Raw genomic sequence first — 56,431 nt, forward strand, 5'->3', positions numbered from 1 at the left:
TGATGCGCGTGGACGACCGGCTGCGGGTCACGCCGTCGCCGGCCCTGATGGGCGACCTCAAGCAGCTCCTCGGCCCGGCCTGCCTGGGCGCCTGACCGGGGCTGGTGGCGGGTCTCCAGCTCGGCGGCCCGGTCCTGGCAACCCTCGCCGTCGCCCGTCCGGGCGCGGTGCGGCAGGATCGGAGAGGTGAGCGAACTGCACTACCTCAGCGCCACCGAGCTGGCCCGCCTGATCAGGACCAGGCAGGTGAGCGCCGTGGAGGTCGTCCGGGCCTGCCTCGACCGCGTCGAGGAGGTCAACCCGCGCGTCAACGCCATCGTCACGCTGGTCGCCGAGCAGGCGCTCGACGCGGCCAAGGAGGCCGACGCCCGCGAGCCGGCGGGCCCGCTGCACGGCGTGCCCGTCGCGCACAAGGACCTGGTCGACACCGCCGGCATCCGCACCACCTACGGCTCGCCGCTCTACGCCGACCACGTCCCCGACCGGGACGAGCTGATCGTGGAGCGGCTGCGCGCGGCCGGGGCGATCAGCATCGGCAAGACCAACACCCCCGAGTTCGGCACCGGCTCCCACACGGTCAACGAGGTGTTCGGCGCGACCCGGAACCCGTACGACCTCGGCAGGTCGGCGGGCGGCAGCAGCGGCGGCGCGGCCGTGGCGCTGGCCACGGGCATGGTGCCGCTGGCCGACGGCTCCGACATGGGCGGCTCGCTGCGCAACCCGGCCTCGTTCTGCAACGTCGTGGGCCTGCGCCCCACGCCCGGCCGGGTCCCGGTGATCTCCGACGTCAACGCCTGGTACACGCTGTCGGTCCTCGGGCCGATGGCGCGCACGGTCGAGGACGTCACGCTCATGTTCGGCGCGATCGCCGGGTTCGACCGGCGCTCACCGTACGCGATCAAGGAGGTGTTCGCGCCCGAGCCGGAGGAGGGCGTGCGGGGGATGCGCGTCGCCTGGAGCCCCGACCTGGGCGGGCTGCCGGTGGACCCGCGCACCGCCGCCGTCACCGCGACCGCGCCCGCCGTGTTCGAGCGGCTGGGGGCGCGCGTGGAGCAGGTCGAGCTGGACCTGTCCGACGCCGAGGACGCCTTCCGCACCTACCGCGCCTGGAACTACGCCCTGTCCTTCGGCGACCTCGACCGGCTCGGCCCCAACACCGCCTGGAACGTCGAACAGGGCCGCAAGGTCACCGGCGCCGACCTGGCCAGGGCCGAGCAGGCGCGCAGCCGCCTCTACCAGCGCATGGCGGCCTTCTTCGACGCCTACGACGTGCTGATCGCGCCGGTCAGCCAGGTGCCGCCGTTCCCGGTCGAGCAGCCGCACGTCGGCGAGATCAACGGGCAGCGGATGCCGGACTACCTGGCGTGGATGCGGTCGGCGTACTGGATCAGCGTGCTGCACGCGCCCGCGGCGTCGGTGCCGGCCGGGTTCACGCCCGAGGGGCTGCCGGTGGGAGTGCAGATCGTCGGCGCGCCGTTCGCGGACGCCCGGGTGCTGCGCGTGGCGCGGGCCTTCGAACAGGCCACCGGCCACGGCCTGCGCCGCCCGCCCCTCTGACCCCCGAACCCGGACGCCCGGGGCCGCGGCCCTCGACCGCCTCGCCGGCCCGCCACCGGCCGGGCGGAGGGCGGTCAGCCGTCGCGGCCCGTGCCGCCGCCCAGGGAGCCGCCGCCGAAGGGGCCGCCGTTGAGGGGGCCGCCGCCGAAGGGGCCGCCGTCCAGGGGGCCCTCGCCGTACGGTTGCCGCAGCGGCGACTCGCGGTACCCGTGCATGCCCTCCAGCAGCCCGAACATCCCGACCGCGAGCAGCGGCCAGGCCACCGCCACCCCGTTCGCGGTCAGCGTCAGCGCGCCCGGGACGACCTTCACCCCGGGAGCCGCCGCGGCCTCCACCACGACCGCCCCGATCGTGAACGTCGAGCCCACCCAGTACGCCAGCGCCGCCGCCGCCACCCCGCCCGCGCAGAGCCCCGCCAGCACGCCCAGCATCCACCGCCGCCCGGCGAGCCAGCCGACCGCCCCGCACAGCAGCCCCAGCCCGCCGGTGATCACCGCGTACCAGCCGTCGGCCGCGATGAGCGCCTGCGTGGTGAGGTCGGCGAGGACGAGGCCGTGCTCGCCCACCTGGTACGGAGCCCGCGGCGACACCGCCGACCAGGCCAGCCCGGCGCCGATCCCGAGGGCGGCGAGTGCGAGGACAGTTACCGCGAAAGCGCGTACTTCCCTCGCCACTCCACGCCCCCTCATATGTACGTCCGAATCACTCGATGGTATCCCCCGGCTAGGCTCGCTTCGTGATTGCAGAAGAGGTCTGGCTGATTGAGCCCTCCGGTCCGCTCCGGGGCGACGTCGTGGTGCGCGGCTCCAAGAACGGCGTCTCCAAGCACATGGTCGCCGCCATGCTCGGCACCGGGGAGAGCAGCATCCACAACGCGCCCGAGGTCGGCGAGGTCGGCATCACCGCCGCCATGCTGGAGGCGCTCGGCATCCACGTGCGGATGGAGGGCCCGGAGATCACGATCGAGCGGGGGCCGCACATCGAGCCGCGGGTGCCGGACGCGTTCACCGGGCTCAACCGCATCCCGATCCTCATGCTCGGCCCGCTGCTGCACCTGGCGGGGGAGGCGTTCGTGCCGCTGGTGGGCGGCGACCCGATCGGGCGGCGGCCGGTGAACTTCCACGTGGAGGCCCTGCGGTCGATGGGCGCCGAGGTGGAGGTGAGCGACGCCGGCATCTACGCCAAGGCGGGGCGGCTGCGCGGCACCCGCATCGAGCTGCCGTACCCGAGCGTGGGCGCGACCGAGACGGTGCTGATGTCGGCGGTGCTGGCCGAGGGCAAGACGGTGCTGAAGAACGCCGCCATGGAGCCCGAGGTGGTGGAGCTGGCGCTGTTCCTGCAGCGGATGGGGGCGCGGATCGAGCTGTCGCCCGACCGCAGGATCGTCATCGAGGGCGTCGACCGGCTGCGCGGCGCCTCCACGTGGCTGACCGGCGACCGCATCGAGGCGTTCTCGTACCTGGCGGCCGGCCTGGTGACCGGCGGCGAGGTGCGGGTGCACGGCTGCCCGCAGGACCGCCTGGTCACCGCCATCACCACGCTGGCTAGGATGGGCGCCAACTTCGACATCAACGACGAGTACCTGTGTGCCACCGCGCCCCCGGAGGGGCTGCGCGCGGCGGCCGTGCAGACCGACACGCATCCGGGGTTCATGACCGACTGGCAGACGCCGCTCATGGTGCTGTTCACGCAGAGCCACGGCATGTCGGTGCTGCACGAGACGGTCTTCGAGAACCGCCTGGTGTACGTGCCCGCGCTGCAGAAGATGGGCTGCGAGATCGAGGTGTTCGACCAGTGCCTGGGCGGCCCGGCCTGCCGCTACCACGACACCAACGCCCGCCACTCGGCCGTGGTGCGCGGCGTGTCCAAGCTGAAGGGCGCGGACGTGACGCTGCCCGACATCCGGGCCGGGTTCTCGGCGGTGCTGGCGGCGGCGGTGGCCGACGGGCCGTCCACGCTGCGCGGGGTGCACCACATCGAACGCGGCTACCACCGGCCGTTCGAGCAGTTCAGGTCGCTCGGTCTGAACATTCGCAGGCAACGGTAAAGAGGCAGGAACCGGGCGTTTGCCGGTGATCGTCCGGTTGCACATCGTTTGAGTGACCGTACTCAGATCCGCCGGGATGCTCGGCCTGGCCGGGGCGCTCGGCGGGGTGCTGGCGGGGGCGCTGGCCGCGCCCGTGGTGAGCGGGGGCGGCCTGGCGGCCAAGAACGTCGCCGACACCTTCGTGCACCTGCCGCCGGCCCCGCGCGAGGAGCCCCTGGCGCAGGTGACCAGGCTGCTGGACAAGGACGGCCGCCCGTTCGCCCAGTTCTACGAGGCCAACCGGACGGCCGTGCCGCTGGCCTCGGTCGCGCCGGTCATGCGCCGCGCCATCGTGGCCATCGAGGACTCCCGCTTCTACGAGCACGGCGGCCTCGACGTGCGCGGCACCCTGCGGGCGCTGCTGACCAACACCCAGGCGGGCGGCATCCGCCAGGGCGGCTCGTCGCTGACGCAGCAGCTCGTCAAGAACATCCTGGTCGAGAGCGCCCGTACCGACGAGGAACGCGACCGCGCCCGCGCCCCGAACATGGCCCGCAAGATCACCGAGCTGCGGTACGCGATGGCGCTGGAGCGCAAGTACCGCAAGGACCAGATCCTGGAGCGCTACCTCAACATCGCCTACTTCGGCGCGGGCGCGCACGGCGTGGAGGCGGCGGCCCGCCGCTTCTTCTCCACCTCGGCCGCCCGTCTCACGCTGACCCAGGCGGCCACGCTGGCCGGCGCGGTGCGGATGCCGTACTCGACCGACCCCTCGCTCGGCGCCGCGCACCGCGGCCGGCTGAAGGACCGGCGCGACCTGGTCCTGGACCGCATGGCCGGGCTGAAGATCATCACGCCGCAGCAGGCGGCGGCGGCGAAGGCCGCGCCGCTCGGCCTCGACCTGCGGCCCGAGCCGGGCGGCTGCGAGCAGAGCGCCTACCCGTTCTACTGCCTGTACGTCCAGCGCGAGCTGCTGTCGAACCCCGCCTTCGGCAACAACGAGGCGCAGCGCCGCGCGCGCATGGCGCGGGGCGGCCTGACGATCAGGACCAGCCTCGACCCGATCGCGCAACGCGCCGCGGAACGCGCCATCCGCCGCCACGTGCACCCCGACGACACCGAGGTCGCCGCCGAGGCCATGGTCGAGCCGGGCACCGGCCGCATCAGGGCGATGGCCGCCAGCAAGGGCTTCGGCCGCAACCCCGGCAACCGCAAGAACGGCTCCAGGACCACCTTCAACCTCGTCGCCGACGTCGCCCACGGCGGCGGGCAGGGCTTCCAGGCCGGCTCGACGTTCAAGGTGTTCACGCTGGCCACGGCGCTGCGGCAGGGGTGGCGCTTCGGCGACGGCTTCCAGACGCCGGGGGCGCTGGTGCCCGCCGCCGGCTACCGCAACTGCGCGGGACGGGCGGTCAACGACCCCGACACCCGCGTGCTCAACGCCAGCGGCGAGGGCGAGGGCGGCCCGCACAGCCTGGAGACCGGCACCTGGAAGTCGGTGAACGTCTTCTACATGATGCTGGAGCGCAAGGTCGGGCTGTGCAACGTGGTCCGCACCGCCAAGGCGCTCGGCGTGGCCCGGGCCGACGGGACGCCGCTCCGCGAGGTGCCGACGTTCACGCTGGGGATCAACGAGATGGACCCGGTGACGGTGGCGGCGTCGTTCGCGGCGTTCGCGGCGCGCGGGTCGTACTGCCGGCCGCTGGCCATCGTCGAGATCGTCGGCAGGGACGGCCGCCGCACCCACGTGCCGCCCTCCTGCGAGCAGGCCATCGAGCGGCCCGTCGCGGACGCGGTCAACCACGTCCTGGAGGGCGTCTTCGACAAGGGCACGATGAAGGGGCAGGGCATCGACCGGCCGGCCGCGGGCAAGACCGGCACCAACAACGGCTACACCTCGGCCTGGTTCGCCGGCTACACGCCGCACCTCGCCGCCGCCGTCAGCGTCGGCGACATCCGGGGCTCCTACCGCTTCCCGCTGCAGGGCGTGCAGATCGGCGACGAGTACTACGGGTCGGTGCAGGGGGCGTCGCTGCCCGGGCCGATCTGGGTGGAGTCGATGGGCCCGGCGCTGCGCGGCCTCGAACCGAAGGGCTTCCACCCGCCGGACATGGCGCGCTTCGGCGGCGGCGACACGCCCGGCCTGGAGAAGGCGCTGGCCGAGGAGGAGAAGCGGCAGAAGCGGCGCGGCGACCGGGCCTTCGCCCGGCGGCACCGTAAGCTCTTCCAGTGGCTGCTCGGGCAGACGCCCGGGGTGCCCTCCCTGGAGTGGCCGCCGCCTGACCGCCGCCCGCACGGCCCGCGCCCGCACGCTCACCAGCCGTACGGCGGGCGACCGTACGCCGGGCGGGCGGAGGAGCGGCAGCCGGGCGAGCGTTGGGAGCGGCGGCGGCAGGAGCCCTGGCGCCACCGGCCGCGGCACGGCCGCTAGCCCCTCGGACAGGGCGGCGCGTCAGCCGGCCTTGCCGATGGGGGCGGTGACGGCGCGGGTGAGCGCGATGAGGTTGCCGGGCGCGGTCTCGATCTGGAGGCCGCGCCTGCCTGCCGAGAAGTAGATCGTCTCGAACTCGAGCGCCGAGGAGTCGACCACGGTGGGGAGCTGCTTGCGCTGGCCGAGCGGGCTGATGCCGCCCACGACGTAGCCGGTGACCCGCTCGACCTTGGCCGCGTCGGCCATGGCGGCCCGCTTGCCGCCGAGCGCCCCCGCGAACGCCTTGAGGTCGAGCTTGCCCGCCACCGGCACCACGGCCACCGCTAGGCCGCTCTCGACCTCGGCGACCAGCGTCTTGAAGATGCGTTCGTACGGGACGCCGAGCGCGTCGGCGGCCTCCTCGCCGTAGGCCTGGGCGGCGGGGTCGTGGTCGTACGGGTGGAGCGTGAAGTCGGCCTTCGCCTTCGTCAGGGCCATGGTGGCCGGCGTGCCGCCGCCTCCCTTGCTTTTCGCTTTGCTGCTCACGGAGGGCATTGTAGCGAATCTACAATGTAAAGGCGCGGCCCGGGGTGTACCCCAGAGCCCGGCGGAAGACGTCGATGAACGCGCTCGCCGACGCCCACCCGCAGCGGTGCGCGACGGCCGTCACCGGCACGCCGTCGGCCAGCAGCAGGAGCGCGCGGTGCAGGCGGAGCTGGGTGCGCCACTGGGGGAAGCTCATGCCGAGCTCGCGGCGGAACAGCCGGGCCAGCGTGCGCTCGCTCGTGCCGGCGGCGGCGGCCAGGGCGGCCAGCGTCCTGGTGTCGGCGGGATCGCGGTGCAGCGCCGCGCAGACGGCCGCGAGGCGGGGGTCGGCGGGGGCGGGCAGGTGGAGGGGCCGCTCGGGCGCGCGCCTGAGCCGGTCGAGCAGCACCCGCAGGAGCCGGTCGTGCTCGCCGTCGTGCTCGCCGTCGCGGACGCCGTCGTGCTCGCCGTCGCGGACGCCGTCGTGCTCGCCGTCGTGCTCGGCGCCGTGTCTGCCGTCGTGCTCGCCGTCGCGGGCGTCTTCGTGGCCGGGCTCGCCGGTGTAGGCGATGATCAGCTCCCGCAGGAGGGGGTCCACGGCGAGGACGGTCGGGCGGTCGAGGGCGAGCGGGTTGCCGGTGAGGCCGACCAGGCGCAGGTCGGTGTCGCCGTGCGCGCGGTGCTCGTGGACGGTGCCGGCGGGCACCCAGATGGCCCGGTTCGCGGGGGCCACCCAGGTGCCGGCGCCGGTGGTGACCGACAGGACGCCGCGGCAGGCGTAGACGATCTGGTGGGTGTCGTGGACGTGGGCGTCGATGCCGCCGCCGGGGGCGAGCGGCCGCCGTCCCGTCGGGGCCTGCGCCAGGTGGCGGATTTCCGGCATGGGTTGGCATTTTATCGGAAGCGGGCCAGCGGGGCGGGGAGCGACGATCGGGGGGTGAACAGAGTCCCCATGCTGGCCGCCGGGCACGCGGCCGTCGATGTCTACCAGGGCGCGGTGCCGGCCCTGGTGCCCTTCCTGGTCGCCGAGCGCGGGTACGGCTACGTCGCGGTGTCGGGGGTGGTGCTGGCGGCGACGTTGTCGTCGTCGGTCGTGCAGCCGCTGTTCGGGGTGCTGACGGACCGGTGGCGGATGCCGTGGCTGATCCCGGTGAGCATGGTGGTGGCCGGGGCAGGGGTGGCGGCGGGCGGCGTGGCGGACTCCTACGTCCTGACCTGGCTGGCGGTGGCGCTGTCCGGGCTGGGGGTGGCGGCCTACCATCCGGAGTCGGCGCGGCTGGCGCGGATCGCGAGCGCGGGCAGCCACGTGCGGATGAGCTGGTTCTCGCTCGGCGGGACGCTCGGCTTCGCCTCGGCGCCGGTGCTGGTGACGCCGCTGCTGGCGGCGTGGGGGCTGGGGGCCTCGCCGTGGCTGGCGGCGCCGGCGCTGGCGGGGGCGCTGGCGACGTTGCCGGCGGTGCGGGCGCTGACCGGCGGCGGCGGGACGCGGGCCGCCGCCGCGGAGGCGGAGCGGGGCCGGGACGACTGGCGGGCCTTCGCGCGGCTGACGCTGGTGATCGTGTTCCGGTCGGTGGTGTACGTGGGGCTGAGCACGTTCGTCGCGCTGTACCTGGGGGGCGGGGCGGCGGGGGCGGTGGCGTTGTTCGTGTTGTTCGCGGGCGGCGCGGCCGGGACCGTGCTCGGCGGGCGGCTGGCGGCGCGGTGGGGGCGGGTGCGGACGATGCGGCTGGCGTACGCGGCGGCGGTCCCGGCGGTCGCGGGCGTGGTGCTCGCGCCGGGGCCCGCCGCGTACGTCTTCGTGGCCGCCTCCTCGATCGCCCTGTACGTCCCGTTCTCCCTGCACGTCACGCTGGGCCAGGACCTGCTGCCGAACCGGGTGGGCACGGCGGGCGGCGTGACGCTGGGCCTCGCGGTGAGCGTCGGCGGCCTGACCAGCCCGCTGGTGGGCCTGGTCGCGGAGGCGACCTCGCTGCGGACGGCGCTGGCCTGCCTGGTCGCGTTCCCGGTCCTGGCGTGGCTGCTGGCGCGCACGCTGAAGGAGCCGGCGCCGGCCTGACGCGCCGGTCTCAGGCGCGGGTCTGGACGCGGAGCTCGGCGGTGTTGTCGCGCTGCGACGGGTCCAGGCGGGTGGCGGCGACGTGCGCGGTGACCGGCACCTGCTGCGGGGCGTCGCCGGTGAGGCGGACGCGGGCGGTGAGCTGCACCGGCCGGCCGGGCCGGACGGCGCCGACCACGCAGGTGGCCTGCCGGGCGGCGCGCTCGCAGGTGCCGCCGGTGACGGCCGCGAGACCCGCGCCGGCGGGGACGCGGAAGGTGACCGGCACCTGGGACGCCGCCATGAGGCCGCGCATGGTCACGGTGGCGGTGACGGTCGCGGTCTCGCCCCGGCGCACGGCGGCGGCCGGGCCGGTCAGCTTCACCGACAGGGCGTCGTACACGCCGCGCGGGTCGGCCTTCTTGACGATCGCGCCGTAGCTCTCGACATTGAGGGCGTTGGCGACGGAGTAGCCGTCGGCCTGGCCGTCCTCGGTGCCGGCCGACAACACGCCGACCAGGTCGCGGGTGCCCCTGAGCACCCAGGGGCCGCCGCTGTGGCCCTTGGACAGGTGGCAGTTGTAGGTCTCCAGCTTCGTGGCGGGCGCGGCGGCCGCCACGGCGCCGGCCTCGGGCGCGGCGGGCGCCACGGCCGGGACGTCGGCCGGGACAGTGGCGGGCACACCGGCGGGCAGGGTGGCGGGCAGATCGGCGGGCAGCGTGGTGGGCAGGGTGGCGGCCGAGGCGGCGGCGAGGGCGCGGGCGGGCTGCGTGCGGGCCAGGCACCAGAGCTGGTCCCTGCCGTCGTAGGGCTTCCTGCCGAGGACGCCGGGGTAGCCGGCGGTGACGATGGTGTGCCGGCCGCCCTGGCTGCGCATGGGGGTGAACCCGCCGCCGACGGCGTCCTGCAGGGTGCGGGTGCGCCGGCCCACCTCGATGAGGGCGACGTCGTAGACGGAGTTCCAGTCGCCGCCGGCCAGGCCGGTGTAGCCGTCGGGCTTCCAGGCGCGCCGTCCGCCCCAGCGCCCGTACGGCTCGCGCTGCCGCTCGGCGGTGGCGCGCCCGTCGTAGGCGGGGACGAAGGCGAAGCTGCTGTGCCACTTCCCGCGCGAGGCGCCCTCGGGGACGCTGTAGACGCAGTGGGCCGCCGTCACGATCAGCAGCTGGGACGCCGAACGGACGACGCTGGCGCTGCACGAGTCGCCGCGCCCACTTGCGTTGACGAAGAACAGCCGGCCGCTCATGCGGCTGCGGGCGGCCCCCGTGTACGGCCGGCGGACGCGGGCGTAGCCGTTGGCGTCGGCGCCGGGGGTCAGGCGCTTGCCGGTGGGCACGCTGAGCAGCCGCTGCGCGGAGGTGGCGACCAGGGGCGGCCGCGTGGACGGCAGGTCGGCCGCCTTGGCCTTGGCCTGCTTGGTGGCCGTCCAGTAGCGGACGGCCTGGGCGGGACGCATGAGGGGCGACGACTCCGCGCCACCCCACGCCTGCTTCCGGACGGTGACCACAGGCTGCCCCACGACCGGCGCAGGCCGCTGCGCCGCTTCCCCGGCGGGTCGGCGCGCCGCTTCCTCGGCGGGCCGCTGTGCGGCTTCCCCGGCGGGCCGGCGCGCCGCATCCTCGGACGGCCGATGCGCCGCACTGCCGACCGGCCGATGGGCGGCCGTATCGGCGGCGCGGTGTGCAGCGGTGTCCGCCGGACGGTGTGCGGCGGTGTCCGTGGGGTGGTGTGCGGTGGCGTCAGCGGGGTGGTGTGCGGCGGTGTCCGTCGGGTGGTGTGCGGTGGCGTCTGCCGGGTGGTGTGCGGCGGTGTTCGTAAGGTGGTGTGCGGCGATTTCGGCCGGGCGATGAGTGGCCGTGTCTGTGGGGCTGTGGGCCGCTGTGTTCGTGGGCCGGTGTGCTGCGGCGTCCGCGGCTTGATGGGCGGCGGTGCCCTCGGGCCGGTTGGCCGTGGCGTTCGCGGGCCGGTTTGCCGTGGCGTTCGCGGGCCGGTTCGCCGCGGTGGAGGCGGGGCGCTGCTTCACCCCCTGAGCGGCTGAAGCGGCCGACGCGACCGTGCCGGCCGGGACCGATGACGACGCCTGCGATGCGTGCGATGCCGGAGATGCGGCCGGCGTGCCGGCTTTGGCGGGCGAGGCAGCCGGCGTGCCGGCTTTGGCGGGCGAGGCGGCCGACATGGCCGACATGGCTGCCGTGGGGGGCGAGGCCGCCGACATGGCCGCTGTGGCCGTGACCCCGGACGTGCCCGCTGCGGCCGCGATCCCGGACGCGCCCGTGGTGGCGGAGGCGGGGACGGGCGGGTGTTCGCGGGTGGTGTGCGGTGCGTGCTCGGCAGCCGCAGGCAGCGCGATCGCGACGCCGGCGAGCGCGGTCAGCGTCGTGACGAGCGTTCGCGGCACGCCCCCGCGCACCCCGCCCGGTACGCTCCCGCGCACCCCGCCCGGTACGCTCCCGCGCACCCCGCCCGACACGCTCCCGCGCACCCCGCCGCGAGCGCTGCCGCGCAGGCCGTCACCGGCGCTGCCGCGCTCGCCGTCGCGTTCGGCCGTGCGCTCGGCGTCGCCCACTTTGTCCCCCACGATGTCCCCCTGAGCGTCGATCCGGATGAAATCCTCTCGTCACTCTAAGTCACGATAATAAGACGAACGGTAGCCATAAGGGCCGTGTCGTGACCGGTCTGGGCCGAGGTACGGGTGTGGCGGGCGGCGTCAGCCGGCGGCGGCGTCGCCTGTACGGCCGCCGTGCAGGAGCCGGGCGGTGACGGCGTCGGCGGGGGAGCGGTCGGGCCGCAGCCCGCGCCAGGACGGGTGGCGCAGCAGCCCGTCGCCCGTCACTTCGGCGTACTGGACCTCGCCGACCAGGCGCGGCTCGGCCCAGCGGGCGTCGCGGGAGTGCTCGCGCGGCACCGTCTCGGCGAACGGCGAGTCGGCCCGCTCCAGCGGGGCCAGCCGTTCGTGCAGGTCGGCGAGCATGGCCTGGGTGAAGCCGGTGCCGACGTGGCCGACGTACAGCAGCCGTCCGCGCTGGTCGTGCGCGCCGAGCAGCAGCGAGCCGATCGTGCCGGAACGCCGCCCGGAGCCCGGCCGCCAGCCGCCGATGACGACCTCGATCGCGCTGACGTTCTTGATCTTGGTCCATTCGGTGGTGCGCCGGCCCGGCCGGTACGGCGAGTTGAGCCGTTTGCACACCACCCCTTCGAGCCCGAGCTGCCGCGATGACTCGAAGGCGCGCTGCGCGTGGTCGGTGAACCAGACGGGCACCTGCCACCGGAACCCCGGCGTGAAGGTCCCTTCCAGCAGTTCCCGCCGCTCGGTGTACGGCAGGGCGACGGTGGAGGTCTCGTCCAGGTGCAGGATGTCGAAGGCCATGAACGTCACCGGCACCGACCGGGCCAGCGTCGCCACGGCGGCCGGGTTGCGCTGGTGCATGCGCGGCTGCAGGGCGCCGAAGCTGGGGCGGCCGGCCTCGTCGAAGGCGACGATCTCGCCGTCGAGCACGGCGGGGTGGCGTCCGGTGGCGCCGGCCATGAGCTGGAGCTCGGGGTAGGCGGGGGTGATGTCCTTGCCGTTGCGCGACATCAGGCGGACGGCGCCGTCCTCGATGTAGGCGAGGGCGCGCACACCGTCCCACTTCATCTCAACGGCCCAGTCCTCGCCCTGCACGGAGGTCAGGGTGCCGAGCTGGGCGAGCATCGGCGCGTAGGCCGGCAGCCGCACCATGGGGGGTGCAGTACCCCGTCCGCTTGATCGTCAAGGGTGTTCAGGGGTCTGCAGATGGTCAAAGGGACGGTCCTCGACCAGCTCGGCCAGATCGACGCCGTGCTCGTGCAGCTCGGAGACGGTGCGGCAGTAGCCGCGCAGGTACGTCCGGCCGTTGACGCGGTGGGTGACGCGCAGGAGCGGGCGGTCGTCGAGGATGATCGCCTCGACCAGGATGCCGTCCGGCCCTCGCCACTGTCCCATGCGGCAAGAGTACGGGATCGGACATAATGGACAAATACTATTAATTCGCTCACATCTCGCTCGGCAGGATGTGATCCGGCTCGGGGTCTCCGCCGGGCCAGGTCCGGTGCAGGCGCAGCACCGCCATGGGCGCGCCGGGCGCCTTGACGAACGCCTCCCGCAACGGGAAGCACAGCAACCCCGCGCCGGTACGGACGTGGCTCCCGGCCAGGTCGAAGCAGCGCGTCCCGGGGTCGCCGGCGTGGCGGGGGAAGCCCGTCATCGACAGGCACAGGACGCCGTCGTAGCGGCCGCCGATCTCGTGCACGTCCACCCGCCCGCGCCGGCCCGGGCCGACCGGCAGGTGGGAGTGCGCGATCTCCGACTCCGGCCAGGCCACGGTGTCGCCCAGGGCATGGGTGAACGCGCCGCAGTAGGGTCCGTGGCCGGGGACGGTCACCTCGATCCAGCCGCCCGCCGCCCAGCCGTCCGCGGCGGGGACGAGACGGATCTCGTGGCCGACGCTGTACCGTTCGCGCGCCTCGCCCTCGACCGGCCGGGTGCCCGCCCGCCACGGGTACGCGGCCCGCAGGCAGCCGCCGAACGCGACGCGGCCCGGGTACCGGGCGATCAGCTCCTCCAGGTGCTCCGACAGGAACCGCTCGGCGGGGTCGGCGGGCGCGTGGCCGATCACCAGGACGCCGCGGGCGCGCTCGGCCGGGCCGAAGCACGTCCCGCAGACACGCGCGGCGACCTCGGCCCACCGCTCCTCGCACGGCCCGGCGGCCGTCGCCTGCCGCCGGGTCGCGCCCCTCGGCATGCCGGCGGCGGCTACGTGCGGCGGGACGGTGTACGGGGGCGCCGCCCCGGGCCGCAGCAGCGGGATCCCCGCCACCATCCCGCCCTCGGTCCTCGCGACGCCCGCCCCTCCGTCCGCCGCTGTGCCCCCGGGGTCGCCTGGTGAGAGGTGGGTCGCCTCGCGGCCGGCGTCACCCGCAGGGGCGTGAGCGGGATCGGCCGCAGGGGCGTGAGCGGGATCGTGGGTGGGAACGCCGGTGGGATCGTGGGTGGGATCGTGGGTGGGATCGCCGGTGGGAACGCGTGGGGGTTCGCCTGTGTGATCGTGAGTGAGGCTGTCGGCGCGGTCGTCGGCGCGGTCGTCGGCGGCGCTCGTGGGGTCGGTCGCCGGTCCGGGCGGCGGGCGGAGGGCGTCGGCGTGCCCGGCCGATCCGCACCCCGGCTCGTCGCCGCGCCGCACCGTCCCGCACTCGGGCCCCTCGCCGCACCCGCGCCCCTCGCCGCGCTCGACCTCGACCCTGGCGCCGCGCTCCACCTCGAGCGTGGCGCCGCGCTCGGTCCCGGCTCCGGCGTCGCGACCGGGCCGGGCTTCGGCCCCTCGTCCGGTCCCGGCTCCGACCTCAGGACCGGCCTCAGGACCGGCCTCAGGACCGGGCTCAGGGCCGGCCTCAGGACCGGCCCCAGGACCGGGCTCAGGCCCGTGGCCGGGCCCGTCCGGGCGATCGTGGCCGGGCGGGCCGGTATGTTCGCCTGCCTCTTCGCTGCTGTGCTCCATGCGCGCTCCCTCGGGAGACACGTTCCCACCTGCAAAGATAACTTAGCGTAATCTTGGTTACGGAAAGTATTTTCCCCGTCGGCGTTAGAACCTCCACCATCCAGGGCACAAGAGGGGCCCCAAAAACTTCACCCCCGAGCCGTGGCCGCGCCCCCGTGGCGGCTACGGCGACCGCCCCGGCAGGCCCGGTCCGGGGCGACGACGGCCGCGCGGCGGTACAGGCGAATGCCGCCCCGCGGCCGTCGTGCGCCCCGGACCGGAAGCCGCGGGCCCGGCACGCCCGAGCCGTCCCGCAGTGTGGACAGAACGAGATTCAGGCCCCGGACTCCGTAGACTGTGGGGGTGATTTCCCGTATTGACATGCGCGGTTCCCTGCCGGCGAACCTGCGTGACGTGTTGCCCCGCGCCGAGCTCGACGTCGAGGCCGCCCTGGAGAAGGTGCGGCCCATCTGCGACGACGTGCGCCATCGCGGTGTCGCGGCCGTACGGGAGCTGACCGCCAGGTTCGACGGCGTCGAGATCGCCACCACCCGCGTTCCCGCCGAGGCCATCGAGCGCTCTCTCGCCGAGCTCGACCCGCGGGTGCGCGCGGCCCTGGAGGAGTCGATCCGGCGCACCCGGCTGGTCCACCGCGACCAGCGCCGCGCCGACGTCACCACCCAGGTCGTGCCCGGCGGCACGGTTACCGAGCGCTGGGTGCCGGTCGACCGGGTGGGCCTCTACGTCCCCGGCGGCCGCGCGGTCTACCCCTCCAGCGTGGTCATGAACGTCGTGCCGGCCCAGGAGGCGGGCGTGCCCTCGCTGGCCGTCACCAGCCCGGCGCAGAAGGAGTTCGGCGGGCTGCCGCACCCGACGATCCTGGCCGCCTGCGCCCTGCTCGGCGTCGACGAGGTCTACAACGTCGGCGGCGCCCAGGCCGTGGCCATGTTCGCCTACGGCACCGAGGAGTGCGCGCCGGCCACCATGGTCACCGGCCCCGGCAACATCTGGGTGGCCGCCGCCAAGCGCCTGCTGAAGGGCCGCATCGGCATCGACTCCGAGGCCGGCCCCACCGAGATCGCGATCCTCGCCGACGACACCGCCGACCCGGTGCACGTCGCCGCCGACCTGATCAGCCAGGCCGAGCACGACACGATCGCCGCCGCCGTCCTCGTCACCACCAGCCCCGAGCTGGCCGAGGCCGTGGAGAAGGAGCTGCCCGGCCAGGTGTCGGCCACCCGCCACTCGGCGCGCATCACCGAGGCGCTGGCCGGCCGGCAGTCCGGCGTCGTGCTGGTTGACAGCCTCGACGACGGGCTGAAGGTCGTCGATGCGTACGCCGCCGAGCACCTGGAGATCCACACCGCCGACGCCGCCGCCGTGGCCGCCCGGGTGCGCAACGCCGGCGCGATCTTCGTCGGCACGTACGCGCCGGTCTCGCTCGGCGACTACCTCGCCGGCTCCAACCACGTGCTGCCCACGGGCGGCTGCGCCTGCCACTCCGGCGGCCTTTCGGTGCAGTCGTTCCTGCGCGGCATCCACGTCGTCGACTACAGCCGCGACGCGCTCGCGCGGGCCGCCGCGCACGTGACGGTCCTCGCCGACGCCGAGGACCTGCCCGCCCACGGCGCCGCGATCCGCGCCCGCTTCGACTGGCGCGTGCCCCAGACCGAGACGGACGTGACGGAGGCGGCCGAGTGAACCCGGACGACGTGACGCTCGCCGACCTGCCGATCCGCGCCGACCTGCGCGGCAAGTCGCCCTACGGCGCGCCCCAGATCGACGTCCCGGTCCGGCTCAACACCAACGAGAACCCCTACCCGCCCTCGCCCGAGCTGGTGGCCGACCTCGCCGAGGCGGTCCGCGAGCAGGCGGGCGAGCTCAACCGCTACCCCGACCGCGACGCCCTGGCGCTGCGCGCCGACCTGGCCGCCTACCTCGGCCACGGGCTGCGCGCCGAGCAAGTGTGGGCGGCCAACGGCTCCAACGAGGTGCTCCAGCAGATCCTGCAGGCCTTCGGCGGCCACGGTCGCACCGCGATCGGGTTCGAGCCGTCGTACTCGATGCACCCGATCATCACCGGCGGCACCAGCACCGAGTGGATCAGGGCCGCCCGCGAGGACGACTTCTCCCTCGACCCGGGCAAGGCGGTGGCGGCGATCGAGGAGCACCGCCCCGACGTCGTCTTCCTCACCTCGCCCAACAACCCGACCGGCACCGCCCAGCCGCTGCCCACGATCGAGGCGGTGCTGGCGGCCGCGCCGGGCATGGTCGTGGTGGACGAGGCCTACGCCGAGTTCGCCCGCGAGGGCACGCCGTCGGCGCTGACGCTGCTGCCGGAGCACCCGCGGTTGATCGTCACCCGGACGATGTCCAAGGCGTTCGCGATGGCCGGCACCCGGCTCGGCTACCTCGCCGCGCACCCGGCGGTGATCGAGGCGCTGCTGCTGGTGCGGCTGCCGTACCACCTGTCGACGCTCACCCAGACGGCGGCGCGGGTGGCGCTGCGGCACCGCGCCGAGCTGCTGGGCACGGTCGACGCGCTGCGCCGCGAGCGCGACGCGACGGTGGCGTGGCTGCGGTCCAAGGGCCTGCGGGTCGCCGACTCCGACGCGAACTTCGTGCTGTTCGGCCGTTTCCCCGACCGGCGCGAGGTGTGGGAGGGGCTGCTGGAGCGGGGCGTGCTCATCCGCGAGGTGGGCCCGCCCGAATGGCTGCGGGTGTCGATCGGCACCGGCGAGGAGATGGCGGCCTTCCGCGCCGCCCTGGAAGGAGTCCTGTGAGCCGCGTAGGCCGCGTCGAGCGCGTCACGAAGGAGACCTCGGTCCTGGTGGAGGTGGGCCTCGACGGCACCGGCCGGGTGGAGGTGGCCACCGGGGTCGGCTTCTTCGACCACATGCTGGCCCAGCTGGGCAAGCACGGGCTGTTCGACCTGACCGTCAAGACCGAGGGCGACCTGCACATCGACTCCCACCACACGATCGAGGACACCGCGCTGGCGCTGGGCGCCGCGTTCCGCGAGGCGCTGGGCGACAAGTCAAGCATCAGGCGGTTCGGCAGCGCGTCATGCCCGCTGGACGAGTCCCTCGCCCAGGTCACCGTCGACCTGTCCGGCCGCCCCTACCTCGTGCACACCGAGCCCGAGGGCATGGCGCCGATGATCGGCCCCGACTACGACACCACGATGACCCGGCACATCCTGGAGTCGCTGGTCGCCCAGGCCGCGATCTGCCTGCACGTGCACGTCCCGTACGGGCGCAACGCCCATCACATCGTCGAGGCCCAGTTCAAGGCGCTGGCGCGGGCGCTGCGGGAGGCGTCCGAGCTCGACCCGCGCGCGACGGGAGTGCCCAGCACCAAGGGCGTGTTGTGACCGGCAACGCCATCGCCGTCGTCCTGGTCTTCCTCGGGCTGTTCCTGGCCGGCGGCGTGTTCTCCCTCATCAAGCAAGGACTCAGGATCGGAGCCGTCGTCTGCGCAGTCGGCGCGGTGATGGCGATCACGGCGGGGGTGTTGTGGTGGTGAAGAAGAACGTCGTCGTCCTCGACTACGGCTCGGGCAACCTGCGCTCGGCCGAGCGGGCCCTGGCCCGCACCGGCGCGGACGTCACCGTGACCGCCGACTTCGAGACGGCCGCCGAGGCCGACGGCCTGGTGGTGCCCGGCGTGGGCGCGTTCGCCGCGTGCATGGCCGGGCTGAAGGCGGTGCGCGGCGACCAGATCGTCGGACGGCGGCTGGCCGGCGGGCGTCCGGTGCTCGGCATCTGCGTCGGCATGCAGATCCTGTTCGCCCGCGGCGTCGAGCACGGCGTGGAGACCGAGGGCTGCGGCGAGTGGCCCGGCACCGTCGAGCGGCTGGACGCGCCCGTCCTGCCCCACATGGGGTGGAACACCGTCAAGGCGCCGGCCGGCAGCGTGCTGTTCGCCGGCCTGGACGCCGCGACCCGCTTCTACTTCGTGCACTCCTACGGGGTGCGCGAGTGGGAGCTGCGCACCGGCGACGGGTTCGCCGAGCCGGTCGTCACCTGGGCCGAGCACGGCGTGCCGTTCGTCGCGGCGGTGGAGAACGGGCCGCTGATGGCGACCCAGTTCCACCCCGAGAAGTCCGGCGACGCCGGCGCCGCCCTGCTGGACAACTGGCTCAAGACCCTCGACTAGAAGGCCGGGCGACGGTGAGCAAGGAGCGGGCCCGCCGGCGGGCCGAGCGCGAGGCCGAGCGGGCCCGCGCCATGCGGGTCAACGAGGAGCGGCAGGCCCGCCGCTCCCGCCGCCGCGCCGCGCTGGCCCGGCTGGTGCCGCGCCCGGTGCGGGTGCGCCGCCAGGGCGGCCTGATCGCCCGCCGCCACCGCGTCCAGAACCTCGTGGTGGGCGCGGCCTTCGTGCTCGTCCAGGCACTGGCCTGGCTGCTGTGGGGCTCGCTCGCGGCCAGTTTCGCCGTGCTCGTCCTGTCCGTGCTGCTCGTACCCGTTGTCGTGACCCTCGCCTTCGACCGGAGGACCTGAAGAATGTCGCTCGTACTGCTGCCCGCGGTGGACATCGTGGACGGCCAGGCCGTCCGCCTCACCCAGGGCGAGGCCGGCACCGAGACCGGCTACGGCGAGCCGCTGGCCGCCGCGCTCGCCTGGCAGGAGGCCGGCGCCGAGTGGATCCACCTGGTGGACCTCGACGCGGCGTTCGGCCGGGGGAGCAACCGGGAGCTGATCGCCGAGCTGATCGGCCGCCTCGACGTCAACGTGGAGCTGTCCGGCGGCATCCGCGACGACGCCTCGCTGGCCGCGGCCCTCGCCACCGGCTGCCGCCGGGTCAACATCGGCACCGCCGCCCTGGAGAACCCGGAGTGGTGCCGGAAGATCATCGCCGAGCACGGCGACCGGATCGCGGTCGGCCTGGACGTGCGCGGTACCACGCTCGCCGCGCGCGGCTGGACCGAGGAGGCCGGCGACCTGTGGGAGGTGCTCGACCGGCTGGAGGCCGACGGCTGCCCCCGCTACGTCGTCACCGACGTCACCAAGGACGGCATGCTCCAGGGCCCCAACCTGGAGCTGTACCGGAGCATCTGCGCCCGCACCGACCGGCCGGTCATCGCCAGCGGCGGCGTCTCCAGCCTCGATGACCTGGTCGCACTCGCTTCTCTCGTCCCGGACGGAGTGGAGGGGGCCATCGTGGGCAGGGCCCTGTACGCTCACGCGTTCACACTGGAAAACGCGCTGGCCGCGGTACGTGTGTAGCTTCGCCGGGAGGGGGCGGAATGAGCGTCGGTAGCGCCGGCATGCAGAGCACCGGTCCTAGGGTCTTTTCTGGCGGCATCTGGGAGGAGAAGTACGGCTACGCGCGCGCCGTGGTCGTGGGAGAGCGGGTGATCGTGTCCGGGTGCACGGCCACGGTCGACGGGGAGGTGCGTCACGTCGGCGACGCCTACCTCCAGGCTCTCACCGCGATCGACATCGCGCTGGAGGCCGTCCTGATGGGCGGGCTCACCCGCGAGGACGTCGTGATGGTCCGCTACTACGTGGTGGAGCAGCGCCACTTCGACCTCGTCGGCCGGGCCATCGCCGAGGTCTTCGGCAAGGTGCGGCCCGCCTGCACAGGAGTACGGGTGGCCGGGCTGGTCGACCCGAGAATGCTGGTCGAGATCGAAATCGAGGCACTGCGAGCATGACCGTAGCGGTAAGAGTCATTCCCTGTCTCGACGTGGACGCCGGGCGCGTGGTCAAGGGCGTCAACTTCGAGAACCTGCGCGACGCGGGCGACCCCGTCGAGCTGGCGCGGCGCTACGACGAGGAGGGCGCCGACGAGCTGACCTTCCTCGACATCACCGCCTCCTCCGGCGAGCGGGAGACCATGCTCGACGTGGTGCGCAGGACCGCCGAGCAGGTGTTCATCCCGCTCACCGTGGGCGGCGGGGTGCGCGCGGTCGAGGACGTCGACCGGCTGCTGCGGGCCGGCGCCGACAAGGTGTCGCTCAACACCGCCGCCATCGCCCGGCCGGAGCTGCTGACCGAGGCGTCGCGGCGGTTCGGCGCGCAGTGCGTCGTGCTGTCGGTCGACGCCCGCCGGGCGCCGGGCACGCCGAGCGGGTTCGAGGTGACCACGCACGGCGGGCGGCGCGGCACCGGCATCGACGCGGTGGAGTGGGCGGCGCGCGGCGAGGAGCTGGGCGTGGGCGAGATCCTGCTCAACTCGATGGACGGCGACGGCACGCTCGACGGCTACGACCTGGAGATGTTGCGGGCGGTGCGCGCCGCCGTGCGGGTGCCGGTGATCGCCAGCGGCGGGGCGGGCCGGCTGGAGGACTTCCCGCCGGCGGTGGCGGCCGGCGCGGACGCCGTCCTCGCCGCCTCGGTCTTCCACTTCGGCACGCTGAAGATCGCCGAGGTGAAGGAGACGCTGCGCACGGCGGGCCACCCGGTGCGCTGACGGGCCACCGCGTGCGGGTCAGAAGACGCGCACGTGGTGGTACAGCTCGTAGGCGGTGTCGCGGGCGGCGAACGCGGCGGCCTCCGACCGCTTGACCGCCAGGTAGGCGGCGCGCCGCAGCGGCCCCAGCGCCTCCATCAGCACCTCGTCGGCCTCCAGCGCGTCCAGCGCCTCCGGCAGCGACGCCGGCAGGCGCGGGTAGCGGCCCGGCGCGGTGTCGGGGTCGACGGTCACCGGCTCGCCGGGGTCGAGCTTGCGCCTGATGCCGTCGAGGCCGGCGTGGATGACCGCGCCCAGCGACAGGTACGGGTTGGCCGCGGAGTCGGAGGGCTTCAGCTCCAGGTTGGGCTCGCCGCTCTCGCCGAGCGGGGAGCACACCCGGACCGCGGCCTCCCGGTTGTCGGGGCCGTGGACGGCGTACGCGCTGGCCCAGGTGCGCGGCGCGAGCCGGCGGAAGCCGTTGACGCTGCCGCAGGTCAGCGCGGTGAGCGCGGGCAGGTGGGCGATGAGGCCGCCGATGAAGGCGTCGCGCAGCTCCTCGTCGCGGCCGAAGACGTTGCCCGCCTCGTCCCACAGCGACAGGTGCAGGTGGGCGCCGTTGCCCGCCTGGTCGGCCAGCGGCTTGGGCGCCAGCGAGGCCCACAGCTGCATGCGCATGGCGACGCCGCGCACGGTCTCGCGGTACAGCACGTGGTTGTCGGCGGCGCGCAGCGCGGGCGCGTGCCGGATCGACAGCTCCTGCTGGCCGGGCCCCAGCTCCGGGTGGTAGTGCTCGACGCGCAGGCCCTGCGTCTCCAGCGCCCGGATCAGCTTCACGGTGTAGTCGTGCGCCGTGTCGAACCCGGTACCGGCATAGCAGAGCGAGTCGTCGAGCGGGACCAGCCGGTCGAGGTTGCCGCCGGGGTCGGGCAGGCGGCGGCCGAGCGTGAACTCCGGCTCGAACGCCGCGACCAACGAGTAGCCCTCGCCGGCGAGCTCCGCGACCGCGTCCTTGAGGAACGTCCGCGCGCACGCCGCCCACGGTGCGCCGTCGGGCAGGCGGAGGTCCGACAGCATGGCGGCCGCGCCGGGGGCGTGCGGCAACGGGACATACGTGGCCGGGTCGGGGACGATGCGGACCTCGCCCACCGGACCCATCTGCTCGACGTCCTGGAGCTGGTCGAGCATGTTCATCGCCATCATGGCCACCGTGTGCCCGATGCCCGTGCCGAGCCGTTCGGCCAGCCGCGATCGGGATGCCGCCTTGCCACGGATCACACCGCCGTGGTCGGCGTACAAGAAGCGGATCAGCTCGATGCCCTCAAGCTCGGCCCGTTCGAGGATGCGCCGCGCGTGGGGGTCGAGCTGGCTGGTCTTGGTGCCGCTGGGGCGATCTGTCATCCTGTCTGCGTAACACGATCCGGCACCGCGGGGAAGCACCTGACGCAGACGGAAGCGCGCCCTACGTCAGAACCTGCGAGAAGAACACGGCCAACTGATCGGCTCCTTGGAAGATTCCGTTGATCACACCATTCACGGCGTCGGCGGCTTGGGCCGGCCGGGTGAACAGATAGAAGACCACGAACGCGATAGCCACGTAGGTGATCACCTTCTTGACCTGCATGGGGGGCCTCCTGCAGTCCATTCCCAGCCGTATATACCCGGATCTGGGCGATCACTGGCATCCACGGCGAAGATGTTCATGATCATAACCGGGGGGCTTCTTTCCACTGCCATGGTACGGGCTCGAAGTCATGCGCGAGCCCCTGCCGCGCCGGGACTTCTGCCCGATCGCCCACCAGATCCGGCCGGGTTCGGACGGGCTCGCCAGAGCCCGTCAGGGCTCGCTAGAGCCCCAGACGGGCCTCGCGCAGCCGGGCGACGGCCGCCGGGTCGCCGGTCAGCTCCACCCGGGCGTGCTCCTGCCGGCCGAAGCAGAACAGCAGCAGCTCCGAGGCGGTGCCGGTGACCTCCACCCGGACGCCCTGACGCGGGCCGCCGAGCGCCACGCCGCCGCCCAGGCGGTGCAGCACCACGCCGACGGGGGAGCGGCGCAGCATGAGCCGGGCGCCGGAGGCGACCCGCTTCCACACGACGCGGTCGAGGTCGGCGGGCAGGTCGCGGGGCTCCCACGACGGCTGGGCGCGGCGCACGTCCTCGTGGTGGACGAAGAACTCCAGCGTGTTGACGGCCTCGTCGAGGAACGGGGCCAGGCCGTAGACGCCGCCGGGCCGCCGGACCATGGCCACCAGCTCGGGGAAGGGATGTCTGGCCTTCAGGCCGTCCTGGACGGAGGCGGTGTAGCCGGCCAGCGGCTTGAGCGCGATGCCCGGCATGGCGTCCGGCCTGCGCTCGCGCAGCGCCAGGTGGGCGGCCAGGTCGTAGGTGGTCCAGCCCGTGCACAGGGTCGGCGCGTCGGGGCCGAGCCGGTCCATCAGGTCGCACAGCGCGTTGCGCTCGTCGCGGGCATGCGTCACGTGGACCACCCTACCCATGGGAATAACAGCATCATCGGGAGTGATGTAGTGACTTACGTGTACAAGTCGTCGAATTTAGGGGGGCCTACCGAGTGGCGAGCAAGGTCACCTCGGCCGTCATGCGTCAGGGACTCAAGGTCCTTGGGGTGGCCATCCGCACCGAGAAGGCCGTCTTCGCGCTGGCCGTGCTGGCCAGCGCCGTCTACGGAGGCATGACCGTCGGCTCCGCCTGGGCGCTCGGGTGGGCCACGGAGCACGTGGTGCTGCCCGCCTTCGCCGAGGGCGGGGTCGCCTCGGGCGCGCTGTGGGCGGGCGCGGGCCTCATCCTCGGCGCCGCGCTGCTCAAGGCGCTCGGCGTGGCGGGCCGGCGCATCCTGGCCGGCGTCATGCAGTACCGCATGCAGGCCAGGTCGCGCAGGGACGTCACCAAGCAGTACCTGCGGCTGCCGCTGTCGTGGCACCACCAGCACCCCACCGGGCAGCTCCTGTCGAACGCCAGCGCCGACGCCGAGGCCGCCTGGGCGCCGCTCGCGCCGCTGCCCATGGCCGTCGGCGTGATCGTCATGCTGGTCACCGCGGCCGTCGCGATGGTGTTCACCGACCTCGTGCTGGCCCTGGTGGGATTCCTGATCTTCCCGGCCATCGCCGTGCTCAACCTCGTCTACCAGCGCCGGCTCAGCCCCCTAGCCACCCGCGCCCAGCAGCTCCGCGCCGAGGTCAGCGAGATCGCGCACGAGAGCTTCGACGGCGCCCTCGTCGTCAAGACCCTCGGCAGGGAGGACCTGGAGACCGACCGGTTCCGCCGCCGCGCCCACGAGCTGCGCGACGCCAACATCGCCGTCGGCCGGGTGCGCGGCCTGTTCGACCCGCTGCTGGAGGCGCTGCCCACGCTGGGCGTGCTCGCGGTGCTGGCGGTCGGCGCGGCGCGGTTGTCCGGCGGCTCGATCGACTCCGGCGACCTCGTGCAGGTCGCCTACCTGTTCACGCTGCTGGCCTTCCCCATCAGGGCGCTCGGCTGGGTGCTGGCCGAGCTGCCGCGCAGCGTCGTCGGCTGGCAGCGGGTGCAGGCCGTCCTGGAGGCCACCGGCTCCATGGCCTACGGCGGCGGCGAGAGCCTGTCCGCCGGTCCCGCCGCCCTGGAGGTCCGCGGCGTCTCCTACGCCTACGGCGAGGCCGAGGTGCTGCACGAGGTCTCCTTCGAGGTGCCGGCCGGCCGCACCGTCGCCCTGGTCGGCCCCACCGGCTCCGGCAAGTCCACGCTCGTGCAGCTCCTCGCCCGGCTCGTCGACCCGGCCGGCGGCGCGGTCCTGCTCGACGGCGGCGACCTGCGCGAGCTGGCCTACGGCGAGGTCGCCGCGTCGGTCGCGCTGGTGCCCCAGCAGACGTTCCTGTTCGACGACACCGTGCGCGGCAACGTCGCGCTCGGCCTGGACGTCCCCGACGAGGACGTGTGGGCCGCGCTCCGGCTGGCCCAGGCCGACGGCTTCGTGGCCCGCCTGCCCGAGGGGCTGGACACGCGGGTCGGCGAGCGGGGCGCGTCCCTGTCCGGCGGCCAGCGCCAGCGCGTCGCGCTCGCCCGCGCCGTCGTGCGCCGCCCCCGCCTGCTCGTCCTCGACGACGCGACCAGCAGCGTCGACCCCCAGGTCGAGGCCAGGATCCTGCACGGGCTCCGGGACGCCGCCGAGGCCAGCACCGTCGTGGTCGTCGCCTACCGCATGGCCACGATCGCCCTCGCCGACGAGGTCGTCTACCTCGACCACGGCCGGATCGTGGACCGCGGCACGCACGAGGAGCTCATCGAGCGCTGCGCGGGCTACCGCAACCTGGTCACCGCCTACGAGCGCGAGGAGGCCGAGCGCGCCGCCATCGACGTGCCCGGGGCCGACGACGAGATCCCCGAGATCCCCGCGGGAGAGGAAGAAGAGGTCAGCGCATGACCGCCCAGAGCATCCACGGCAGCGCCGACCGCTCCGCCCTGGCCACCATCCGGCACGGGCTGTCGCTCACACCCGAGTTCCGCAAGGGCCTGGGCGTCACCCTCGCCCTGGCGGTCGTCGCCACCGTCGGCAAGATCATCGTGCCGATCGCCGTCCAGCAGACCATCGACCACGGGCTCAAGGGCGGCACGCCCGACCTGCCGTACATCACCCGGGCCGTCGTGGTGTGCGCCGCCGCGGTGATGCTGACGGCGCTGGCGGCGTACATCATGAACGTGCGCCTCTACAAGGCCACCGAGTCCTCGCTCGCCACCCTGCGGGTGCGCGGCTTCCGGCACGTGCACGACCTGTCGGTGCTCACCCAGAACAGCGAGCGGCGCGGCGCCCTGGTCTCGCGCGTCACCAACGACATCGACCAGATCAGCACGTTCATGCAGTGGGGCGGGCTGATGATCATTGTCTCGCTCGGCCAGCTCTTCGTCGCCACCGTGCTCATGTTCGTCTACTCCTGGCAGCTCACGCTGCTGGTGTGGGTCTGCTTCATCCCGCTGATGATCGCGCTGCCGCGCTTCCAGCGGCTGCTGTCGCGGGCGTACACGGTGGTGCGCGAGCGCACCGGCGACATGCTCGCCGCCGTCAGCGAGTCCGTCGTCGGCGCCGCCGTCATCCGCGCCTACGCCGCCGAGCACCGCACCGCCGACCGCGTCGACAGGGCCGTCGACGCCAACCGCGCCGCCCAGACCCGGGCGCAGACCATCGTCGGCTTCGTCTTCCCGCTGACCGAGATCGTGGCCGCGATCGCGATCGCCGGGATCGTGCTGCTCGGCGTCCGCCTCGGCCTGTCGGGCGACATCACGCAGGGCAAGCTCGTCGCCTTCCTCTTCCTCGTCACCCTCTTCGTCTCGCCGCTGCAGACCGCGACCGAGGTGCTCAACGAGGCGCAGAACGCGGTCGCCGGCTGGCGGCGCATCCTCGGCGTCCTCGACACCCCGCCGGACGTCGCCGACCCCGGCGCCGGCGGCGTCACGCTGCCCCGCGGCCCCATCTCCGTCGCCTTCGAGGACGTGCACTTCGCCTACCCCGGCGGGCCGCCCGTGCTGCGCGAGGTCACCGTGGACATCCCGCCCCGCTCGCGGGTCGCGGTCGTGGGGGAGACCGGCTCGGGCAAGACCACGTTCGCCAAGCTCCTGACCCGGCTGATGGACCCGGTCGGCGGCCGCGTCACCGTCGACGGCCACGACCTGCGCCGCGTGCGCTTCTCCTCGCTGCGCGAGCGCATCGTCATGGTGCCGCAGGACGGCTTCCTGTTCGACGGCACGCTGGAGGAGAACATCCGCTACGGCAAGCCGGAGGCCACCCGCGAGGAGATCGGGCTGGCGCTGACCGAGCTGGGCCTGGCCGACTGGCTGGAGGGCCTGCCCGCCGGCCTCGACACGCCCGTCGGCCAGCGCGGCGAGTCGTTGTCGGCGGGCGAGCGCCAGCTCGTCGCCCTGGCCCGCGCCTACCTCGCCGACCCCGACCTGCTCCTGCTGGACGAGGCCACCTCCGCCGTGGACCCGGCCACCGAGGTGCGCCTGGCCCGCGCCCTGGAGGGCGTCACCCGGGGCCGCACCGCCGTGTCGATCGCGCACCGGCTGTCCACCGCCGAGAACGCCGACGAGGTGCTGGTCTTCGACGCCGGCCGGCTGGTGCAGCGCGGCCCGCACGCCGAGCTGGTGCGCGAGCCCGGCGTGTACGCCGACCTGCACGCCTCCTGGGTGTCGGCCGCCCGCTCCTGACCGGCGCCCCCCGCTCCGGAGGGGGCGCCGCCCCCGCTCAGCCGCGGGTCGCCGCGAACGTCACGACCGTGCCGCCCGGCCCGGACACGATCGTGATGTGGTCGCACAACATCCGCGTCAGCCACAGCCCCCGCCCGCCGCCCGACAGGCCGGCCGGCGGGGGCCGGTCGCCGATCCAGCCCGGCGGCAGCCCGGGCCCCTCGTCGGCCACCTCGCACCACAGCAGTCCGGCGTGCGACCACAGCCGCAGCCGGCCGTGCCCGCCGCCGTGCACCACCGCGTTCGTGGTGATCTCGTTGACGGCCAGCACGAAGTCCTCCAGCCGCCGGCCCGACAGCCCCTCGTAGGCGGCGTGCTCGGCGACCGTCCTGCGCAGGAACGTGATGCGCCCGCGCGCGAAGGAGACGCGAAGCACCTGCCTACACATCGCCCACCCGGCGGACGGTCAGGAACTCCTCCGCCCTGATGAGCCGGAGCACCCGCGCCGTCGCCTCCCCGCACACCACCACCGTGGAGCCGGGCCGCCTGGCCACGGCCGTGCGGGTCAGCAGGTGCGCGGAGCCGGCGTCGATGAAGGCGAGGTGGGAGGCGTCCACGACGACCTCGCCCGGCTCCTTCTCCAGCCGGGCCAGCACCGACGCGAACGCCCGCCGGTTGGTCAGGTCGATGTCGCCCCACACCCGCAGCCCCGGCGGGTCGGCCGTGTTGGCGAAGCGCAGCAGCGCCTGCTCGGGCGCGATCGGGTGCACCGAGGCCGCCCGGTCGATCGCCTCACGCGGGAACAGGCCCCGGTCGTACTGGCACACCGCCGCCAGCCAGCGCTCGCCGAACACCTCGTTGGTGGCCGCCTCCAGGGCCGCCTGGCCGGGGGCGTCGCGCACGCCGTAGGAGGCGTCGATCAGCGCGTACACGCCGTGCTGGCCGTGCCTGCGGGCGCGGTCATGGGCGTCGAGCAGCCCTGAGTGGACCCGCGCGGGGTCCAGGCTGCCGCCGGTGAAGTGGGTGTCGGCGCAGGCCAGGATCTCCACCTGGCCGGCCGACTCGGCGTCGGCGAACCCCGGCACGAGCGGCGCCAGCCAGGCGCGAGTCCGCTCGGGGCTGTCGGCATGCGTGATGATCACGACCTTCAGCCGGCGGCGCAGGCCGTTGACGGTGAACACCACCGTCGCCCGCATCCGCTCGCGCTCGCCGTCGAACGGCAGGCATACGTGATCCCCCAGATCCGGGTCGAGAACGGAACCCGCGACGTGCACCACGATGGACGTCCCTCCCTAGCACGCGTCGGGCAAGAAAATACCCGGCGGCACTCCATCACGTAGCGCGTTCTCGGCAAAACACACCGTGACGCCGGTCCGGCAGGTGTACCTTTCCGGCGGGGAGCGCCCCAGGGGAGGGGACATGAACGAGCTCAGCGCCGAGGTGCTGGAGATGACCCGGCAGCGGCACGGCGAGCACGTCGTCGTGAGCCTGGCCGGCGAGGTGGACGTCGACAACGCCTCACGGGTGCGGCGATGCCTCGACGAGGCCGTGGACGGCACGACGCACGACACGACGCACGACACGACGCACGCCACGAGCGCGGCGGCGGCCGGGCGGCGCGGGCCGCGCCTGGTGGTCGACCTGAGCGCGCTGACCTTCATCGACACCACGGGCCTCGGGGTGCTCGTGCGCCAGCTCGCCGCCCTGCGCGAGCGCGACGGCTCGATGGCGCTGGTCGCGCCGGACGGCCAGGTGCTGCGGCGGCTGCGCAGGACCAACCTGGCGCCGCTGTTCCCGATCTACGACACGCTGTCCCAGGCCCTCGCCTGAGCGCGGCCGGTGATGGCGGGGGCGAGCCAAGGGGCTGGTTGAATGGGGTACATGTCCCTGGACCCCGAGATCGCCGCCCGGCTGAAGCGCAACCCCGACGGCCTCGTCGCCGCCATCGCCCAGCAGTACGACACCGGCGAGGTGCTCATGCTGGCCTGGATGAACGACGAGGCGCTGCACCGGACGCTCACCACCGGCCGGGCCACCTACTGGTCGCGCAGCCGTCAGGAGCTCTGGGTCAAGGGCGACACCTCCGGCCACGTCCAGCACGTCAAGTCGGTGGCGCTCGACTGCGACGGCGACACCCTGCTGATCCGGGTCGACCAGGTCGGCGCGGCCTGCCACACCGGCGAGCGCACCTGTTTCGACGCCGACGTGCTCGCCTAGGCCGCGCCGATGCAGACCCCCGACCCCGGCCCCGCCCCTGGCCCCGCCTCCGACCCCGCCCCTGGGCCCACCTCCGTCCCCGCCCCTGGGCCCGCTTCCGGGCCCGCCCCCAGGCGTGCCGCGGGCGCCCGCAGGGAGCTGGCCGGCTGGCTGGCGCTCACCGTCGCCGGCTGCCTGCTGGTGCTGCTGGCGGCCGGCCGCGCGTGGGTGAGCGTCGCCGAGGCCGGGGCCGAGGCGCCCACCGGGGGTGACCTGAGCCCGGTGCTGACGCCGGTCGCGCTGGCCGGGCTGGCCGGCGTGGTGGCCGTGCTGGCCACCAAGGGCGCCGGCCGCCGCGTCGTGGGCGCGCTGCTGGCCCTGTGCGGGCTCGGCGCGGGCGTCGCCACCTGGACGGCGCTCGACGGTTCGGGCGTCACCGACTGGCTGGCCGCGCACAACACGTTGCGCGGCGCGACCGGCCTGAGCTGGCACTTCGTCGCGCTGTGGCCCGCCGTGTCAGGGGCGGGGGCGCTGCTGCTGGCCGCCGGGGGAGCGCTGGCGATCGCGCGCGGCGGCAGGTGGGCCGGCATGTCGGCCCGCTACGAGCGGCGCGGCCCGGCCCCCGCCGCCGAGGGCGACAAGGCGCTGTGGGACGCCCTCGACCGGGGCGACGACCCCACCGACCCCCGATGACGAAATCAGCACTGTTCTGAACCTCTGTCGGCTTGGCCGCCGTTTCCTCAATAAGCTGCCGGAGGCAACCCGCCAAGGACACTAGGAGCCAGGGGAATGAGCTACGGGGATCAGAGCGGCGGCTACGGGTCGCAGCCGCCGGGCGGAGGGTACGGGCAGCAGCCACCGAGTCACGGCCAGCAGCCCGGCTACGGTCAGCCTGGCTACGGCCAGCCCGGTTACGGCGAGCAGCCGCCCAGCGGCGGCGGCAACGGGGGTTATGGCGGCTACGGCGGCTACGGGCAGCCGCAGAGCGGCGCGCAGGGCTACGGCGGTCAGGGCTATGGCGGCCAGGGGTATGGCGGTCAGGGGGACGGGGGTCAGGGGTACGGGGGTCAGGGGTACGGCGCGCAGGGCGGTTACAGCCAGGCCGGCGCCTCCCAGGAGCACTACGCCTACGGCCAGGTCCCCCCGAGCGGCGCCTACGGCTACAACCCCTACGCCGCGCCCCCGCCTCCGCGCCCCACGAACGGCATGGCGGTCGCCTCGCTCGTCCTCGGCATCGTCGGCATGATCAGCTGCGGCCTGACCAGCATCGTCGGCGTGATCCTCGGCCACATCGCGCTCAACCGGATCAAGCGTTCCGGCGAGGAGGGCCAGGGCCTCGCCGTGGGCGGCCTGGTGACGTCCTACATCATGGTGGTCGTCAACGTGCTGCTGCTGATCTGGTTCGGCGGCATGATCCTTTCCTTCATCGGGCTGGCCGGCGCAGCGTCCAGTTCGTACGACTACTAGCCCCACAGTGACCTCGCGCTTGCGGTCCGATTACGGTTTGTCCGCAAAGTGGGCGTTAGTCCACGTAGGGCATGCTTTCTCGCTAGGCTGCCGCGCACTCGCACGACTTGAGGAGTCAGATCGATGACGTACGGAAACCAGGGCGACGGCGGCTACGGCTCGCAGCCGCCCGGCGGCGGCTACGGGCAGCAGCCCCCGAGCGGCGGCGGTTACGGCCAGCAGCCGCCCAGCGGCGGCGGTTACGGGCAGCAGCCCCCGAGCGGCGGTGGCTACGGCCAGCAGCCGCCCAGCGGTGGCGGCTACGGCGGCGGCTACGGCGAGCAGCCGCCGAGCGGCGGCGGTTACGGCGGCTACGGCCAGCAGCCCCCGAGCGGCGGCGGCTACGGCGGCGGCGGTTACGGCCAGCAGCCCCCCGGCGGCGGGTACGGCGGCCAGCAGCCCCCGGACAACCACCTGGTGCCGGCCATCCTGACCACCCTGTTCTGCTGCCTGCCCTTCGGCATCGTCTCCATCGTGAAGTCGTCGCAGGTCAACCAGAAGTGGCAGATCGGCGACTACCAGGGCGCGGCGCAGGCCAGCGAGGAGGCCAAGACCTGGTGGAAGCGCTCACTCATCTTCGGCGGCATCGCCTGGGCGCTCATCATCATCTTCTACATCGTGGTGTTCGTGGTGGCCGCGGCGAACATGCCGTCCACGTCGTACTGACGGAGAAGGCGGATACTGGGAGCATGAGCATCGCAACAACCGGGCGGCACGGCACGGGCCGGCTCAAGGCCCTGCTCGCGCCGCTCGGTGTTGCGGCCGGGGCGGGCGCGGTCGTCGCGCTCGTCGGCGTGGTCGACCCCAACGAGCCCGGCCACTACCCGACGTGCCCCTTCCTGTGGCTGACCGGCCTCTACTGCCCGGGCTGCGGCACGCTGCGGGCCATCCACGCGCTGGCGCACCTCGACCCGGTGGCGGCGCTCGGGCTCAACCCCCTCATGGTGGCGACGGTCCCGTTCCTGCTGTTCTGGTGGGGCAGGTGGGTGGTGCGGGCCTGGCAGGGCCGCCCCCGCAGGACGACGCTCGCCCACCCGGCGTGGCTGTGGGCCTTCCTCGGGATCGTCATGGTGTACTGGGTCGTCCGGAACCTGCCTTTCGGAGCGTTCCTCGCCCCGTAGGCCCGGCCAGACCTGGGCCCTGTGGTGAGGTACCCCGCGGGGGCCGATACCATCGCAGGACAGGCGGAGAGCGGACGCGAAGCGAACTCTCGGCCACCCCCACAGTCGATCCGGAGGGACCTCAAGCGCGTGAGTGAGCGGACGGAAGGGCCGAGCGTCCTCGACGACATCCTCGACGGGGTGCGCGCCGACCTCGCCGCACGTCAGCAGGCCGTGTCCATGGACGAGCTCAAGCGGCGGGCCGAGCGGGCGCAGGCCCCCAGGGACGCGATGGCCGCCCTCGGGGGCGACAAGGTCTCGGTGATCGCCGAGGTCAAGCGCTCCAGCCCCTCCAAGGGCGCGCTGGCCGCGATCGCCGACCCCGCAGCGCTGGCGGCCGACTACGAGGCGGGCGGCGCCCACGTCATCAGCGTGCTGACCGAGCGGCGCAAGTTCGGCGGCAGCCTCGACGACCTGGCCGCGGTGCGCGCCCGGGTCGACATCCCCATCCTGCGCAAGGACTTCATCCTCACCTCCTACCAGCTCTGGGAGGCCCGCGCCCACGGCGCCGACCTGGCGCTGCTCATGGTCGTCTGCCTGGAGCAGGAGGCCCTGGTCTCGCTCATCGAGCGGGCCGAGTCGATCGGGCTCACCCCGCTGGTCGAGGTGCACACCGAGGAGGAGCTCGACCGGGCGCTGGCCGCCGGGGCCCGGGTGATCGGGGTCAACGCCCGCAACCTCAAGACACTCGAGGTCGATCGCGAGGTCTTCACGAAGATCGCGCCGAAGATCCCCGACAATGTCATCAAGATCGCGGAGTCGGGCGTGCGCGGCCCGCACGACCTGCTCGCCTACGCGCGGAACGGCGCCGACGCCGTCCTGGTGGGGGAGAGCCTGGTCACCGGCAAGGATCCGCGCAAGGCCGTGGAGGCGCTGGTCACCGCCGGCGCGCACCCGTCCACGCGCCCCGACCACTCGACAGAGGGATAGCAGTGGCAAACGAAGGCACCATCCTGACCGCCGCGGACCTGGCGGGCAACGGCGCGTACGGCAACGACCCCGACGTGCACGGCAAGTTCGGCGTCTTCGGCGGCCGGTTCGTGCCCGAGGCGCTGATCCCGGCCCTCGACGAGGTCGCCGCGGTCTACGAGAAGGCCAAGAACGACGCGCAGTTCATCCGCGAGTTCGACCACCTGCTGCGCACCTACGCCGGCCGGCCCACCACGCTGACCGAGGTGCCGCGCTTCGCCGAGCAGGCCGGCGGCGCGCGCATCGTCCTCAAGCGGGAGGACCTCACCCACACCGGCGCCCACAAGATCAACAACGTGCTGGGCCAGGCGCTGCTCACCAAGCGGCTGGGCAAGAAGCGGGTCATCGCCGAGACCGGCGCGGGCCAGCACGGCGTGGCTACCGCCACCGCCGCGGCGCTGCTCGGCCTGGAGTGCGTCATCTACATGGGCGCGGTCGACTGCGAGCGCCAGGCGCTCAACGTGGCCAGGATGAAGCTGCTCGGCGCCGAGGTGGTGCCCGTCACCAACGGCTCCCAGACGCTCAAGGACGCCATCAACGAGGCCTTCCGCGACTGGGTGACCAACGTCGACACCACCCACTACCTGTTCGGCACGGTCGCCGGGCCGCACCCGTTCCCCGAGATCGTCCGCGACTTCGCGCGCATCATCGGGGTCGAGGCCCGCCGCCAGATGCTGGAGCTGACCGGCAGGCTGCCCGACGCGGTGTGCGCGGCGGTCGGCGGCGGCAGCAACGCCATCGGCGTCTTCCACGCCTTCATCGGCGACGAGAACGTCGCCCTGCACGGCTACGAGGCCGCCGGGCACGGCCTCGACAGCGGCGAGCACGCGCTCACGCTCACCGCCGGGTCGGTCGGCGTGCTGCACGGCTCGCGCACGTACGTGCTGCAGGACGACGAGGGCCAGACCATCGAGTCGCACTCGATCTCGGCCGGCCTCGACTACCCGGGCGTCGGCCCCGAGCACGCCTGGCTCAAGGACTCCGGCCGGGCCACCTACCACGGCGTCACCGACGACGAGGCGATGCAGGCGTTCTCGCTGCTGGCCCGCACCGAGGGCATCATCCCCGCCATCGAGTCCTCCCACGCCCTCGCGGGCGCGCTGGTGCTGGGCCGCGAGCTCGGCCCCGAGGCGACCATCCTGGTCAACCTCTCCGGGCGCGGCGACAAGGACATGGGCACGGCGATGAAATACTTCAACCTCTGACGAGCCGTCGCGGCATCAGGGCAGGCTCGACCTTCGAAACGGGACAGACATGACGACTCTTCAGACGGTGTTCGCCAAGGCGAAGGCGGACAACAGGGCCGCGCTCGTCGGCTACCTGCCCGCGGGCTTCCCGTCCAAGGGCGGCGACGTCGCCGCCGCCGCGGCCCTGGTCGAGGCCGGCTGCGACGTCATCGAGATCGGCCTGCCCTACTCCGACCCGCTCATGGACGGGCCGACGATCCAGGACGCCGTGCACCGGTCGCTGCTCAACGGCACCCGCATCGCCGACGTGATGCGCACCGTCGAAGGGGTCGCCGCGACCGGCGCGGCCACGCTCGTCATGACGTACTGGAACCCGGTCGACCGCTACGGCGCCGAGCGTTTCGCCCGCGACCTGGCCAACGCCGGCGGGGTCGGCACCATCACGCCCGACCTGACGCCCGAGGAGTCCGAGCCGTGGCGGGCCGCCTCGGCCGCGGCCGGCATCGACACGGTGTTCCTGGTCGCGCCCAGCTCCACCGAGGAGCGCATCAAGGCGGTCGTCGACTGCTGCACCGGCTTCGTGTACGCGGCCTCGCTGATGGGCGTCACGGGCGCCCGCGAGACCGTCAACGTCGCCGCCGAGGGCCTGGTCAAGCGCACGCGGGCGCACACCGACCTGCCCGTGTGCGTCGGGCTCGGCGTCGGCACCGGGGCGCAGGCCGCCGAGGTGGCCGGCTACGCCGACGGGGTGATCGTGGGCTCGGCGTTCATCCGCCGGCTGCTCGACGCGCCGGACGAGGCCGCGGGGCGCGAGTCCTGCGCGGCCCTGGCGCGTGACATGGCGACGGGCGTGCGCCGCTGACCTGGGCTTCCTGAACGCGGCTCCCCGCTGAGGGGGGCCGCGTTCGGCGTTTACCGGTGACTCCGGACAATGGTGAATATGGCGGGTAAGTCCATGGCGCGGGTGGGCGAGCGGGGTGATGATCGGGGCTCCCGAGCGGTCTGACGCATGATCCGGAGGGACACCTATGCGTCGAGGTCCCGTCGTCTTCGCAGCAGCCCTCGCCCTCACCCTCGCCACCCCGGCCACCGCGGCGGGCACCCGCGAGGCGCCCGCCCCACCCGCGAGCGGCCCGCCCTCCTCCGGCCCGCCCTCCTCCGGTGCGGCGCCGTCCGGTGGGGCGGGGGCCGGTGGGGCGGGGGCCGCTCCCGCGCCGTCGCCGACGTACGAGCTGCCCTCGCCGGAGCCGTCGCCCACCGGCCCGCCGCCGCCGAGCCCGACGGCGCAGAACGTGCCGCCCGTCCCCGCGCGCGTGGCCGGCCCGATCGCGATCTCCTCGGCGGCGCTGCGCGTGGAGCTGGACCCCGCCTTCCCGCGCGTCCTCGGCTACACCGACCGCGCCACCGGCGCCACGCTGGGCGGCGGCACGGCGGTCCCGGCGGTGGTGCTCAACGGCACGCCCCGCCCCGCCGAGGTGACGCTGACCGGCCGGGACGCCGCGACCGCCCGCTACCGGCTGGCCTTCCCCGGCCTGCCCGGCGTCGCGCTCGCGGCGAGCGTCGGCGTCAGGGGCCGGGTCACGACGTTCAGGATCGACGAGGTGCGCGACACCCCGGCCTTCCGCGTCGGCACGATCGACCTGCCCGGCCACGACCTGGTCTCGGTCTCCAGCGACCGCCCCGGCGCGGCCACGGCGTTCACCAGGCTCGACCCCAACGCCACCCGCACCGCCGACGTCATCGCCCCCGTCACGGCGGCCACCGCGCCCGACGCCGCGCCCGTCGGCGCCTCGTACGCCATCCTCAGCACCGCCCGCCTGGCCGCCGCCGTCGAGACGAACTCCACCTACGACCGCCCCTCGGGCGTCACCGACCACGACGCCGCCCGGCTCTGGCACCAGGCCAGGCGGGACGCCTCGGGCGCGGTCGGCGTCGCGGTGTGGAGCGGCCAGTGGACGCACCGCGCGGACGGCTCGCCGTTCACCGAGGAGCCGCCCTGGGCGAAGGTCGTCGTCACCCCCGACGCCAACGGCGACGGCACGGTGGACTGGCAGGACGGCGCGATCGCCTTCCGGCAGATCGCGATCACCCCGCCCGGCGCCGGGCGCACCAAGGAACGGGTGGCGGCGCACATCCCGTTCAACTTCTCCAGCCAGGCCACGCACCCGTTCCTGCGCACCCTGGACGACGTCAAGCGGATCTCCCTGGCCACCGACGGGCTCGGGCAGCTCGCGCTGCTCAAGGGCTACCAGTCCGAGGGCCACGACTCGGCCCACCCCGACTACGGCGGGAACTACAACCGCCGCGCGGGCGGCCTGGCCGACCTGCGCACGCTGCTGCGCGCCGGGCGGGCCTGGAACGCCGAGTTCGGCGCGCACGTCAACGCCACCGAGGCCTACCCGGAGGCCAGGAACTTCAGCGAGCAGCTCGCCGACCCGGACGCCAAGGGCTGGAACTGGCTCGACCAGGCGTACCTGATCGACCAGCGCGGCGACCTCACCCGCGGCACGCTCGCCCGCCGCTTCGCGCAGCTGCGCCGCGAGACCGGCGGCGACCTCGCCCTGGTGTACGTGGACGTGTACCGGCCCTTCGGCTGGCTCGCCGACCGGCTGCTGACCGAGCTGCGCGCGCAGGGCTGGCAGGTCGCCACCGAATGGTCGGACAAGCTGGAACGCGGCTCGCTCTGGTCCCACTGGGCCAACGACCTCGGCTACGGCGGCGTCACCAACAAGGGGCTGAACTCGCAGATCATCCGGTTCATCCGCAACGACGAGAAGGACGTCTGGAACCCGCACCCGATTCTCGGCAACGCCCGCATCGTCGAGTTCGAGGGCTGGCAGGCGCGCAACGACTTCACCGCCTTCCTCCGCAACGTGTGGGAGAACAACCTGCCCGCCAAGTTCCTCCAGCACTACAAGATCATGCGCTGGGGCCCGGACGAGATCGACTTCACCGGCGGCGTGCGCGGCACGTACCGGGACGGGCGGCGCGAGCTGTTCGCCGGCGGGCACAAGGTGCTCGACGGGCCGGCGTACCTGCTGCCGTGGGGCGGCAGGTTCTACCACTACAACGCGGCGGGCGGCGAGACGACCTGGGACGCCGATCGGGCGATGAGCGTCTACCGGCTCACCGACCAGGGACGCGTCCCCGAGGGCACGGTCACACCGGTCGGGGGGAAGGTCACGCTGCGGGCGGAGGCGGGCGTGGCGTACGTGCTGTACCCCGGCGGCGCGCCCGCCCAGGCCGATCCGCGATGGGGGCAGGGCAGCGGGCTGCGCGACCCCGGCTTCAACTCCGACGGCCTCGACGGCTGGAGCGCGAGCGGCCCGGTCCGGGCCGGGCGCGACGCGCTGGGCCGCCGCTTCGCGGTGCTCGGCGGCGGCGCGGAGGCCGCGCTGGAGCAGCGGCTGACCGGCCTCCAGCCCGGCCGGGTCTACACCGCCTCGGCCTTCGTCGAGGTCGAGCCCGGCCGCACCCGCGCCACGACGCTCGCCGCGGGCGGGGCGCGGGCCACGGTCGAGCGTTCGACGGCCCGCGACTACATCGCCTCCGACGACAAGCACGACACGTTCTTCCAGCGGCTCTCGGTGCCCTTCACCGCCGGCGGCGGGCCGGTGACGCTGCGGATCGCGGCGGCGGCCGGCGACGGCGACGTGCGGGTGGACGACGTGCGGCTGCTGCCCGGCGGGCCGCCCGGCCCCGTCGAGACGTTCGAGTCGGGCGAGCCCGGCTGGGGGCCGTTCGTCAAGGGGGACGCGGGCGGGTCGTTCGACGCCCGCACCCACCGCTCCGAGCGGCACGAGCCGTACACGCAGGCCGGCTGGCACGGCAAGACCGTGGACGACGTGCTGCGCGGCGACTGGTCGCTCAAGGCGCACGAGGAACGCCAGGGCCTCATCTACCGCACGCTGCCGCAGACCGCCCGGTTCGCGGCGGGCCACGCCTACGAGGTGTCCTTCGCCTACCAGAACGCGCAGGCCGACACCTACCAGTGGGTGACCGGCTACGACACCGGCCCGGGCGCGAGCGTGGAGACCCGGCGCACCACGCTGCCCGAGCAGCGCACGACCGCCGTGTTCAGCGAGCGGGTGACCGGCGGCTGCGGCGACGTCTGGGTGGGGCTGCGCTCGCTGCGGCCCGAGCAGGCGGGCGCCGACTTCGTCCTGGACGACTTCGCCGTCACCGACCTCGGGCCCGCCGGGGACGCGCCCGCCTGCGCCACGCTGGAGGTCACGCCCGGCGTGCCCGCCTTCGAGCAGGGCGCCGCCAACGAGGTCGGCACCGTGTTCACCAACCGGGAGGAGAGCGCCGTGCGCGACGTGCGGGTGACGCTGGAGGCCCCCGCCGGCTGGACGGTGACCGGCGACGGCGCCGGCGAGGCCGGGCCGGGCGGCACGCTCACCACCACGTGGCAGGTGACGCCGCCCGCCGACGCGCCCCACGGCACGTACGAGCTGAAGGCCGCCGCCGCGTACACGGTCGGCGGCGTGCCGCGGACGGTGACCGCCACGGCCCGCGTCAGGACGCTCCCGCCGCCGCCCCAGGCCGACGTCTACGCCTCCGACCTGGAGTGGGTCAGCGCCGCCAACGGCTGGGGGCCGGTCGAGCGCGACCGCTCCAACGGCGACACCGGCGAGGCCGACGGCGGGCCGATCGTCATCGGCGGCCGGACGTTCGCCAAGGGCCTCGGCACCCACGCGCCGGCCCGCGTCCGGTACTTCCTCGGCGGGCGGTGCACGGCGTTCCGGGCGTTCACCGGGGTGGACGACGTGCAGGCGACGCGGGGCTCGGTGCGCTTCACCGTGCTGGCCGACGGGGCCGAGCGGGCGCGCAGCCCGGTGCTGCGGGCGGCGGACGAGGCGTACGAACTGGTCGCGGACGTGTCCGGCGCGCGGTACGCGGACCTGGTGGCCGACGACGGCGGTGACGGCAACGGCAACGACCACGCCGACTGGGGCGAGGCCCGCTTCACCTGCTCCTGACGGGCTCGGCCGCCCGCAGCGGCGCGTACAGCGGCGACCAGCGGTTGTACAGCCCCGCGGGCACCAGGTAGACGTTGATGACGACCTGCATGAGCAGCAGCCACACGGCGTACTGCGCCGCGCCCAGGCCCGGCACGACGTCCACCGGCAGCGTGTACGCCATCACCACCCGCACCGCCGCGTCCGCCAGCAGCCCCGCCCCGTAGATCACGGTCACCACCCGCCAGATCCGGCGGAAGGCGGGCAGCCGCTCCCACAGCACGTCCCACGACTCGCCGCCCGGCCCGACCCGGCCCTCCAGCAGGAAACGGGTGAAGGTGAACGCCAGCGGGCGCTCCGCGCGCGCGCTCGCCAGGAACCACAGCGCCGCGACCGCCATGAACCAGCCGTCCTTGGCCAGCAGGAAGCGCGTGTCGTGGACGAGGGCCGAGATCACGGCGCTGGCCAGGAACATCGCGGTCATGAACAGGGCCAGCCGGTCGGGCCGCCGGCGCCGGGCCAGGCTCATGACCACGCTCAGCCCCGGCACGAACGAGGAGATCACCAGCGCCGGCTGGTGCTCCACGCCGGCGACCTCGCGCAGCCCGTAGTAGATCCCCATCGGCAGCGCGATGTCCATCCCCAGGGCGACCAGCGCCTTTACTCGCATGAGTAATTCCTACCTTGTCCTGGTAATTCGGGCAAACATCCCAGGTCGGAGCGGGAAAAGCTGGCTTAGCTGATGCTTATCCCGGGCGTGGTCCGATGGAGTCCCGGTACTGTGCGCACTTCCGGCACCGAGAAGAAGGGAATCAGTCTTGGACGCGTCACTATCGTCACCAACGGTGAGATTGCCGATACCCTGGGTGACGACCGCTGCCCGGCTCGTGCTGGGCGGAGTGCTGATCGCGGCGGGCGCGCTCAAGATCGGCAACCCGTCCGACTCGGTCCTGGCGGTCAAGGCTTACCAGCTGCTGCCCGACACGATCGCCGTCACGGTGGGCTACGCCCTGCCCATCCTGGAGATCGTCGTCGGCGTGCTGCTGGTGGTCGGTCTGCTGACCAGGGTGGCCGCCGTGATCGCGGCGCTGCTCATGCTCGCCTTCGTGCTCGGCATCGGCTGGGCCTGGGCGAACGGCCTGCGGATCGACTGCGGCTGTTTCGGCGGCGGCGGCCAGCTCGGGGCGGGGCAGGAGCCGGCCTATCTGCTCGACATCCTGCGCGACTTCGGCCTGGCGCTGCTCGGCGCCTGGACGGTCCGCTTCCCGCCGGGCCGCCTCGCGCTCGACGGCGCCCTCGGGCTCGGGGGCGACGGCGCCTACGACAGTGCCGACGACTTGGCTGATGACGATCATGCGGAGGACCAGCGATGAGCAAGGGTGAGCGCACGACCGCGACGCGCGGCGCACGCGAGAAGATCAGGGAGCAGCAGGCCGCCGCGCGCGCCCGCGACAAGCGCAAGCGCGTGATCACCTACGTCGCCGCCGGCGCGGTCGCCGTGGCCGCCGTCTGGGCCGGCTACTGGTACGGCGTGAGCAGGTCCGATTCCGAGGACGCCACGGGCGGCCTGGCGCCGGTCGCCATCCAGGCCGACGGCAGCGTGGTCATGGCGCAGAGCGGGGTGGACAAGCCCGTGCTCGACGTCTACGAGGACTTCCAGTGCCCGGCCTGCAAGGAGGCCGAGCGGGTGAGCGGCCAGACCATCAAGAACCTCGCCGCCGAGGGCAAGGCCAAGGTCGTCTACCACCCGATCACGATCTTCTCCCAGGAGCCCACCCGCTCCAACTCGCTGCGCGCCGGCAACGCCGCCCGCTGTCTCACCGACGGCAAGCAGTGGGTCGCCTTCCACGACCTGCTCTACCAGAACCAGCCGTCCGAGACCGAGGAGGGCTTCACCAACAGCCAGCTCCTGGAGTGGGGCAAGAAGGCGGGCGTCACCGATCCGGGCTTCGAGCAGTGCGTGACGTCGGGCAAGCACGTCCAGGCGCAGCAGGCGTACAGCCAGAAGATCATGGACGCGCAGAAGCTCAACCACACGCCGACCCTGAAGCTTAACGGCACAGAAGTGGACAACTCGGTCGTGTTCAGTCCTTCGGAGCTGCGTGACGCGGTCACGAAGGCGGCCAAGTAGCCTCGCTTCCGCTACCCTCACCTGACATGCCCCTTGCCTCGATTCCCAGCCCTTCCCAGGGGGTCTGGTATCTCGGAATCATCCCGATCCGGGCTTATGCACTGTGCATCGTGCTCGGCGTCATCGTCGCCGTCTGGCTGAGCGAGCGGCGCTGGCGCGCTCGTGGCGGCCAGAAGGGGACGATCATCGACATCGCGGTCCCCGCGGTCATCTTCGGCCTGATCGGCGGCCGGCTCTACCACGTCATCACCGACTGGCAGACCTACTTCGGCAGCCGCGCGATCAAGCCGGCCTACAAGGCGCTGTTCATCTGGGAGGGCGGCCTCGGCATCTGGGGGGCGATCGCGCTCGGCGGGGTCGGCGTGTGGTGGGCGGCGCGCCGGCGCGGGCTGTCCATGACCGCGCTGGCCGACACCATCGCGCCCGGCATCGCGTTCGGGCAGGCCATCGGCCGCTGGGGCAACTGGTTCAACCAGGAGCTGTACGGCGGGCCGACGACGCTGCCGTGGGGGCTGGAGATCGACGCCGACCACGGCGGCGAGCCGGGCGTGCTCTACCACCCGACCTTCCTGTACGAGTCGATCTGGGACGTCCTGCTCGGCTTCGCCCTCATCCTGGTGGGCCGCCGCCTGCGGCTGCGCCACGGGCGGCTGTTCGCCCTGTACGTGGCCGGCTACACGCTCGGCCGCTTCTGGATCGAGGGGCTGCGCATCGACCCGGTGGGCGGGGTCGACCACGCGGTGTTCTTCCTCGGGCTGCGCATCAACCAGTGGACGTCGATCGTGTTGTTCGTCGGGGCGCTGGTCTACTTCTGGGCGACCAGGAACAAGGAGGGCGTGGAGGTCGTCGTGTCGCCGTCCGCCGAGGCCGACCCGGCGCACGCCGCCGGCCAGTCCGACCCCGGCTCCACGGACGACACCCTCGCCACGGGCGCGGAACCCGACGACCGCGACACCTCCGGCCCGGACGGCACGGCCACCACCGCACCCGACGGCGAGGCCCCCGCCCCCGAGGGCACCACCGGCACCACCACATCAGCCGGCACCGAGGGCACCGCCGCACGGTCCGGCACTGAAGGCACCACCCCGTCCGGCACCAAGTCCCGCGCCACGTCGGGCGACGCCGAGCCCACCGCCACGGCGGGCGACGCCGAGCCCACCGCCACGGCGGGCGATGCCGAGGCCGCCGCCACGTCGGGCGATGCCGAGGCGCCTGGCGCGGCCGGTGACGCCGAGGATGGTGGCGCGGCCGATCCGGCCGGCGAGCGGCCCGGGGCCAAGGCGACGCCCGGCACGCCCACCTCCGCCGGCGGCCTCGCCTCCTCCGACGCCTCCACCTCCGCCGAGGTGTCCACGTCCCCCGAGGCGTCCGCGTCCGGCGACGCGGGCGACGCCCCCGGAGCCTCCGGCCCGGCCCGGTCCTCAGCCGACCCGGCGGCGCACTCCTCCGCCGACCCGGCGCACTCCTCCGCCGGCCTGGCCGACGCCGAGGAGGCCGCCGAAGCCGGCACGAGCAACGGCAGCGGCGGCGTCCCCAAGGAGACGAACTCCCGATGACCGAGCGCGCGGAGGCCCACCACCAGCATCGCGACGTCACCGGGGGCTGGCTGCGGCCCTCGGTGTTCGGCGCCATGGACGGCCTGGTGTCCAACTTCGCGCTCATCGCGGGTGTCGCGGGCGGCACCGCCGACACCCGGGTCATCGCCCTCGGCGGCATCGCCGGCCTGGCCGCCGGGGCGCTGTCGATGGCGGGCGGCGAGTACGTGTCGGTCGCCAGCCAGCGGGAGCTGGCCCAGGCCGAGATCGCCGTCGAACGCCGCGAGCTGCGCCAGCACCCCGAGGACGAGCAGGCCGAGCTCGCCCAGACCTTCGTCGACCGCGGCGTGGACCGCGAGCTGGCCGCCGAGGTCGCCCGGCAGATCTCCAGCAACCCCGAGCGAGCGCTGGAGGTGCACGCCGTCAACGAGCTGGGCGTCGCGCCCGGGGACCTGCCGTCGCCGCTGCTGGCGGCGGGGTCGTCGTTCCTGTCGTTCGCGGTGGGGGCGTCGTTGCCGCTGCTGCCGTACGTGCTGGGGGCCACGAACCTGTTGGTCTCCGCGGCGGTCTCGTGTGCGGCGTTGTTCGCGGCGGGCGCTATCGTGTCGGCCGTGACGGCGCGAAGCTGGTGGTTCTCGGGGCTGAGGCAACTCGTGGTGGGCGCGGTGGCTGCCGCGGTCACCTACGGGCTGGGCAATCTGATCGGGGCGGCGGGCCTGTGATGGCCCGCAGACGAGCCGGCTCGCGCGGCAGGAACGGCCGCCCCGACCCCGGCCAGAACCCCGCCTACCCCGACCAGCCCACCCCGGAGACCCCCTCCTCGCCCTGGCCGGACGTCCCCTCCTCGCCCAGCCCCTCACCCTGGCCGAACGCCGGCCACCCGGAGGCCGGTCACCCGGGCACCAGGCACTCGGCCACCAACAGGCACCCCGACTCCAGGCACCCCGACTCCAGGCACTCCGAGCCGCCCGGCCACCCCGCTCCCGGTCACCCCGCTCCTGGTCACCCCGCTCCTGGTCACCCTGCTCCCGGCCACCCCGCTCCGGGTGGCGCTCCCGCCTCCGGCGGCCGGCCGGCCCCCGGCCAGTCCGGCCCAGGCCAATCCGGCACCGGCCCGTACGGCACCGGCCCGGCCGGCGGCGCCCAGCCTGCGGCCGGCTCACCCGGCCCCGGCCACGGAGGCCCCGCCAGCGGCTACGGCCCCGGCCACGGAGGCCTCACCGGCGGCTACGGCCCCGGCGCCTCCTGGGACGCGGGCACCGCGTACGGCAGCGGCGCCGGCGCCCGCCCGCCCGCCACCCCGTCCTACGACGCCCCCTCCTACGACGCCCCGTCCCACGACACCACGTCCTATGACGACGACCTGACGGCCTCGGCCGGCACGGGCCGCGCCGGGCGGTCGCGACGCGGCCGCGCGGCCGAGGGCAGGCGAGGCGGCGGCCACCGCGCCCCGTCCGCCCCTGACACCGGAACGCACCGAGGCCCGTCCGTCCCCGAGGCCGGCGGCGCTCACGCGGCACTGGCCGGCTCGGCCGACGGCGGCTGGGCGGTGATCCCCGGCCCCGGCACGGGAGCCCACGACCCCAGAGCCGGCGGCGCTCACGACGGCAGAGCCGGCGGCGCTCACGAAACCCCGAGCCCGCGGACAGCGGAGGGCGCTGCGGCCGAGCCGGCGGAGACCGGGCGCGGCAACCGCGCGAGCGGGCTCTTCGGCAGAGGCAGGCGGGAGCGGGACGCCTTCGCCGACCACGACCTCGCGGATCAGGACGGCGGCGATTTCTTCGCATCCGACCGGATAGCAGCCGAAAGCGCCCCTCCACCCAGCGGCGCCGCCCTCGATGACCGGCCGTCCCGCGCTTCCAGGGCCGGCGGCAGGGGAACGCGCGCCCGCCGTCCCGACGACGTGCCCGCCGACGACGGCGTCGCGGCCTCCCGCGCAGGCGAGCACGACGACGAGACCGGGGAGACGACGGCCGGGTCGCGCAAACGACGCCGGACCCCGCCCTCGGACTGGCAGTTCCCCATCCTCACCGGCATGGGCCTCAAGCCCCGCCAGCAGCGGCTCATCGTGATCATCGCGTCGGTCGTGGGCCTGCTGGGGGCCACGGCGGGAGTGGTGGCCATCGCCATGTCGATCGGCGGCTACTCCCCGGAGCGCGAGGCCAGCGCCGCCCTGCTGGGCCCGGACGCCGCGCTGCCGCAGGTGTTCCGCGGCTGGAACTCGCCCAAGCTGTTCGACCCCCTCGCCGACCGGGCCAAGGACGGCAAGGCGCTCACCGAGAAGGAGGTGTTCGGGCAGAGCGAGCTGGAGGTCACCAAGAAGCTCAAGCTGAAACTCGTGGCCAAGAAGCTCGACGCCGACTGCTCGGCCGCCCTGTGGGGCGGGAGCCTGACCGAGCAGGTCGCGGACGCCGGCTGTACCCAGGCCGCCCGCGGCCTCTACCTCAGCTCCGACGGCCGCTACGTCGGCCAGTACACCCTGCTCAACCTCAGGGACGGCCAGTCCGCCACCGAGCTGGTCGACTCGCTGAAGACCCTCTACCGGGGCGGCTGGGCGCGCCCGCTGACCTCGTCCAAGGGCTCCTTCCCGCCGGGCGGCTACTCCGAGGCCGGCGGCTACGCCCTCGGCCACTACGTCGGCCTGGTGTGGCTCGGCCGGGTCGACGGCGCCGAGCCCGGCGTCAGGGACGACTACGTCTCGCTCACGCTGGGGCTGCGCGGCGCGGAGAAGGCCGTCTACCGGCGGGTCGTCGCGATCACGGGACCGGCCTCGTGACGCCCGCCGGCCGCCCGGGCGTTCGTGCCGGCGCCCGTCTCGTTTCTGTCGTCCGGAGCAGGGGAGCGGCCGGCTGATGTCCCGTCGTCTGGTGATCTCCGTCGTGGCCGCCAACGTGCTCGTCATCGCCGTCATCGGCTGGTTGTGGCTGCGCCGCGACGAGCCCAGGCCCGGCTCGTACCACGGCGAGCCCACGTCCGCCTTCTACGCCGCCATCGACACCCGCGCCCAGGACGGCAGCCCGCTCACCCCGCAGGAGGTCTTCACCGCCGCCAACCAGACGGTCGGCACCATGCGGCGCGAGGCCACCAAGGAGGTCGCCGACTGCGACGAGATCCTCTGGGGCGCCACCGCCGCCGGCTGCACGCAGGCGCTCCAGGCCACCTACCGGAGCGGCACGACGGCGGGGCAGTTCGTCATCTTCAACATGAGCGACGGGCGGGCGGCCGACGCGCTGGTGGCGGCGCTGGGCAGGGACGGGTTCGTGCGGCAGGACGTCCTGTTCGACGCCGCGACCAGCCGGGCGCAGGCCCGGGCCCTCGGCCACTACGTGACCGTGAGCTGGGCCGGCGGGACGGCGCACGAGCAGGAGCTCGTGGCGGCGCTGGTCGCGCTCGACGGGCTGGGGCACGTGGTGCAGAGCCGGGTCGTCGCCGCCACCTGAGCCCGGGGAGCGGTCAGGCCGTGGTCGCGGTGAGGGCCGTGACCGTGGTGGTGACCGCGTGGGGCAGGGACTCCAGGCGGTGGAGGGGCGCGTCCAGCGGGGTGAGGTCGTCCGACCAGGGGGCGGCCTCGCGGATCAGGGCGCGGGCCTCGTTCTTGGTGAGGGACGAGCCCTGCGCGCGGGCCAGCGCGATCAGCGCCTCCCGCCAGGTGTTGGCCAGCTTGGCGTGCCCGTTGTCGAGGATGCGGCGCAGCACCGCCGGGGCGTCGCCGTCGGGCTGCGGGAGGCGTACGGCATCGAGGCCGCCGGAGCCGGTGCTCAGCTTGTAGACGGCGGCCAGCACGTCGGGGACGGGCGGCAGGCCGGCGCCCACGACGCGGACGTGCGGAGCCCGGGTCGCCAGGAGGAGGCGCGGCAGCGCGGCCTCCAGGCCCGGCGGCAGGGCGACGGCGACGCGCTCGGCCGCGGCGGCGTACGGCTTGGCGAGCCACGTGGACAGCTTCACCCGCGGCTGCCCCAGTTCCTTCGGCCAGTCGCCGACCAGCAGGTCGGGGTCGAACCCCGCCGGGACGGCCGCCGCCGCGCCGCCGTCCGCCGACTCCACGGACTGGGGGCCCTGCGTGTAGATGGCGGTGGTCAGGCGGCTCAGGCGGGCGTTGACGGCGGGCCGGGTGCGGGTGGTGGGGCGCAGGAAGTACAGGTCGGCGGCCGAACCGATGGCCTCCGCGCCGAAATAGCGGTTGAAGTCGGGATAGATCGCCTCGTAGGCGAGGTTGAGCTCCGACAGCGCCTGCTGCACCTTGTACGCCAGCATCGGCGTCCGCTCGCTGGCCCCGTACGCCAGCAGCACCCGCCCGTCGTCCGCCAGCCCCTCCAGGGCGCGGGCCACGAACAGCCCGATGCCCTCCGGCGTGTACGGCGGGTCGGTGAACGCCAGGTCGTGCCCGTGCGCGGCGGCCGGCAGCCCGAGCCGCAGGTCGGCCCAGCGGGTGCGGACGCCGAGGTCCTGCTCGTCGATGTAGGCCAGGACGCGCTCGTCCACGTCCACGACCGTGACGTCGGTCTCGGGGTGCACGAGCTTGACGGCCAGCGAGGTGAGGTCGTGGTCGCCGACGCACAGCAGACGGGCGCCGGGCAGCCAGAAGCGGGCGCCGAGCAGCAGCGCGCGGCGCAGCGCGGTCTCGGGGGTCGCCGAGACGTGGTCGAGGGTGTGGCGGGCGCGCGGCGCGTTCGCGACGAGGGCCGTCAGGCGGTCGAGGACGTGCGCGTGGTGCGGGACGAGATGGGCCACCGGGTCCTCGGGCGGCGGGGCCACGGCGAGGAGGTCCTGGTAGGCGGGGGTGTGGGCGGGCCGAATCCGGAACTCGTCGCCGCCCCGGCGCTCCAGGGGCAGCTCGCGGAGCAGGGCCTCGACCGTCCGCCGCGATGTGGCGGTGGCGCGGACGAGAGCGGCGAGCGTCCACCACTGGCCGTCGCACAGGAGGGCCAGGGCATGCCTGAGGCGGCGGCTGTCGGCGCCCGCGGCGACGAGCAGCCGCTCCAGCCCGTCGCGCCCCGGTGTCCCGCCGCGCTGCTCCGCCGCCACCCCGTCTCGCCCCATGAGGCAACCCTATCGACCCCCACCACCCCTCCCCGCCGCCCGCACGAGGCCGGCCGCGGTCGGTGGTCGCGCGGAGTGCTGGGCGGGGTGGCGGATGGCGGGATGGGGAGCTTGCCCCGCCACCCGTCCCCGGCCGCTTGTGGGAGGCCGGCCGCGGTCGGTGGTCGCGCGGAGTGCTGGGGGGATGGGAAGGCTGCCCCGCCGCCCCTTTCCACCGTTCGTGGGAGGCCGGCCGCGGTCGGTCGTCGCGCGGAGTGCTGGGCGGGGTGGCTGGGGGTGAGGGGGTGGGGAGCCTGTGAGGGGTGGGTGGCCGGGAAGGGGGAGGAATCGATTCTCGTGGCGTAAAGCGCTGGCCGGATCGGGAATTTCGCGGCCCAGGTCCGAGGTTTGAGATGATGAGTTCGGATGTCGGGAAGGTCCGAATGTTCGCAATGCGGACGCGGCGGGCACCATTCCGACATGGTGCGGTAACCTCTACCCACGATATGCAGCAGGGCCAACGTCGTCCCCGCCTGTAAGCGCAGTTCGAGACAGACGATGACGACGGGAGGGATTACATGCCTGCTGCCCACCTCGGGTTCCCCGAGCCCCAGGGCCTCTACCACCCCGCCAACGAGCACGATGCCTGCGGTGTCGCCATGGTCGCCGACGTCGCGGGACGCCGGGGGCACGGGATCGTGGTCAAGGCGCTGACGGCGCTGTGCAATCTGGACCATCGGGGGGCCAAGGGTAGCGAGCCGGACACCGGCGACGGCGCCGGCATCCTGACGCAGATCCCCGATGCGTTCTTCCGGGCCGTGGTGCCGTTCACCCTGCCCGCGGCCGGCGCGTACGCCGCCGGCATGGCGTTCCTGCCTGTCGACGAGGAGGCCCGCGGCGTCGCGGTGCGCCTCATCGAGGAGATCGCCAAGGAGGAGGGCCTGACGGTCCTCGGCTGGCGTGAGACGCCGGTCGACCGCGCCCTGCCGGGCCCGAGCGCCCGCGCCGTCATGCCGCACTTCGCCCAGCTCTTCGTCGCGAGCCCCGACGGCCGCGAGGGGCTGGAGCTGGACCGGCTGGCGTTCTGCCTGCGCAAGCGGGCCGAGCACGAGGCGGACGTCTACTTCCCCTCGCTGTCGGCGCGCACGATCGTCTACAAGGGCATGCTGACGCCCGACCAGGTCGAGCCGTTCTTCCCCGACCTGAGCGACGAGCGCTACGAGACGGCGATCGCGCTGGTGCACTCGCGTTTCTCCACCAACACCTTCCCGAGCTGGCCGCTCGCGCACCCGTACCGCTACATCGCCCACAACGGCGAGATCAACACGGTCAAGGGCAACCGCAACTGGATGCGCGCCCGCGAGGCCATGCTGGCCTCCCCGCGCATCCCGGGCGACATCGCGCGCCTGTTCCCCATCTGCGACCCCGACGGCAGCGACACCGCCAGCTTCGACGAGGCCCTGGAGCTCCTGCACATCGGCGGCCGCAGCCTGCCGCACGCCGTGCTGATGATGATCCCCGAGGCGTGGGAGAACCACACCGAGATGGATCCGGCCCGCCGGGCCTTCTACGAGTTCCACTCCGCGATGATGGAGGCCTGGGACGGCCCCGCCTCGATCACCTTCACCGACGGCACCCTGGCCGGCGCCGTGCTCGACCGCAACGGCCTGCGCCCCGGCCGCTTCTGGGTGACCGCCGACGGCCTGGTCGTGCTCGCCTCCGAGGCCGGCGTCCTGGACATCAAGCCCGAGGACGTCGTGCGCAAGGGCCGCCTGCAGCCCGGCCGCATGTTCCTCATCGACACCGCCCGCGGCAAGATCATCGAGGACGACGAGATCAAGGCCGAGCTGGCCGCCGAGCTCCCGTACGAGGACTGGTTGCACGCCGGCCTGGTGCGCTTCGAGGAGCTGCCGTCCCGCCAGCGCGAGACCACCACCCACGAGGCGCTGGTCAAGCGGCAGCAGACCTTCGGCTACACCGAGGAGGAGCTGCGCGTCATCCTGTCGCCGATGGCGAAGAACGGCCAGGAGCCGATCGGCTCCATGGGCACCGACACGCCGGTGGCGGTCCTGAGCGAGAAGCCGCGGCTGCTGTTCGACTACTTCACGCAGTTGTTCGCGCAGGTCACCAACCCGCCGCTGGACGCCATCCGCGAGGAGCTGGTCACCTCCCTGGCCAGCACCATCGGCCCCGAGGGCAACCTGCTCGACCCGGGCCCGGCCTCGTGCCGGCAGCTCGTGCTGCCGTACCCGGTGATCGACAACGACGAGCTCGCCAAGATCATCCACATCAACGACGAGCACGACCTGCCGGGCTTCCAGCCGCACGTCATCAGCGGCCTGTTCGAGGTCGCGGGCGGCGGCGAGGCGCTGCTGCGCCGCCTGGCGGAGATCCGGGCCGAGGCGTCCCAGGCGATCGCCGACGGCGCGCGCATCCTCGTGCTGACCGACCGGGGCTCGTCCGACACGCTGGCCCCGATCCCGTCGCTGCTGCTCACCGGCGCGGTGCACCACCACCTGATCCAGGAGAAGACCCGCACCAAGATCGGGCTCGTGGTGGAGACCGGCGAGGCCCGCGAGTGCCACCACATGGCGCTGCTCATCGGCTACGGCGCGGGCGCGATCAACCCGTACCTGGCGATCGAGACCGTCGAGGACCTCGTCGACGCCGGCGTGCTGGCGCTCGACAAGCGCAAGGCCGTGCGCAACCTCATCAAGGCCTACGGCAAGGGCGTCATCAAGGTCATGTCCAAGATGGGCGTGTCCACGGTGGCCTCCTACACCGGCGCGCAGATCTTCGAGGCGCTCGGCCTGAGCCAGGAGGTCATCGACTCCTGCTTCGCCGGCACCACCTCGCGCCTCGGCGGCGTCGGCTTCGACGTGCTGGCCGAGGAGGTCGCGCAGCGGCACCGCCACGCCTACCCGCGGGCGGAGAACCCCCACCGCAGGCTCCAGGTCGGCGGCGAGTACCAGTGGCGGCGCGAGGGCGAGCCGCACCTGTTCAACCCCGAGACCGTCTTCAAGCTGCAGCACGCCACCCGCACGCGCCGCTACGAGATCTTCAAGGAGTACACGAACCTCGTGGACTCCCAGGCGGAGAAGCTCATGACGCTGCGCGGCCTGTTCAAGCTGCGCAAGGGCAACCCGATCCCGATCGAGGAGGTCGAGCCGGTCTCCGAGATCGTCAAGCGGTTCTCCACCGGCGCGATGTCCTACGGCTCCATCTCCATGGAGGCGCACGAGACGCTCGCGATCGCCATGAACCGGCTCGGCGGCAAGTCCAACACCGGCGAGGGCGGCGAGGACCCCGAGCGCCTGTACGACCCGGCCCGCCGCTCGGCGATCAAGCAGGTGGCCTCCGGCCGCTTCGGCGTCACCAGCGAGTACCTGGTCAACGCCGACGACCTGCAGATCAAGATGGCGCAGGGCGCCAAGCCCGGCGAGGGCGGCCAGCTCCCCGGCCACAAGGTCTACCCGTGGATCGCCAAGACCCGGCACTCCACGCCCGGCGTCGGCCTCATCTCGCCGCCGCCGCACCACGACATCTACTCGATCGAGGACCTCGCCCAGCTCATCCACGACCTGAAGAACTCCAACCCGGAGGCCAGGGTCCACGTGAAGCTGGTCGCCGAGGTCGGCGTCGGCACGGTCGCCGCGGGCGTGTCGAAGGCGCACGCCGACGTGGTGCTCATCTCCGGCCACGACGGCGGCACCGGCGCCTCCCCGCTGACCTCGCTCAAGCACGCGGGCGCGCCGTGGGAGCTGGGCCTCGCCGAGACCCAGCAGACGCTGCTGCTCAACGACCTGCGCGACCGCATCGTCGTCCAGGTCGACGGGCAGCTCAAGACCGGCCGCGACGTCGTCATCGCCGCGCTGCTCGGCGCCGAGGAGTACGGCTTCGCGACCGCGCCCCTCGTCGTCAGCGGCTGCGTGATGATGCGGGTCTGCCATCTCGACACCTGCCCCGTGGGCGTCGCGACGCAGAACCCCGAGCTGCGCAAGCGCTTCACCGGCAAGCCGGAGTTCGTGGTCAACTTCTTCGAGTTCATCGCCGAGGAGATCCGCGAGTACCTGGCCGAGCTGGGCTTCCGCTCGCTGGACGAGGCGATCGGGCACGTCGAGCTGCTCGACACCACGGCCGCCGAGGAGCACTGGAAGGCCGGCGGCCTGGACCTGTCGCCGATCCTGCACCGGCCGGAGCTGCCCGCGGGCACCGCGCTGCGCCGGGTCGTCGGCCAGGACCACGGCCTGCAGCACGCGCTGGACAACACCCTCATCCAGCTCGCCGAGGGCGCGCTGGACAGCGGCACCCCGGTCACGCTGGAGCTGCCCATCCGCAACGTGAACCGCACGGTCGGCACCATGCTCGGCTACCAGGTCACCAAGCGGTACGGCGGCCAGGGCCTGCCCGACAACACCATCGACATCTCCTTCACCGGCTCGGCGGGCAACTCGTTCGGCGCGTTCGTGCCGCGCGGGGTCACGCTGCGGCTGACCGGCGACGCCAACGACTACCTCGGCAAGGGCCTGTCCGGCGGGCGGATCACCGTCCGGCCGCACGAGGCGGCCCCGCTGGACGGCGACATCATCGCCGGCAACGTCGCCCTGTACGGGGCCACGTCCGGCGAGGTGTTCGTCCGCGGCGTCGTGGGCGAGCGGTTCTGCGTCCGCAACTCCGGCGCCACCGCGGTCGTCGAGGGCGTGGGCGACCACGGCTGCGAGTACATGACCGGCGGGCGCGTCGTGGTGCTCGGCCCGACCGGGCGCAACTTCGCGGCCGGCATGTCGGGCGGCATCGCCTACCTGCTGGACCTCAAGACCGCGCGGGTCAACCGCGAGATGGTCGCGGTCGAGGAGCTGTCCGGGGCGGACGCCGAGTTCCTCAAGGAGGTCGTCGAGAAGCACTTCGCCGAGACCGGCTCGCCGGTGGCCAAGGAGCTGCTCGCCGACTGGGAGGCGGCGCTCGGCCGGTTCAGCAAGATCATGCCGACCGACTACAAGCGGGTGCTGGCCGCCGCCGAGGCCGCCCGCATCGAAGGCAGGAACGTCGACGAGGCGGTCATGGCCGCCGCGGTCCAGGGTTAAGGGAGGCGTACCGAATGGCTGACCCCAAGGGTTTTCTCACGCACGACCGGGAGCTGCCGGCGCGCCGCCCCGTGGACGTCCGCATCACCGACTGGCGCGAGGTCTACCAGGACTTCTCCCAGGAGAAGCTGACCAAGCAGGCCGCGCGCTGCATGGACTGCGGCATCCCGTTCTGCCACAACGGCTGCCCGCTGGGCAACCTCATCCCCGAGTGGAACGACCTGGTCTACCGCACCGACTGGCGCGAGGCGATCGAGCGGCTGCACGCCACCAACAACTTCCCGGAGTTCACCGGCAGGCTCTGCCCGGCTCCTTGTGAGGCGGCGTGCGTGCTCGGCATCAACTCCGACCCGGTGGCGATCAAGCGGGTCGAGGTCGAGATCATCGACCGGGCGTTCGCCGAGGGCTGGGTCACCCCGCGGCCCCCGGCGGTCCGCACCGGCAAGCGGGTCGCGGTCGTCGGCTCCGGGCCCGCGGGCCTGGCCGCCGCCCAGCAGCTCACCCGGGCCGGGCACGACGTGGTGGTGTTCGAGCGGGCCGACCGGATCGGCGGCCTGCTGCGCTACGGCATCCCCGAGTTCAAGATGGAGAAGCGCCACATCGAGCGCCGGCTGGAGCAGATGCGGGCCGAGGGCACCGAGTTCCGCACCGGCGTCAACGTCGGGGTCGACATCACCGCCGCCGAGCTGCGCGAGCAGTTCGACGCCGTGGTGCTGTCCGGCGGCGCCACCCAGTGGCGCGACCTGCCGGTGCCCGGGCGCGAGCTCAAGGGCGTCTACCAGGCGATGGAGTACCTGCCGCTGTCCAACAAGGTCCAGGAGGGCGACTACGCGGTCGCGCCCGTCTCGGCCGAGGGCAAGCACGTGGTGGTGATCGGCGGCGGCGACACCGGCGCCGACTGCATCGGCACCGCGATCCGGCAGGGCGCCGCGTCGGTCACCCAGCTCGAGATCATGCCGGTCCCGCCGAGGGAGCGGCCGGCCGGGCAGCCGTGGCCGACGTACCCGATGCTGTTCAAGATGGAGAGCGCCCACGAGGAGCTCGCCGACCGCGGCGGGGAGCGCATGTACGCGGTGTCCACCACGGAGTTCGTCGGCGACGCCGACGGCAACGTGCGGGCGCTGCGCCTGGTCGAGGTCGAGGGCCCGGGCAGCGGCTTCAAGCCGATCCCGGGCACCGAGCGGGAGATCCCGGCCGAGCTGGTCACGCTGTCCATGGGCTTCCTCGGGCCGGAGAAGGGCGCGCTGCTGACCGACCTCGCCGAGGTCGCCGGCGGCGACGGCTTCTTCGACAAGCGGGGCAACGTCGCCCGCGACACGACGTACATGTCCAAGGTGGACGGCGTCTTCGTGGCCGGCGACATGGGCCGCGGCCAGTCGCTCATCGTGTGGGCGATCGCCGAGGGCCGCGCCGCCGCCTCCGGCGTGGACCGGTACCTGACCGGGGAGACGGCGCTGCCGTACCCGATCCTGCCGACCGCGCGCCCGCTGGTCTGACCCTCTTCCGCCCGCCGCCGTACGCGCTCGCCGCGCGTGCGGCGGCGGTCGCGTGCCCGGCCCGCCCAGCCGGCCCGCCCGCTCAGCCCGCCGGGACGGGGCCGGCGGCCAGGGCGCAGCCGGCGGTGATCTCCTCCAGCGCCCGCCGGGAGGCGGGATCGGCCGGGCGGTAGATGACCAGCCGCTGGTCGGGGGCCTGGAGCGGGGTCAGCACTTCGTACTCGACGGTCAGCGAACCGGCCTCGGCGTGCCGCAGCCGTTTCCTGCCGCGGCCGTTGACCCGCACGTCGCGGAGCGCCCACAGGCGGGCGACCTCCTCGCTGCCCGCGGTCAGCTCCTCGATGAGCGCCGCCAGGGCGGCGTCGTCGGGGTGGGCCGCCCAGGCGGCCCGCAGGTCGGCGATGCCCTCGCGCAGGGTGCGCTCCCGGTCGCGGTAGAACGCGCGCAGGCCCTGGTGCAGGGTGCACAGCCACATGCTGTTGCGCTGCTCGGGCGGCAGCGCGGCGAAGTCGATCATCAGGGCGGACATCTCCGGGTTCCACGCGAGGATGTCGAAGCGGTGGTTGAGCACCATGGCCGGCAGCGGCGACAGGTCGAGCACCAGCCGCGACAGCGGGCCGGCCGTGTCGGCGCCGGCGGCCGGGCGGCGCTGAGCGGGCCGCTGACGGGCCAGGTCGAACAGGTAGACCCGCTCGTCCTCGCTGAGCCGCAACGCGCCCGCCAGGGCCTCCAGGACCTCGGGGGAGGGGCGCAGGCGGCCCTGCTCCACCCGGATGACGTAGTCGACGCTGACGCCGGCCAGCTCGGCGACCTCCTCCCGGCGCAGGCCGGGCGTGCGGCGGTGGGTCGTGCGGCGGGCGGGCAGCGCGACGTCACGGGGATCGAGGCGCTCGCGGCGGGTGCGCAGGAACGCCGCCAGTTCGCGGGTCACGATGCTCATCGCCCTCGATCCTACGACGGCTCGTCCTGGGAGAGCCCGTCCCAGGATGAGCCTTCCCTTACCCGCCGCCGCGCCGCGCGGGAGCCTTGGAGGCATGACGACGACTCTTGACACCTACCGCCTGCTGGGCCGCTCCGGCCTCCGGGTCTCGCCGCTCGCGCTCGGCACCATGACGTTCGGGACGGACTGGGGATGGGGGTCCGACAAGGACGAGTCGCGCCGCATTTTCGACGCCTACCTGGAGCGCGGCGGCAACTTCGTCGACACCGCCAACCAGTACACCGAGGGCACCGCCGAGACGCTGCTCGGCGAGTTCGCGGCGGGCCGGCGCGACGAGCTGGTGATCGCCACCAAGTACACCGCGGCCACCCGCCCCGGCGACCCCAACTCCGGCGGCAACCACCGCAAGAGCATGATGCGCTCGGTGGAGACCAGCCTGCGGCGCCTCCGCACCGACCACCTCGACCTGCTCTACCTGCACGCCTGGGACTTCACCACCCCCGTCGAGGAGGTGCTGCGCGGCCTGGACGACCTGGTGCGGTCGGGCAAGGTGCTCTACGCCGGCATCTCCGACACCCCCGCCTGGCAGGTCTCGCGCATGCAGGCCATCGCCGACCTGCGGGGCTGGGCGCCGCTGGTGGCGCTGCAGATCGAGTACAGCCTCGCCGAGCGGACGGTCGAGCGCGACCTCATCCCCATGGCCAGGGAGATGGGGCTCGGCGTCGTGCCGTGGTCGCCGCTCGCCAGCGGCGTCCTGACCGGCAAGTACACCCGCGCCGACCTGGCCGCGGAGGTCTCCGGCGACCCCGCGGGGACGCGCAGGAACGTGGCCGCCGCCAACGGCTCGCTCACCGAGCGCGCGCTGGACATCGCCGACGTGGTCGGGCGGGTCGCGGCCGAGATGGGCGCGAAGCCGTCGCAGGTGGCGCTGGCCTGGACGCTGCTCGACCCCGCGGTGACCGCCCCCATCGTCGGGGCCCGCACCCTGGAGCAGCTCGAGGACAACCTGGGGGCGCTGGAGCTGACGTTCGACCCCGCCCACCTGGCCGCGCTCGACGAGGCCAGCCGGGTGGACCTGGGCTTCCCGCACGAGTTCCTGAAGCGGCCGATGCCCCGCCGCGTGATGCTCGGCGGGGTCACCATCGCCCCCAGGGCCTGACCCCGCGCACCGGCGGAAGCGGGCCCTGACCTGGGGTCCGCTTCGCCGCCCTTAGGCCGAAATTTGGCTACTAAGTTGCATCGAAGGTTGACTGTCGGGAAGATGCAGATTCTGCGACAGGTCCGGCGGATGGGGGAAGTATGCGGCGAGTCGCCTCCGGGATGACGGCCCTGGCCCTCCTCGCTCTCGCCGCCTGCACGCCCGCCACCGCCCACCGACCCGACGCCGGCCCCGGCACGCCCGCCCCGAAGGGCACCCAGACCCGAGCCGCCGGCCCGCAGGCCGACTACCTGGTCTTCTACGCCGACGGCAAGCAGAGCCAGGCGATGGCGGCCGTCACCCAGGCCGGCGGCACCTCCGTGGGCGAGGACGCCCGCCTCGGCTACCTCCTGGCCAGGGGCGCCCGCGACGGCTTCGCCGAGAGCGTGGGCGGCGACCCGTCCGTCGTCGGCGTCTCCCCGGACCGCAGCATCGGCCACG

At 73.8% G+C, this 56,431-nt stretch carries 52 protein-coding genes (2 of these 52 running past the window's edge); 37 read left to right on the plus strand and 15 right to left on the minus strand.

The features are described from left to right. On the plus strand, positions 1-95 hold the 3' end of the coding sequence (dnaE, locus tag MF672_RS44750) for a DNA polymerase III subunit alpha (protein WP_242375856.1). 3,433 nt of this gene lie to the left of the window's left edge; only the last 95 of its 3,528 coding nucleotides appear in the window; the start codon falls outside the window, past its left edge; it ends in the stop codon at positions 93-95. Positions 96-186: 91 nt separating this feature from the next. Continuing rightward, positions 187-1,557 carry an amidase gene (locus MF672_RS44755; protein WP_242375855.1) on the plus strand — a complete coding sequence of 457 codons (1,371 nt, stop codon included), beginning with the start codon at positions 187-189 and terminating at the stop codon, positions 1,555-1,557. A 74-nt stretch (positions 1,558-1,631) separates the two neighbouring features. On the opposite strand, the gene MF672_RS44760 is transcribed toward MF672_RS44755, so the two are convergent. Continuing rightward, positions 1,632-2,231, minus strand: coding sequence for a hypothetical protein (locus MF672_RS44760; RefSeq protein ID WP_242375854.1), 600 nt, complete (start codon positions 2,229-2,231; stop codon positions 1,632-1,634). A gap of 62 nt (positions 2,232-2,293) precedes the next feature. On the opposite strand from MF672_RS44760, the gene murA reads away from it, so the two are divergent. Together murA and MF672_RS44770 are read left to right on the plus strand one after the other, a co-directional pair. Continuing rightward, positions 2,294-3,604 (plus strand): UDP-N-acetylglucosamine 1-carboxyvinyltransferase, encoded by a 1,311-nt coding sequence (gene murA / locus MF672_RS44765; RefSeq protein WP_242375853.1) that lies wholly within the window; start codon positions 2,294-2,296, stop codon positions 3,602-3,604. Between the two features lie 52 nt (positions 3,605-3,656). Further along, positions 3,657-6,014 (plus strand): transglycosylase domain-containing protein, encoded by a 2,358-nt coding sequence (locus MF672_RS44770; protein WP_242375852.1) that lies wholly within the window; start codon positions 3,657-3,659, stop codon positions 6,012-6,014. A 21-nt stretch (positions 6,015-6,035) separates the two neighbouring features. Here MF672_RS44770 and ybaK read toward each other — a convergent pair whose 3' ends face one another. Together ybaK and MF672_RS44780 are read right to left on the minus strand one after the other, a co-directional pair. Then, positions 6,036-6,491, minus strand: coding sequence for a Cys-tRNA(Pro) deacylase (gene ybaK / locus MF672_RS44775; RefSeq protein ID WP_242375860.1), 456 nt, complete (start codon positions 6,489-6,491; stop codon positions 6,036-6,038). Positions 6,492-6,558: 67 nt separating this feature from the next. Beyond that, complete coding sequence (locus MF672_RS44780; protein ID WP_242375851.1) at positions 6,559-7,401, minus strand: AraC family transcriptional regulator; 843 nt, start codon at positions 7,399-7,401, stop codon at positions 6,559-6,561. 54 nt (positions 7,402-7,455) lie between these two features. On the opposite strand from MF672_RS44780, the gene MF672_RS44785 reads away from it, so the two are divergent. After that, the gene (locus MF672_RS44785) at positions 7,456-8,574 is read left to right on the plus strand and encodes an MFS transporter (protein WP_242375850.1); all 1,119 of its coding nucleotides are present in this window, start codon (positions 7,456-7,458) and stop codon (positions 8,572-8,574) included. 10 nt (positions 8,575-8,584) lie between these two features. On the opposite strand, the gene MF672_RS44790 is transcribed toward MF672_RS44785, so the two are convergent. Beyond that, positions 8,585-10,057 (minus strand): trypsin-like serine peptidase, encoded by a 1,473-nt coding sequence (locus MF672_RS44790; RefSeq protein ID WP_242375849.1) that lies wholly within the window; start codon positions 10,055-10,057, stop codon positions 8,585-8,587. A gap of 637 nt (positions 10,058-10,694) precedes the next feature. Here MF672_RS44790 and MF672_RS44795 point away from each other — a divergent pair. After that, entirely contained in the window at positions 10,695-11,141 is a 447-nt protein-coding gene (locus MF672_RS44795; RefSeq protein WP_247815755.1) for a hypothetical protein, read from the plus strand. Positions 11,142-11,257: 116 nt separating this feature from the next. Here MF672_RS44795 and ligD read toward each other — a convergent pair whose 3' ends face one another. From ligD to MF672_RS44810, 3 genes are read right to left on the minus strand one after another with little or no spacing between them, the layout of a single operon-like run. After that, entirely contained in the window at positions 11,258-12,268 is a 1,011-nt protein-coding gene (gene ligD, locus MF672_RS44800; protein ID WP_242375847.1) for a non-homologous end-joining DNA ligase, read from the minus strand. 30 nt (positions 12,269-12,298) lie between these two features. Beyond that, complete coding sequence (locus MF672_RS44805) at positions 12,299-12,511, minus strand: hypothetical protein (protein ID WP_242375846.1); 213 nt, start codon at positions 12,509-12,511, stop codon at positions 12,299-12,301. A 49-nt stretch (positions 12,512-12,560) separates the two neighbouring features. Then, positions 12,561-13,388, minus strand: a complete 828-nt coding sequence (locus MF672_RS44810) for a hypothetical protein (RefSeq protein ID WP_242375845.1) — start codon at positions 13,386-13,388, stop codon at positions 12,561-12,563. A 1,017-nt stretch (positions 13,389-14,405) separates the two neighbouring features. Between MF672_RS44810 and hisD the strand changes: the two genes are divergently transcribed. From hisD to hisF, 9 genes are read left to right on the plus strand one after another with little or no spacing between them, the layout of a single operon-like run. Then, entirely contained in the window at positions 14,406-15,743 is a 1,338-nt protein-coding gene (gene hisD / locus MF672_RS44815; protein WP_242375844.1) for a histidinol dehydrogenase, read from the plus strand. Continuing rightward, positions 15,740-16,825 (plus strand): histidinol-phosphate transaminase, encoded by a 1,086-nt coding sequence (locus MF672_RS44820; protein ID WP_242375843.1) that lies wholly within the window; start codon positions 15,740-15,742, stop codon positions 16,823-16,825. The genes hisD and MF672_RS44820 overlap by 4 nt, the downstream gene beginning before the upstream one ends. Then, on the plus strand, positions 16,822-17,415 hold the full coding sequence (gene hisB, locus MF672_RS44825) for an imidazoleglycerol-phosphate dehydratase HisB (RefSeq protein WP_242375842.1): 594 nt from the start codon (positions 16,822-16,824) through the stop codon (positions 17,413-17,415). Before MF672_RS44820 ends, hisB begins: the two co-directional genes overlap by 4 nt. Continuing rightward, entirely contained in the window at positions 17,412-17,567 is a 156-nt protein-coding gene (locus MF672_RS44830) for a CG2302 family histidine operon protein (RefSeq protein WP_242375841.1), read from the plus strand. Before hisB ends, MF672_RS44830 begins: the two co-directional genes overlap by 4 nt. Continuing rightward, positions 17,564-18,199, plus strand: a complete 636-nt coding sequence (gene hisH / locus MF672_RS44835) for an imidazole glycerol phosphate synthase subunit HisH (RefSeq protein WP_242375840.1) — start codon at positions 17,564-17,566, stop codon at positions 18,197-18,199. Before MF672_RS44830 ends, hisH begins: the two co-directional genes overlap by 4 nt. A 14-nt stretch (positions 18,200-18,213) precedes the next feature. Further along, positions 18,214-18,543, plus strand: coding sequence for a hypothetical protein (locus MF672_RS44840; RefSeq protein ID WP_242375839.1), 330 nt, complete (start codon positions 18,214-18,216; stop codon positions 18,541-18,543). Positions 18,544-18,546: 3 nt separating this feature from the next. Beyond that, a complete protein-coding gene (priA, locus tag MF672_RS44845; protein WP_242375838.1) occupies positions 18,547-19,269 on the plus strand; it encodes a bifunctional 1-(5-phosphoribosyl)-5-((5-phosphoribosylamino)methylideneamino)imidazole-4-carboxamide isomerase/phosphoribosylanthranilate isomerase PriA in 723 nt (240 codons plus the stop codon). Between the two features lie 20 nt (positions 19,270-19,289). Continuing rightward, on the plus strand, positions 19,290-19,700 hold the full coding sequence (locus tag MF672_RS44850) for a Rid family hydrolase (RefSeq protein ID WP_242375837.1): 411 nt from the start codon (positions 19,290-19,292) through the stop codon (positions 19,698-19,700). Beyond that, positions 19,697-20,458, plus strand: coding sequence for an imidazole glycerol phosphate synthase subunit HisF (gene hisF / locus MF672_RS44855; RefSeq protein WP_242375836.1), 762 nt, complete (start codon positions 19,697-19,699; stop codon positions 20,456-20,458). The genes MF672_RS44850 and hisF overlap by 4 nt, the downstream gene beginning before the upstream one ends. A gap of 18 nt (positions 20,459-20,476) precedes the next feature. On the opposite strand, the gene MF672_RS44860 is transcribed toward hisF, so the two are convergent. The 3 genes from MF672_RS44860 to MF672_RS44870 all read right to left on the minus strand — a co-directional run bounded on the left by MF672_RS44860 (position 20,477) and on the right by MF672_RS44870 (position 22,914). Then, a complete protein-coding gene (locus tag MF672_RS44860) occupies positions 20,477-21,838 on the minus strand; it encodes a glutamine synthetase family protein (RefSeq protein ID WP_242375835.1) in 1,362 nt (453 codons plus the stop codon). 61 nt (positions 21,839-21,899) lie between these two features. Then, on the minus strand, positions 21,900-22,061 hold the full coding sequence (locus MF672_RS44865) for a cytochrome c family protein (protein ID WP_020543816.1): 162 nt from the start codon (positions 22,059-22,061) through the stop codon (positions 21,900-21,902). A gap of 223 nt (positions 22,062-22,284) precedes the next feature. After that, on the minus strand, positions 22,285-22,914 hold the full coding sequence (locus MF672_RS44870) for a TIGR03085 family metal-binding protein (RefSeq protein ID WP_242375834.1): 630 nt from the start codon (positions 22,912-22,914) through the stop codon (positions 22,285-22,287). A 119-nt stretch (positions 22,915-23,033) separates the two neighbouring features. Here MF672_RS44870 and MF672_RS44875 point away from each other — a divergent pair, with 119 nt between their 5' ends. Further along, positions 23,034-24,851 carry an ABC transporter ATP-binding protein gene (locus tag MF672_RS44875; protein WP_242375833.1) on the plus strand — a complete coding sequence of 606 codons (1,818 nt, stop codon included), beginning with the start codon at positions 23,034-23,036 and terminating at the stop codon, positions 24,849-24,851. Further along, positions 24,848-26,629: an ABC transporter ATP-binding protein gene (locus tag MF672_RS44880; protein WP_242375832.1), complete on the plus strand. Its 1,782-nt coding sequence runs from the start codon at positions 24,848-24,850 to the stop codon at positions 26,627-26,629. The genes MF672_RS44875 and MF672_RS44880 overlap by 4 nt, the downstream gene beginning before the upstream one ends. Before the next feature lie 37 nt (positions 26,630-26,666). Here MF672_RS44880 and MF672_RS44885 read toward each other — a convergent pair whose 3' ends face one another. Continuing rightward, positions 26,667-27,044 (minus strand): ATP-binding protein, encoded by a 378-nt coding sequence (locus tag MF672_RS44885; RefSeq protein ID WP_242375831.1) that lies wholly within the window; start codon positions 27,042-27,044, stop codon positions 26,667-26,669. 4 nt (positions 27,045-27,048) lie between these two features. Next, positions 27,049-27,885 (minus strand): MEDS and STAS domain-containing protein, encoded by an 837-nt coding sequence (locus MF672_RS44890; protein ID WP_242375830.1) that lies wholly within the window; start codon positions 27,883-27,885, stop codon positions 27,049-27,051. Positions 27,886-28,027: 142 nt separating this feature from the next. Here MF672_RS44890 and MF672_RS44895 point away from each other — a divergent pair, with 142 nt between their 5' ends. The 10 genes from MF672_RS44895 to MF672_RS44940 all read left to right on the plus strand — a co-directional run bounded on the left by MF672_RS44895 (position 28,028) and on the right by MF672_RS44940 (position 38,608). Further along, entirely contained in the window at positions 28,028-28,438 is a 411-nt protein-coding gene (locus MF672_RS44895) for an STAS domain-containing protein (protein WP_247815756.1), read from the plus strand. 42 nt (positions 28,439-28,480) lie between these two features. Further along, entirely contained in the window at positions 28,481-28,825 is a 345-nt protein-coding gene (gene hisI, locus MF672_RS44900; protein ID WP_242375828.1) for a phosphoribosyl-AMP cyclohydrolase, read from the plus strand. Between the two features lie 9 nt (positions 28,826-28,834). After that, positions 28,835-29,497, plus strand: a complete 663-nt coding sequence (locus MF672_RS44905; protein WP_242375827.1) for a Trp biosynthesis-associated membrane protein — start codon at positions 28,835-28,837, stop codon at positions 29,495-29,497. A 96-nt stretch (positions 29,498-29,593) separates the two neighbouring features. Continuing rightward, the gene (locus tag MF672_RS44910) at positions 29,594-30,271 is read left to right on the plus strand and encodes a DUF4190 domain-containing protein (protein WP_242375826.1); all 678 of its coding nucleotides are present in this window, start codon (positions 29,594-29,596) and stop codon (positions 30,269-30,271) included. A 123-nt stretch (positions 30,272-30,394) separates the two neighbouring features. After that, entirely contained in the window at positions 30,395-30,976 is a 582-nt protein-coding gene (locus tag MF672_RS44915) for a CD225/dispanin family protein (protein ID WP_242375825.1), read from the plus strand. A 23-nt stretch (positions 30,977-30,999) separates the two neighbouring features. After that, a complete protein-coding gene (locus tag MF672_RS44920) occupies positions 31,000-31,431 on the plus strand; it encodes a DUF2752 domain-containing protein (RefSeq protein WP_242375824.1) in 432 nt (143 codons plus the stop codon). Positions 31,432-31,560: 129 nt separating this feature from the next. Beyond that, positions 31,561-32,400 carry an indole-3-glycerol phosphate synthase TrpC gene (trpC, locus tag MF672_RS44925; protein WP_242375823.1) on the plus strand — a complete coding sequence of 280 codons (840 nt, stop codon included), beginning with the start codon at positions 31,561-31,563 and terminating at the stop codon, positions 32,398-32,400. A 38-nt stretch (positions 32,401-32,438) separates the two neighbouring features. Beyond that, positions 32,439-33,644 (plus strand): tryptophan synthase subunit beta, encoded by a 1,206-nt coding sequence (gene trpB / locus MF672_RS44930; protein ID WP_242375859.1) that lies wholly within the window; start codon positions 32,439-32,441, stop codon positions 33,642-33,644. Between the two features lie 49 nt (positions 33,645-33,693). Next, entirely contained in the window at positions 33,694-34,488 is a 795-nt protein-coding gene (trpA, locus tag MF672_RS44935) for a tryptophan synthase subunit alpha (protein WP_242375822.1), read from the plus strand. A 166-nt stretch (positions 34,489-34,654) separates the two neighbouring features. Then, entirely contained in the window at positions 34,655-38,608 is a 3,954-nt protein-coding gene (locus tag MF672_RS44940) for an endo-alpha-N-acetylgalactosaminidase family protein (protein ID WP_242375821.1), read from the plus strand. On the opposite strand, the gene MF672_RS44945 is transcribed toward MF672_RS44940, so the two are convergent. Continuing rightward, positions 38,595-39,257, minus strand: coding sequence for a VC0807 family protein (locus MF672_RS44945; RefSeq protein ID WP_242375820.1), 663 nt, complete (start codon positions 39,255-39,257; stop codon positions 38,595-38,597). The two genes, MF672_RS44940 and MF672_RS44945, sit on opposite strands and share 14 nt — an antisense overlap. Positions 39,258-39,432: 175 nt before the next feature. Here MF672_RS44945 and MF672_RS44950 point away from each other — a divergent pair, with 175 nt between their 5' ends. The 6 genes from MF672_RS44950 to MF672_RS44975 all read left to right on the plus strand — a co-directional run bounded on the left by MF672_RS44950 (position 39,433) and on the right by MF672_RS44975 (position 45,693). Beyond that, positions 39,433-39,960, plus strand: coding sequence for a MauE/DoxX family redox-associated membrane protein (locus tag MF672_RS44950; protein ID WP_242375819.1), 528 nt, complete (start codon positions 39,433-39,435; stop codon positions 39,958-39,960). Further along, positions 39,957-40,718: a DsbA family protein gene (locus MF672_RS44955; protein WP_242375818.1), complete on the plus strand. Its 762-nt coding sequence runs from the start codon at positions 39,957-39,959 to the stop codon at positions 40,716-40,718. The genes MF672_RS44950 and MF672_RS44955 overlap by 4 nt, the downstream gene beginning before the upstream one ends. A 110-nt stretch (positions 40,719-40,828) precedes the next feature. Then, positions 40,829-42,274, plus strand: a complete 1,446-nt coding sequence (lgt, locus tag MF672_RS51920; RefSeq protein WP_407654803.1) for a prolipoprotein diacylglyceryl transferase — start codon at positions 40,829-40,831, stop codon at positions 42,272-42,274. Beyond that, complete coding sequence (locus MF672_RS44965) at positions 42,271-42,975, plus strand: VIT1/CCC1 transporter family protein (RefSeq protein WP_242375817.1); 705 nt, start codon at positions 42,271-42,273, stop codon at positions 42,973-42,975. The genes lgt and MF672_RS44965 overlap by 4 nt, the downstream gene beginning before the upstream one ends. Further along, entirely contained in the window at positions 42,975-45,029 is a 2,055-nt protein-coding gene (locus MF672_RS44970) for a hypothetical protein (RefSeq protein ID WP_242375816.1), read from the plus strand. Before MF672_RS44965 ends, MF672_RS44970 begins: the two co-directional genes overlap by 1 nt. A gap of 76 nt (positions 45,030-45,105) precedes the next feature. Then, on the plus strand, positions 45,106-45,693 hold the full coding sequence (locus tag MF672_RS44975) for a hypothetical protein (protein WP_242375815.1): 588 nt from the start codon (positions 45,106-45,108) through the stop codon (positions 45,691-45,693). A 13-nt stretch (positions 45,694-45,706) separates the two neighbouring features. Here the strand turns inward: MF672_RS44975 and MF672_RS44980 are convergent, their stop codons facing one another. Further along, on the minus strand, positions 45,707-47,293 hold the full coding sequence (locus tag MF672_RS44980) for a bis-aminopropyl spermidine synthase family protein (protein WP_242375814.1): 1,587 nt from the start codon (positions 47,291-47,293) through the stop codon (positions 45,707-45,709). 557 nt (positions 47,294-47,850) lie between these two features. Here MF672_RS44980 and gltB point away from each other — a divergent pair. Beyond that, on the plus strand, positions 47,851-52,356 hold the full coding sequence (gene gltB / locus MF672_RS44985; protein WP_242375813.1) for a glutamate synthase large subunit: 4,506 nt from the start codon (positions 47,851-47,853) through the stop codon (positions 52,354-52,356). A 14-nt stretch (positions 52,357-52,370) separates the two neighbouring features. Beyond that, on the plus strand, positions 52,371-53,852 hold the full coding sequence (locus MF672_RS44990) for a glutamate synthase subunit beta (RefSeq protein ID WP_242375812.1): 1,482 nt from the start codon (positions 52,371-52,373) through the stop codon (positions 53,850-53,852). A gap of 82 nt (positions 53,853-53,934) precedes the next feature. Here MF672_RS44990 and MF672_RS44995 read toward each other — a convergent pair whose 3' ends face one another. Beyond that, entirely contained in the window at positions 53,935-54,792 is an 858-nt protein-coding gene (locus MF672_RS44995) for a helix-turn-helix domain-containing protein (protein ID WP_242375811.1), read from the minus strand. Positions 54,793-54,886: 94 nt separating this feature from the next. Here MF672_RS44995 and MF672_RS45000 point away from each other — a divergent pair, with 94 nt between their 5' ends. Together MF672_RS45000 and MF672_RS45005 are read left to right on the plus strand one after the other, a co-directional pair. Continuing rightward, positions 54,887-55,951 (plus strand): aldo/keto reductase, encoded by a 1,065-nt coding sequence (locus MF672_RS45000; protein ID WP_242375810.1) that lies wholly within the window; start codon positions 54,887-54,889, stop codon positions 55,949-55,951. A 140-nt stretch (positions 55,952-56,091) separates the two neighbouring features. Further along, positions 56,092-56,431: the 5' end (the start) of a S8 family serine peptidase gene (locus MF672_RS45005; RefSeq protein ID WP_242375809.1), read on the plus strand. Its footprint extends 1,331 nt past the window's final position; only the first 340 of its 1,671 coding nucleotides appear in the window; the start codon lies at positions 56,092-56,094; its stop codon lies beyond the right edge, outside the window.

This window comes from Actinomadura luzonensis (assembly GCF_022664455.2).
Taxonomy (GTDB): Bacteria; Actinomycetota; Actinomycetes; order Streptosporangiales; family Streptosporangiaceae; genus Nonomuraea; species Nonomuraea luzonensis.

Excerpts from the sequence above, each read along its gene's own strand:
- MF672_RS44910 (WP_242375826.1), top strand. The coding sequence starts at position 29,594 with ATGAGCTACGGGGATCAGAGCGGCGGCTACGGGTCGCAGCCGCCGGGC.
- MF672_RS44970 (WP_242375816.1), top strand. The coding sequence starts at position 42,975 with ATGGCCCGCAGACGAGCCGGCTCGCGCGGCAGGAACGGCCGCCCCGAC.
- MF672_RS44780 (WP_242375851.1), bottom strand. The coding sequence starts at position 7,401 with ATGCCGGAAATCCGCCACCTGGCGCAGGCCCCGACGGGACGGCGGCCG.
- MF672_RS44995 (WP_242375811.1), bottom strand. The coding sequence starts at position 54,792 with ATGAGCATCGTGACCCGCGAACTGGCGGCGTTCCTGCGCACCCGCCGC.
- hisI (WP_242375828.1), top strand. The coding sequence starts at position 28,481 with ATGGGGTACATGTCCCTGGACCCCGAGATCGCCGCCCGGCTGAAGCGC.
- MF672_RS44895 (WP_247815756.1), top strand. The coding sequence starts at position 28,028 with ATGAACGAGCTCAGCGCCGAGGTGCTGGAGATGACCCGGCAGCGGCAC.
- gltB (WP_242375813.1), top strand. The coding sequence starts at position 47,851 with ATGCCTGCTGCCCACCTCGGGTTCCCCGAGCCCCAGGGCCTCTACCAC.
- MF672_RS44905 (WP_242375827.1), top strand. The coding sequence starts at position 28,835 with ATGCAGACCCCCGACCCCGGCCCCGCCCCTGGCCCCGCCTCCGACCCC.
- MF672_RS44860 (WP_242375835.1), bottom strand. The coding sequence starts at position 21,838 with ATGACAGATCGCCCCAGCGGCACCAAGACCAGCCAGCTCGACCCCCAC.
- MF672_RS44955 (WP_242375818.1), top strand. The coding sequence starts at position 39,957 with ATGAGCAAGGGTGAGCGCACGACCGCGACGCGCGGCGCACGCGAGAAG.
- MF672_RS44965 (WP_242375817.1), top strand. The coding sequence starts at position 42,271 with ATGACCGAGCGCGCGGAGGCCCACCACCAGCATCGCGACGTCACCGGG.
- MF672_RS44975 (WP_242375815.1), top strand. The coding sequence starts at position 45,106 with ATGTCCCGTCGTCTGGTGATCTCCGTCGTGGCCGCCAACGTGCTCGTC.
- ybaK (WP_242375860.1), bottom strand. The coding sequence starts at position 6,491 with ATGGCCCTGACGAAGGCGAAGGCCGACTTCACGCTCCACCCGTACGAC.
- MF672_RS44865 (WP_020543816.1), bottom strand. The coding sequence starts at position 22,061 with ATGCAGGTCAAGAAGGTGATCACCTACGTGGCTATCGCGTTCGTGGTC.
- MF672_RS44945 (WP_242375820.1), bottom strand. The coding sequence starts at position 39,257 with ATGCGAGTAAAGGCGCTGGTCGCCCTGGGGATGGACATCGCGCTGCCG.
- MF672_RS44880 (WP_242375832.1), top strand. The coding sequence starts at position 24,848 with ATGACCGCCCAGAGCATCCACGGCAGCGCCGACCGCTCCGCCCTGGCC.
- hisF (WP_242375836.1), top strand. The coding sequence starts at position 19,697 with ATGACCGTAGCGGTAAGAGTCATTCCCTGTCTCGACGTGGACGCCGGG.
- MF672_RS44920 (WP_242375824.1), top strand. The coding sequence starts at position 31,000 with ATGAGCATCGCAACAACCGGGCGGCACGGCACGGGCCGGCTCAAGGCC.
- MF672_RS45000 (WP_242375810.1), top strand. The coding sequence starts at position 54,887 with ATGACGACGACTCTTGACACCTACCGCCTGCTGGGCCGCTCCGGCCTC.
- ligD (WP_242375847.1), bottom strand. The coding sequence starts at position 12,268 with ATGGTGCGGCTGCCGGCCTACGCGCCGATGCTCGCCCAGCTCGGCACC.
- MF672_RS44850 (WP_242375837.1), top strand. The coding sequence starts at position 19,290 with ATGAGCGTCGGTAGCGCCGGCATGCAGAGCACCGGTCCTAGGGTCTTT.
- MF672_RS44915 (WP_242375825.1), top strand. The coding sequence starts at position 30,395 with ATGACGTACGGAAACCAGGGCGACGGCGGCTACGGCTCGCAGCCGCCC.
- MF672_RS44875 (WP_242375833.1), top strand. The coding sequence starts at position 23,034 with ATGCGTCAGGGACTCAAGGTCCTTGGGGTGGCCATCCGCACCGAGAAG.
- MF672_RS44940 (WP_242375821.1), top strand. The coding sequence starts at position 34,655 with ATGCGTCGAGGTCCCGTCGTCTTCGCAGCAGCCCTCGCCCTCACCCTC.
- MF672_RS44980 (WP_242375814.1), bottom strand. The coding sequence starts at position 47,293 with ATGGGGCGAGACGGGGTGGCGGCGGAGCAGCGCGGCGGGACACCGGGG.
- MF672_RS44990 (WP_242375812.1), top strand. The coding sequence starts at position 52,371 with ATGGCTGACCCCAAGGGTTTTCTCACGCACGACCGGGAGCTGCCGGCG.
- priA (WP_242375838.1), top strand. The coding sequence starts at position 18,547 with ATGTCGCTCGTACTGCTGCCCGCGGTGGACATCGTGGACGGCCAGGCC.
- MF672_RS44805 (WP_242375846.1), bottom strand. The coding sequence starts at position 12,511 with ATGGGACAGTGGCGAGGGCCGGACGGCATCCTGGTCGAGGCGATCATC.
- MF672_RS44810 (WP_242375845.1), bottom strand. The coding sequence starts at position 13,388 with ATGGTGGCGGGGATCCCGCTGCTGCGGCCCGGGGCGGCGCCCCCGTAC.
- trpA (WP_242375822.1), top strand. The coding sequence starts at position 33,694 with ATGACGACTCTTCAGACGGTGTTCGCCAAGGCGAAGGCGGACAACAGG.